The sequence below is a fragment of the Iodobacter sp. CM08 genome, from assembly GCF_033446605.1.
Lineage (GTDB): Bacteria > Pseudomonadota > Gammaproteobacteria > Burkholderiales > Chitinibacteraceae > Iodobacter.
In genome coordinates this window covers 1-45,456 of record NZ_JAWQUO010000038.1, presented here as the reverse complement: position 1 = coordinate 45,456, position 45,456 = coordinate 1, and the positions used below count along the sequence as shown (strand labels likewise).

The window sequence follows — 45,456 nt, the reverse complement described above, 5'->3', positions numbered from 1 at the left end:
AAAATGTCGGCGCTTGGTGCTTGCATGCGCAAATTGGTTCACCTGTGCTTCGGCGTCCTGAAAACACAAAAAAAATATCAAGCTGAGTATCAAAATGCTTGACCGGCAAGACGGTATCTACAATTTACGGTCTTCGTGTGTTTTGTGGATGAAATAGATCGCTTTGGTTTGTGAGGAAGTAAATGCTGGATATTAAAATTTTAATAGAGAGATGGCGGCGTGATTTGCCGGTTTTACTGCTGGTGAATACGCTGATTGCGGGTTTGTGTACCTTAGTTAGCGATATTCGTTATTTGCTGGATAATTTACTGATCTCCCATTCAATTGGCTTCAGTATTTCACTGCTGAATACCCTGATATTTTGCCAAACCTCCGATCCGATTGTAGCGCCAAGCAAATTGCGCCCTTGGCGCTTTATTCTGGTGATTCCCTTTGGTGTGTTATTGGGATTTAAAATAGCAAATTGGCTGGGCGCACCTGATTTACTTGCTTATTTTTGGGTGAATCCAAGCCAACAATGGCGCGGGATAGCCACCGCTATTTTGTTGACGGCATCTGCCACTGGGTTTTTTATTGTTTTCTATCGGGCGCAAACGTATCGAGCACAATTAGCCATAGAGCAGCAGCAATCGGCAGAGGCCAAACAATCAGAGCTGGCTGCGCAATTGGCCTTATTACAAGCACAAATTGAGCCGCATTTTTTATTTAATACGCTGGCTAATGTACGCAGCCTTATTACCCGTGATGCGCCCTTGGCGCAGGCCATGTTGGATCATCTAAACAATTATTTGCGTGCAAGCTTAAGCCGCACTCGTAAGCGGCAGGTTACTTTGGCCGAAGAGCTAGATTTGGTGACGGCTTTGCTGGCGATTTCACAAATTAGATTAGGCAGCCGCTTACGCTATCAAATAGATGTGCCCGCTGATTTACACGCCGCGTTATTGCCTCCACTACTGTTACAGCCCTTGGTAGAAAATGCTTTGGAGCACGGTATTGAACCTGCCGTTGAAGGAGGAGAGGTGCGTATTGTGGCGGATGTTGCTGAGCAATTGCTACGCTTACGTGTTTATGATACTGGGCTTGGTTTGGATGCTGGGGTAATTCAAGAAAGCGGCGATGGGGTGGGCCTGCCAAATGTGCGTAAGCGTTTAGAAAATCTCTATGGGGGTGAAGGTCGGTTGGCGCTTTACCCAAATCTGCCATCTGGTGTAATCTCTGAGATTGTCTTGCCCCTGAATCGACTCAACCATTAATGGATATAAACCCATGTCTACCGCCTTAATTGCTGACGATGAGCCGCTGCTTGCAGCTAGCCTTGCAGAGCGTCTACAGGCGCTTTGGCCTGAATTAAAAATTGTGGCCGTGGTAAAAAATGGTTTAGAAGCAGTAGCAGAGATCAATCATAAACAGCCTGATTTTGTGTTTTTGGATATCCGTATGCCTGGACTAAGTGGCTTACAGGTTGCCAGTACCTTGCATCATGCGCGTGTGGTGTTTGTGACCGCTTTTGATGAATATGCTATTTCTGCTTTTGAAAATGCGGCGCTTGATTATTTGCTCAAGCCAGTCAGTGATGAAAGATTGGCGCAATGTGTGGGGCGGCTACAGCGTGAAAACAAGACCAGTGTTGATTTTGGGGCCTTGATCTCTAGCTTGCAAAAAGAGCCGCTTGGCTTGGCTTGGCTAACGGTTGGTCTGGGTGATGTCACGCGCTTGGTTGCGGTGGATGAGGTGTTGTTTTTTCAATCGGCGGATAAATACACCGAGGTGGTTACCGTTCACGAGCGGCATTTAATTCGCACGTCTTTAAAAGAGTTATTGCCTCAGCTGAATCCTAAAAGCTTTGCCCAAGTACATCGCGCCTACATCGTTAATTTGCATGTAGTAGCGCGAATTGAGCGCGATTTATTGGGCCGGCAAAAAATAGAGCTTAAAAATAGTTCGCATAGCCTGCCTTTAAGCCGGAGTTTTGCCGCGCAGTTTCGGCAAATGTAAGCCTCTTTTGCTCCACACAAAAACCAGCACAGCGAACAGCGCGGGCAATCACTGATTTGCGTTTTGTTGATTAGGATTGGTTTAACAGACTATTCTTATTTACCCAACTGCAGCGTTCTAGCATACAATCGTAGGTCGAAATTTGATGACCAATTGTGTTGCTTTAGGGGTTTAGTAATGAATATTTCACAACGATTAATCGCATTGATTGTAGTTGCCCTACTTTCATTGCTATCGGTGATGATGTTGGGGGTGTCAAAATTAAATGATCAGGCAGACCGTTTAAAGTATATTTCTGAACATTCAATGCAGAGTGCTTTATTGGCAAATAAAATAGCCAATGATTTAAATCAAAACCGTATTGTTCTGTTTGTGCATATTCTATCTTCTAAAGATCAAGAAAAAGAAGCCATTGCTAAGTTCGTAAGTTTTAATCGTGATTTGCTAGTAAAAAATATCAACACCTATGGGCAGTTTGTGGAAGGGCAGGCAGACGCAGCGCTCTATAAGCAATTACAATCTGCATATAATGATTACGATAAGCTATTTATGGAGGCAATTAAGCTTTCGGATGATAGAGATTTTACCCGTGCATTTGAATTGGCTAATGAAACAGGTTTCGCAAAATTTACCGCAGTGATACAGCCGGTAAATGGCTTGGTTAAATTTAATGAAGACCATGCCAAAGAATTGATTGTTGATGCTGAAACGGCTAATTCAAAATCTAGATTATTGTTTTTGGCTATTTCTGGATTTGGTGTGGTATTGGTTTCTTTTATTGGGCTATTAATTTATCGCGCGATACGTAAACCTTTACTCGATAGTTTAGCTTCTTTATCCCATATTGAAGAAAAGCTCGATTTTACCCGCCGTATTCCTGTGCATAGCAATGATGAAATTGGTCAGTTAGTAAAAGCCGTCAATCATATTCTTGATGCGGTGCAAAAGAGTTTTATTAATATTGAGCAATCCCTTCAGCAAATGTCGGGTGCAGCGGTAGAAATGTCGCTGAATACCCGTCAGCTAACAAAAATTTCTGTTGTATCCAGTGAATCAGCCGCTCATATGGCAGCCACTGTTGAAGAAGTCACCGTAAGTATTAATCATGTAGCCGAGCGTGCTCGGGACACTAAAATTCATACGCAAAATTCTGGGCAATTAGCCAGCGATGGTGAACGCGTAATTAATGCAACGGTTACAGAAATTGATAGTATTGCCGGCACGGTACGTGAAGCTTCAACTGAAATGAGTGATTTACAATTTAAGAGTAATCAAATTCGAATTGTAGTGAATGAGATTAAAGAAATTGCCGATCAAACCAATTTACTTGCTTTAAATGCCGCGATTGAAGCGGCTAGGGCGGGTGAATTAGGCCGCGGTTTTGCCGTTGTGGCCGATGAGGTCAGAAAACTAGCCGAGCGCACGGGTAAATCAACTCAAGAAATTGCCAATACCGTTAGCTCTATTCAAGAAGGCTCGGATCGTGCTGTGGCGCGGATGCGGCAGGTGGTGCAGCGAGTAGAAGAAGGCGTTACCCACGCGCGTGGCGCAGGTACGGCGATAGCTAATATTAAGGCGGCCTCTGATGTTGTAGTAAGCTATGTGGTGGATATTTCTGAAGCGCTGCTTGAGCAGAGCAGCGCCAGCACGGCAATGGCGCAGCAGGTAGAGAAAATTGCGCATATGTCGGAGCAAACCAGTGATGCCGCAGTGCAGTCGGAAGTGTCTGCAGATCAACTACAAAAATTAATTGAATCGGTGCAAAAAGCAATTTCAAGTTATCGTCTTGCTTAATGATTTAAGCTGTGTTTAAGACAAGCCCCTACCACGTGGGGGCTTGTCTCATTTTTAATAAGGGTTAGCGATGTTGCAGCGACTTAGGCAATCAAGCTCTTTTTGGATGATTGTTGCGTGTTTTTGTTTTGCCATTATGGGTGTTTTCGTTAAATTAGGGAGCGCGCAGTTTTCTGCATCAGAGCTGGTTTTTTACCGCTGTGTAGCGGGTTTTGTTGCAATATCAATGGTAGTGCTGCCGCAGGGGAAATCATTTAAAGTAAGCGGGCCGATGTTTAAATTGCACCTATCACGCAGTGTGTCTGGCTTTGTTTCTTTATTACTTTATTTTTATGCTATTGCCCATTTGCCACTCTCTACGGCAGTCACACTCAGCTATACCTCTCCCTTGTTTTTAACCTTATTAATGGTTTTCTTTTTAAAGCATAAGCCGCAGCGTAGACAAATCATTACCATTTTATTGGGATTTGTAGGCGTACTCATTTTGCTTAAACCTACTTTTGAAAGTAGCTTATGGATGGCAGGCTTAATTGGTTTATGCGCGGGGTTTTTAGCCAGTATTGCCTATATTAATGTGAATAAATTAGGGCAGGCGGGTGAGCCTGAATGGCGTACTGTGTTTTATTTTTCTTTTTTTTCCTCGCTCGGGGCCGGTATGTTGATGCTATTGCAAAGCCAACGCTTAACTGCATTGAATCAAAGTAATCTTTGGATTGTATTTGGCTTAGGGGTTTCTGCAACAATTGCACAATTATCGATGACTAGAGCGTATAGCCGTGGCAAAACACTGGCCGTTGCTAGCTTGGCTTATTTGACCGTGCTATTTGCAACTTTGTTTGCTGTATTCCTTTGGGATGAAAAATTGAGTGCGTCAAGTTTTATTGCTATGTCATTAATTGCCGGTTGTGGCATATTATCGAGTGCGCGAGGAATAAAAAAGCAATAAGCTGTAAGTAATATTGTTATTTTAAAATAAATGCTTAAAAATAGCGCGCTTAAGGAGAATTCAATGCGGTTTTTGCTATCGAATGACGATGGTTATTTTGCGCCAGGCATTTTAGCTTTGGCAGATGCTTTACGCGAAGAGGGTGAGGTGATTGTTTGTGCACCAGAGCGCGATCGCAGTGGCGCGAGTAATTCGCTGACTTTGGATCGTCCTTTAAGCGTACGCAAAGCGCCTAGCGGCTTTTTGTATGTGAATGGCACGCCAACGGATTGCGTGCACTTAGCCGCAACCGGCTTGATGGATACGTTGCCGGATATGGTGGTGGCGGGGATTAATCATGGTGCAAATATGGGGGATGACACCATCTACTCTGGTACCGTGGCCGCCGCTACTGAGGGGCATTTACTTGGCGTGCCTGCCATGGCGATCTCTTTGGCTTCTAGAAATCCGCAGCATTTTGCAACGGCGGCAAAAGTAGCCCGAGACTTAGTGCAAAGATTTATTCAATCGCCTTTTGCCGCGCCAGTGTTATTAAATGTCAATGTGCCGGATATTCCCTATGCTGAATTAAAAGGCGTACAAATGACTCGCCTAGGGCGTCGACATAAATCGTCAGGCGTGATTCAATCCAAAAATCCGCGCGGGGAAACTATCTGGTGGGTGGGGCCTGTGGGTGAGGTCTCTCATGCAGGGGAAGGCACGGATTTTCATGCGGTAGCCCACGGCTATGTATCTGTAACCCCTTTGTCGGTTGATTTAACCGCTAAAACACAACTTGATCTTGTCTCCGCATGGCTATCCGATTGAATATTGCCGCTTTGGGCGGCGTTGGTATGACCTCTGCTCGTACTCGAGCACGGTTGGTTGAGCGCTTAAAAGCGCAGGGGATAACCCATTCTGCGGTTTTAGCGGCTATGGCAGAAGTGCCGCGCCATGGTTTTATAGACGAGGCTTTGGCGCATAAAGCTTACGATGACTTGTCTTTACCCATTGGTTTTGGGCAAACCATTTCACAGCCTTATATTGTGGCGCGTATGACCGAGCTGGCAATGGCTGCGGCTCAGCATGAAAAAGTGTTGGAAATTGGCACTGGTTGTGGCTATCAAACTACCGTATTGGCTTTGCTGTTTAAAACGGTATATTCCATTGAGCGTATTGGTGGTTTACATAAGGCTGCCCGTGAGCGATTAAGCGTGTTAGGCGTGCATAATGCACGCTTACGACATGCAGATGGTAGTAAGGGTTTGCCTGAGGCAGCTCCCTTTGATGTGATTATTATTACGGCGGCAGCCCCTATCTTGCCAGAGGATATGCTTCCTCAGCTTAAACTGGGTGGGCGTTTGATTTTTCCTGTTGGTGAGGCTGAGCAAGAATTGCGTCAGATAGAGCGAACCAGTGAAGGATTTGTAGAAACCCGCCTAGAAAAAGTAAATTTTGTGCCGCTATTGCCGGGTACCGTGTAAATCGTTTTGAGTAAGGAGATTTTTCTGTGAACTGGCAAGGTCTGTGTGCCCCTTTAGTATTAGTGCTTGGTGCTTGCGCCAGCCAACCTACACCGCCTGCGCCGATTGTTGATCGCAGCGCTGTTGCCACCCCTGCTCCGCGGGTTGTGCCTGCTGTGGCTAGCCCTGTGCTTAGTGGTGATACACGCCCAGCTACTTATGTGGTTAAGAAAGGTGACACGCTTTATCGTGTGGCACTTGACCATGGCTTGGCGTATCGCGATCTGGCTGCATGGAATAATTTGACGGATGTAAATGGCATTAAAATTGATCAAACTTTGCGGCTTACAGCACCTGAGGGTGGCGTAGAAATTCGCCCCTTAAAGAGCGATGAAGCACCTAGAGTCGAGATCAAATCTGAAACAAAAAACTACCCTAAAGCTATGAAAACACCTTATGGTGTGCAATCTGCCAGTGCAGTTGCTGCTTTATCAGAAGGTCCTGTTGTTGCTTTAAAATTACAGACAGAACCCACCAAGCTACCGTCTGTCGCTGCACATTCCGCCTCTGAAGTGCGGGTTGCATCTGCGGTAAAAACCACAGATAAACCCAATATAAATGCCTCTTCTACGCAAAATATGAAGGATGAAAAGGCCACAGAATGGGCTTGGCCGACCGTTGGACGAGCGGTGAAGGGCTTCTCGGACGAAAATCGTGGTATTGATATATCAGGAAAAATGGGCCAGTCTGTAGTTGCATCAGCTAAGGGTAAGGTTGTTTACGCCGGAGCTGGCTTACGTGGCTATGGGAAGATGATTATTCTTAAGCATAATCAAGAATTCCTGACAGCATATGCAAACAATAGTAAACTTTTAGTTAAGGAAGGAGATGAGGTAAAAAGGGGAGATAAAATTGCTGAGATGGGCAATAGCGATAGTGAACAGGTCAAACTGCACTTTGAAATGCGCAGATTTGGGAAGCCGGTAGACCCTGCAAAATACATCCAAGCGGAAAAAACATGAACGATCAGCTTGATATTCTGGAAGAGGAATTGCTCGAGGAAGGTGAAGATCTCGAGAAGGCCGAACAGGAAGAAGGTGCGGAAACGGATGTCGAGCCTGCTGCTGAGGAAGCCGAGGCTCATGTCCACGAAAGCACAGGCGACGTAACGCAGATTTATCTAAATGAAATTGGCCAAAGTAAGTTGCTTACCCCTGATGAAGAGCGCGCTTTGTCTCGTAAGGTTGTTCAAGGGGATTTCCAAGCTCGGCAAAAAATGATTGAGCACAATTTGCGCTTGGTCGTTAATATCGCTAAGCACTATATTAATCGCGGTATGACTCTTCTTGATTTAATTGAAGAAGGCAATATTGGTTTAATGCACGCATTAGAAAAATTCGACCCCGAGCGAGGGTTTCGTTTTTCTACCTATGCCACATGGTGGATTAGGCAAAGTGTAGAGCGCGCAATTATGAATCAATCGCGCACCATTCGTTTACCCGTGCATGTGATTAAAGAATTAAATGTCTATTTGCGTGCTCAAAGGCATTTAGAAGCGCAATTAGGGCATGAGCCGGTTATTGAAGATATTGCGCATTTGGTTGGCAAATCAGTAGAAGATGTGCGCAGGGTCATGAGTTTGAATGAAAGAGTCGCATCCTTAGATGCCCCTCTAGATATTGACCCTATGCTAACCATTGGCGAATCTATTCCAGATGATCAGCACGATGGCCCAGAAGCTATTTTGCAAAATGCCGAAGTAGAGCGCTATGTGCGGGAATGGCTAAAGCAATTAAATGAAAAGCAACGCATTGTGATTGAGCGCCGCTATGGCCTCAATGGATATGAAGTCTGTACTTTAGAAGATTTAGCTGCCAATTTGAATTTAACCCGAGAGCGAGTGAGGCAAATTCAAATTGAGGCCCTTGAGCAATTACGCCGTATCTTACGCCGGTATGGCGTAACCAGCGATGTCTTACTCTGACCGAGAAGAATCCAAACAACGACCTTGAGATCCATGGTCGTTTTTTTTGGATTTTATAAAATCAAACTATAGTTTCTAGAATCAAGTTATATTCAGCACCGTGTTCACCCTTCTTGGCGTTGATCTGGCCCTGGCCACGGATGCCAGTGAAATCGCCAGATCCACTTCCCTCAATAATCGTTAAACTGCCGCTGACTCCTGCGCTAGCAGAGAATACGCCTTCGTGGCGAAGCACAAAGCTGCCATCGCGTGCTGCCATCTTGGCAACGATACGTTCCATACCCGTAAAAATCACATCATCGCCTGCAATCTTTGGGTAAGCCAGCAGGTATTCCAACACCCCTTCACCTTCGATGTCCCCGCTAAGTGTGTTCACAATACTGGCACGGCTTAGCTTGCCTGCTTCGCTCATTTCATGGAAAGGGATTTCGGACCAAGTTTTAATGCTAGTTTGGCAGACGATGCTTGTGGTCATACTGTTTCTCCTGAGCTTAAAACGGTGGAGGCGGGGATGTTGACTTCAAAAGCGTAGCTGGCACGTTGCTGAGTAAACCCAATAGCTTGATAAAAAAGATGGGCGTGTTCGCGATGTAGGCCGGATCGCAAGCGCAGGTGCGGGTAGCCTTTCTCTGCCGCCCAGTTTTTTGCGTAGGCGACAAGGGCTTGACCAATACCCTGACGGTGATGCGCATGACTGACGACTAAGGCGCTGATTTCGGCATAACCATCGCTGGCGATCAGGTGCACACCCTGTACGTGACATAGGCCGAGCAATTGCTCGCTTTTAAATGCCAAAAAAACATCATGCTCTGGGCTTGCTGCGAGGTATTGAAACCGCTTGGCGATGTCGCTTGGGTTGCCGGAGTAGCCCAGATCGGGCAGCAGCTGCGATACGGCGCTGGCATCTGTAAGGTGCATGCTGCGGATAGTCAAGCCAGCCTCGCTGCCCAAATCGGGGTGTTGGCTGAGAATGCGCTGGCGCAGATCATCGATAAGCCGCTTGCGGCTGCTTAGCGGGTATTCCAGCGGGGAAAAAGGCATGGAAGCGAGGGAAAGAGCGTCGATTAGCGCTAGCAGCTCCTGTGCCTCTGCGGTGCTAAAGCTGCTTTTTTTGCCCTGTTGGCTTAAAGCGCTGAGTTTTTCTTGCAGGATTTCTTTGCTTGCAATAGCGGCTTCAGAATCAGGCTGGGCAACGCACAGGCCAAAGGTGCCGTATAGAAAATGCTGCCATATCAAGTCTGTCCTTATGGCTAAGCCTGTGCTAATGATTGAGCCATCGTCATTAAAGCTGTCTTTTAAGCGCCAAGTTGTTGTATTTAATTCTGCAAGAGCTGCCTGCAAGCGTTGTTTAAAGCCTGCATAAATGACAGCACAGGCGGCGTTGAGGCCAACGTCTTGAATATGCTTTTGGGCCAACATTACCCAAGCTTTATTGGCAGGATGAAAGTATTGCCCCTCTTTTGCATGGGGCGCAGCTATTTCACCAAAGACGTAAGATTTTAAGGTGGAATCCGCTGTGACGGTGTAAGCCGCTGCAGGGATTAGCTGGTGCTGAATAAGCTGCTTAAGCTGGGTGGCAGAAATCGTACAGGCAGCAGCGAATTGCTCCGTGTTTAAATAATGCTGACTCAAGTAGTGGTCTAAAGGCATATTTATCTTGGCGTAAGTTATTTTTCAGGGCTTAATATTTAGATTATGTTGTGTTGTAGATATGCCTAAGGGATTGTAACGTTTTACTTTAGGGAACCTCGAAAAACCCATCTGGTCTCATAATACTGCGTTGCGCATTAAAAAAATTTCCTTACATATCAAGCATATGCAGCGTCTATTTTTTTTAATACGCGCCTTGTCTTATTTAGAAATATAGGATTTTCGAGACCCCCTTTAATACCTAGTGGTTTCACTGACAAAAATTGCTCTAATTTAGTCAGCTCTTGCAATTAATTGGCTGATAATCTTGAAGGAGGGGGCTCGAGTAAAAATTTGAGGAGAGCCGCACACCTTTTGGCATGCGACTTAGGGTGCTCTTGTAGGGATTAAATACCGCGCAGTAATTCGTTGATGCTGGTTTTGGCGCGGGTTTTAGCGTCTACTTTTTTAACGATTACCGCGCAATACAGGCTGTATTTACCATCGGCAGAAGGTAGATTGCCTGATACCACTACAGAGCCAGCAGGGATGCGGCCGTAAGTCACTTCACCGGTTTCGCGATCATAAATCTTGGTGCTTTGGCCGATGTAAACGCCCATCGAGATCACCGAGCCTTCTTCTACAATCACGCCTTCAACCACTTCGGAGCGTGCGCCAATAAAACAGTTGTCTTCAATAATAGTTGGGTTGGCTTGCAGCGGCTCTAATACGCCACCAATGCCTACGCCGCCGGATAAATGCACGTTTTTACCGATTTGTGCGCAGCTACCTACGGTGGCCCAAGTATCGACCATAGTGCCTTCGTCTACATAGGCACCGATATTCACGTAAGAAGGCATCAATACTACGTTTTTACCGATAAAGGAGCCACGACGTGCTATGGCGTTCGGTACAACACGGAAGCCGCCTTCACGGAAGTCTTCGCTGGTGTAATCGGCAAATTTGGAAGGCACTTTGTCAAAATACTGTGTGCAACCACCATCCATAGGCACGTTGTCGTTAATGCGGAATGAGAGCAGTACGGCTTTTTTAAGCCATTGATGAGTGTGCCACTCACCATCTATTTTTTCCGCAACGCGGTACTGGCCTTTGTCTAAGCCCAAAATCACGCTATTGATGGTATCGCGCAGCTCGGAAGTCACATTGGCTGGGGTGATTTCAGCACGATTTTCAAACGCGGTTTCGATGATCTGTTGCAGTTGGCTCATGGTGTTTCCTTTTCAGTTAAACAGGCGTGCCCATCAAAGCGGCAAAGAGTACTTACGACAAAAGCGGACAATCCGCTCGGCGGCGGCAATGCAATCATTTAATGGCGCGACGAGGGCGATGCGAATATAGCCAAGCCCAGGGTTAATACCATGGGCATTTCTGGCAAGGTAGGTGCCTGGCAATACCGTGACGTGCTCTTCTGCAAATAGCTTACGGGCAAACTCGGCATCGTCGCCGTTGATTTTTGCCCATAGATAAAATGCCGCATCGGGTTGTTGAACATCCATCACGCCCTGTAAGAGTGGCGTTACTGTGGCAAATTTTTGGCTATATAGTTCACGGTTTTCTATCACATGCACTTCATCATCCCAGGCAGCGGCGCTGGCGGCTTGCACCATCGGGCTCATGGCGCAGCCGTGATAGGTGCGATAGAGCAAAAACGAAGCGAGTAATTTGGCATCCCCTGCCACAAAACCTGAACGCAGACCTGGCACATTGGAGCGTTTGGATAGTGAAGAAAAAATGACCAGATTATGATAATCACGCCCTAGTAGGCTGGCAGCTTCTAGCGCACCCAGTGGTTTCTCATCACCAAAGTAAATTTCTGAGTAGCATTCATCAGAGGCAATCACAAAGCCGTATTGATCAGAGAGGGTAAAGAGTTTTTTCCAGTCGGCCAAAGAGGCCACGGCGCCAGTGGGATTGCCTGGTGAGCAGGTAAACACCAGCTGGGTGCGCTGCCAAATCTCTGCAGGAACGGCATCCCAATCGGGCTGGAAACGATTTTCTGCATTGCAATTTACAAAGTAAGGCTTAGCCTTAGCCAAAAAGGCGGCGCCTTCATAAATTTGGTAAAACGGATTAGGGGACAGCACAATCGGCTGGCTCTCACCGCTGTTATCAATGATGGTTTGCGCAAAGGCAAATAGCGCTTCGCGGCTGCCGTTCACAGGAATGATTTCAGTGGCAGGGTTAGGGGCGGCAATTGAATAACGCCGCGCCAGCCATGTACTGATACTTTGCCGCAAGCTATCGGAGCCCAGTGTAGCTGGGTAGGCGGATAAGCCATCAAAGTGGGCGATCAGCGCATCAGTAACTAGCTGCGGTGTAGCGTGCTTAGGCTCGCCTATGGATAAATTAATATGTGCCAGTGCCGGATTGGCCGTCACATCTGCAAAAAGTTGCTTTAGTTTTTGGAATGGATAGGGCTGAAGCAAGGATAGTTGCGGTGACATGGATATCCGAGATGACTGGGGAAAACCCCGATTATAGCAGTAGGCTTTCATACGCCCGTGCTTACTAGATATTTTTTTGCGGTGGCTGAGGGCGCTGCTCCTAGTTTAAGCAAGGGCGCAGCAAGCAGCGCCCCTACGACTAGGTGGCTTGCGTTATTTTGTGCTGCGTATTTTAACCCCACTGCACAATATCTCTTACTTCAGCAGGTTTCCATACTCTTGAACCAGCTTGCGTACTTTGCCTGCTACAACGGCAGAGCAATAAGGCTGCTCAGGGTTTTGTTCGAAGTAATCTTGGTGATAGGTTTCGGCTGGCCAATAGGTGACGGCGGGGGTGACTTCTGTGACGATAGGATCGCTGTAGTCACTGGCTAAATCAGCAATCATTTTGCGTGCATCTGCCGCTTGTTGCTCGCTATGAAAAAAAATACTAGAGCGATACTGCGTGCCCACATCCTCACCTTGGCGGTTTAAGGTGGTGGGGTTATGTAGGGAAAAAAATAGCTCTAAGATTGTAGCGTAGCTGATAATGGCTGGATCAAAGGTAAGCTGAATCACCTCGGCGTGGCCGGTGTCGCCAGTGCATACGGCCTTGTAAGTTGGCGCTTCAATACTACCGCCCATATAGCCGCAATCTACTTGGGATACGCCGCGTAAACGTGCGAAGGTGGCATCTAAGCACCAGAAACAACCACCCGCTAATGTCGCAATTTCATTCATTTTTATCTTCCGATTGTTTTCATGCTTTGTATCAATAGGTAAAAAATCTGTAGAAACAAAGGTTGGGGAGCGCGCTGAGCACACGGGGAAAAACATCCTACGAATTCATTTTTACATTCAAAAATGATGCAGTAGCACTTGTTTTATCTCAGTGTGCTTTGTGTCCTTTCCTCTGTGTATACAGGCCTTTTATCGAGTAGTTATTTTCCTGCAGGCTATTGCCTTGCTCCGCGTAAATTAGTCGGCAGGGGGCCGCTAAAATTACAGCGGTAGGGATTAATATCTAAGCCACCACGGCGGGTGTAACGGGCGTAAACGGCCAGCTTCATTGGGGCGCAATCTCTTTGAATATCCACAAAAATACGTTCTACGCATTGTTCATGGAATTCATTGTGATTTCTAAAAGAAATTAAATAGCGTAATAGCGATTCACGATTAATAGGCTTGCCAGTATAGCTAATCTGAATACTGGCCCAATCGGGTTGGCCGGTGACTAAGCAATTGGACTTTAGCAAATTAGAGGTCAGCGATTCGCTGATGGTGGTTGCACCGCTATCACACTTTAATAAACCTGCTTGGGGGGAGTATTGATCAACTTCTATATCTAGATTGTCGATGCAATAGCCGTCTAACTCCGCCAAGCGTTGCTGATGAAATTGCTCTGGGCCAATGAGCTGTACGCTTATATTTGCCCCAGCTGCTGCGGATAGGTCGGCTTGTAGCAGGTTTTGTAACGCTTCACGTGTTTCTAGCTTGGTTTGGTTAAAGCTATTTAAATAGAGTTTAAATGATTTAGATTCAATGATGTTTGGGCTGCTAGCGGGCACAGTAAATACAGCAATGGCGACCTGTGGTTTGCCACGGCTATTGAGCCAAGATAACTCGTAGCCATTCCAGATGTCGCTTCCCATAAAGGGGAGTGTTTCACTTAGGCCAATCTCAAGCCGTTTGCCTATGCGGGGAATAGGAAAAAGCAGATTTGGATCGTATTCGGTGATGTAACTTACCGTTTTGCCTAGGGGGGATAATTCAGCTTCGCTCACAAATGCTCCTTAATCAGGTTTGGATGCAAGGGGGGAGTTGCCTGCGGCAAATTGCAGCTCTTGATCTATTGCCCGCTATTTTATCTTTAAGCATCTATTTAATGCTTGGCAATTATCGGTATTTTCTGATTAGCCCAACCATTACGCCGTAAATTTCTAAGCCTTCTTTGGGGCGAATGGGTTCGTAAGCGGGGTTTTGTGGCATGAGCACATAGCCTTGTTTATCGCGGCTTAAGGTTTTAAGCGTGTATTCGCCGTCCACAATGGCAATGACTACATCACCCACATTGGCACTATGGCGTTTCTCAACTACGGCAATATCACCATCGTGGATGCCCGCGTCGATCATAGAATCGCCTTTAACGCGCACCATCACCGATGCCGATGGGCGATCAATGAGGTAATCGTCGATGCTAATGGCCTCACTCATTGCATCATTGGCAGCGGCTGGCAGGCCTGCGGGTACAGGGAAGTCAGCTAGCTCACGCTCAAAAAAACGCTTGGTTGGGGCGAGGCGTTTATCTGGGGTGATATCGACATAACCCGCAAGTAGCAAGCGTTTAACCAGTGCCGAAACGGCGGATTTGGAGGCAAGGCCCAGTAAATCTCCAATCACCGAATAGGAGGGTAGATTACGGTAGTCAGCGTAATAGTCTTGCAGCTTGCCTAGGTATTCGGTATCGCGATTGGGATGTGCCATTGGGTTAACCTTTTTAGAACAAACGTTCTACGCTAGCGTAGTGAACGCTCGTTCTGTTGTCAAGAGCCGGATAGTTCGCTGTTGTTTTCTGCTGGTTATACGGTATGCAGAGCGCGCGGTGTGCATGGGTTACAATAGCGGCCTTTCTGCTTTGGCTGTATGAACTGTGAAGATTTTACTTGCCCCGATGGAGGGGCTGCTTGATTTTGTACTGCGTGATGTGCTGACGCGGGTGGGTGGCATTGATATGTGCGTGACGGAGTTTATCCGCATTAGTGGCTCTTTACTGCCGAATAAAACCTTTCTGCGGATTGCGCCAGAGCTGCTAAACGGCAGCAAAACGGTGGCTGGCGTGCCGGTTAGCGTGCAGTTACTTGGCTCAGATCCCGTATGCATGGGCGAAAATGCGGCGCGTTTGGCTGAGCTTGGCCCTTATGAAATCGACTTAAATTTTGGTTGCCCAGCTAAAAGTGTGAATCGCCACCGTGGCGGAGCCGTGCTGTTACAAGAGCCCGAGCTGATTGAGCAGATTGTAGCTGCTGTGCGCCGCGCGGTACCCATGCATATCCCCGTGACAGCCAAAATGCGCCTTGGTTATAACGACAGTAGCCAAACTATTGAATGCGCGCAGGCGATGGTCAGTGGCGGTGCCGCACGGGTGGTGGTGCACGCTAGGACTAAACTTGATGGTTATAAGCCACCTGCCTATTGGGAGCTAATCCCTGCCGTTCGGGAGGCGCTGTCGGCATCAAACGTGCCGGTGGTGGCTAATGGCGAGATTTGGACGGTGGAAGAGTTTCACCGCTGCGCTCTAGTATCGGGCTGCGATCAAATTATGCTGGGGCGCGGCATTGTTTCTAATCCTAGCTTGGCGCTAATGGCAAAAACCGGTCACGCGCAGCTGCCTTGGGAGGCACTGCAACCCTTGTTTCTGTGCTTTTGGCAACTGATTCAGGCTCAGCACATTATGCCTAAGCACCGTGCGGGGCGAATGAAGCAGTGGCTGACTTATTTACGTCGAACTTATCCAGAGGCGGAAGCATTATTTATGCAAGTCCGAACCTTAACTGAGCCTGCCGATGTGGCCGCGGTATTACTGAGCAGCCAGAGATAATTAAATAAGGGTAACTATGCTGGGATATTACGAAAGGCTAGCAGCGGCTCTTTTGCCCATGTTGGCAGATAGAGCATTGATCCGTGATGCGATTATTTCTGTTGTTTTTATTACCGTTTTAATGGTTTGTCGATCTTTAATGCGTCGCGCTATTTTGCGCCGGCATGATTTAGGGCCAGAGGTTCGTCGTCGCTGGCTGGTCTACCTTAGGAATACTGCGCTAGGGGTTTTTTTCCTCGGCATGATTTTTATCTGGGGGCATGAGATTCAGACCTTTGCGGTGTCTTTGGTGGCGATTGCTGCGGCCATTGTGTTGGCAACCAAGGAAATGATTCTTTGCATGCTGGGATCGATTTATCGCAGCAGTAGTAATGCATTTACAGTAGGGGATAGGGTTGAGATTGGCGGTATCCGTGGGCAGGTGATTGATATGAATTTTGTATCAACAACGCTGATGGAATCTAGCCATGCCTCACAGCATCAGGGTACGGTGGGGCGCAGCATTACCGTGCCCAACTCTTTACTGCTGAATCAGGCGGTATTTAATGAAAGCATGCTGGGTGATTATGTTTTACAGACAATTCATATCGCTATTACTCGGACAGATGATTGGTTGAAGGCCGAGGTGGTGTTGCTGGAAGCAGGGCAGCTTATCGCCGCTGAATATGCGCTAGATTTATCCCGCCATGCCCGTGAGCTGGAGCGCCGCTATGCGCTGGAATCCCCCATGATAGAGCCACGGGTAAGAATTTTTTTGGATCGCTATGAAGAGATTGGCCTGCAATTGCAAATAGCGGTGCCGCTGGGACAAAGAGCCAAAATTGAGCAAAGGGTGTTGAGGATGTTTTTGCAGGGCATGGGCGTTAGAGCTTCGTCAGCAACACGTGATGTGAAGTGATTGCACTAGGCTGGTGGCTTTAATACATTGACCTCCAGCGGAGGCGCTTCATTGGGTAGCCATTTTCTATGTATTTTTTGAAAGAGGCCTTCTTTTTTTAGCCAGATCAGCGCTTCTTCCCATTCTTGGATCGTGCGAGCGGGCGTTTGATGGGAAAACGCTAAATAGAGCTCTAAGCTATCTAGCGTCATTACTTTTTCTACCTCATCGGCGGAGTGGCCAATTTCTTTTAAAACAGATGCAACCACTACGCTGCCATCCACCCATAAATCAAATCGGTTGGCCATGAGTTTTGTTGCGGTTATTTGCGGTGTAGGGGCTAAGTCAATTTTGCTAAAGCCTTTCTTTGCTGCGGTATCAGCAAAGATACTGCCTCGGTAACTGCCAATGGCTTGCTTGTAAATGCCATCTCCCAATGCCAATAGGCGTTTAGCATTGCCTTTACGGGTGTAAACACTGGTGCTGCTGATGGCAATGGGGCCAAGCATAATCATTAATTTCTCACGCTCGCTCGAGCGTCCCACGCTAAATAGCATCACATCCGGCCCATCAAGCAGTGCTTTATAGCCGCGTACCCATGGTACTAGCTGGATAGCGTCTTTATTGTCTAGCTTGCTTTGCAAAGCTTGTACTATTTCAACCCCCATTCCCGTTAATTTATTGTCTGCCATATAACTAATAGGGGGCCAGCTTTCGGTATAAATCGTGAGCGCATGGCTTGGGGCGCTTACACTGCAAAAAATAAACAGGACTATGGCTTGCTTGAGTGTGTAAGTGGTCAGAGAGGGGGAATGTGCTGGCCGTATCATGGACTCGTACCGAAAGTTAAAGTCTTCAATGACGGTATAGCATGCTTTAAGCGGGAGTTGTTTGGGCTTAGTCTGGTGGTCTTAATCTATCCCCTTTGCCTAAGGGACCCTCGAAAAACCCAGCTGATCTCATCATGCTGCGTTGCGCATTAAAAAATTTCATTACATATCAAACATATGCAGCGTCGATTTTTTTAATACGCGCCTTGTCTTACTTAGAAAGATAGGCTTTTCGAGATCCCCCTAAGCTATACCAGTCAGTGTATTGGCTTGGTCGAAGGGGATGGTGAATATCTAATTAGCCCGCATCTAGGCCGGTTTTTGATAGCCTGAGCATGCGCCCACACTTGGCGGCTAGCTCTGGGTCGTGCGTTACAATCACAAAGCCTGTACCCGATTCCTTGGCTAATTCCAGCATCAGTTCAAACACGCCCGCTGCCGTTTCTCTATCTAGATTACCCGTTGGCTCATCGGCTAGTACGCAGGCGGGGCGGGTGACCAGCGCCCGTGCGATGGCCGTGCGTTGGCGCTCTCCGCCTGACATCTCGCTTGGTTTGTGGTGGCTACGCTCGCTTAGGCCCACGCGCGCTAGGATGGCTGCTGCCTCTTTTAATGCAGCGGCCTTATCCATTCGGCGGATAAGGAGTGGCATGGCGACGTTTTCTACTGCGCTAAATTCTGGCAGCAGATGATGAAACTGATAAACAAAGCCCAGATGCTGATTACGCATCAGCCCACGTTCAGTTTCATTACACGCTAGCGGGTCTTTACCCATCAGTTGGATTTGCCCGCTACTAGGTGCGTCCAGCGCGCCTAGGCAATGCAGCAGGGTGGATTTGCCAGAGCCGGAAGCCCCAACAATCGCCACCGTTTCGCCTCGGTGTAAGGCAAAATCAATGTGCGCTAAAACTTGGGTTTCAAGCGCGCCCGTTGTATAACTTTTGCTTAAGCCTTGCGCCGCTAATACAGGCGCTTGATCTAAATTACTCATAACGTAAAGCCTCAGCAGGATTGACGCGAGAGGCGCGCCAGCTAGGGTAAAGGGTAGCCAGTAGGGCAAGTAATAGTGAGATGCCACCGATGCTGCTTACATCGCTCCACAATACGCGGGATGGCAGCTCAGAAATCAGATAAATATCGGGGGATAAAATAGTGGTGCCTAGGATGCGCTCAATAAAGGGCACAATCACATCTAGATTTTTAGAAACTAAAATACCCGCTAGTACGCCCGACCCCGTGCCAATTACACCCGATAAGGCCCCTTGAATCACAAATATTTTCATAATTGAAAACGGCGATGCGCCCAGCGTGCGCAAGATGGCGATGTCGGCTTGCTTATCCGTCACCACCATCACCAAAGTTGAAACCAGATTAAACGCGGCCACCGCCACGATCAGCGTCAGAATAATAAACATCATGCGTTTTTCTATTTCAACGGCGCGGAAATAGGTTGGATTTTCTTGCGACCAATCGGATGCGATCAGCTCAGGCATGGCTTGGTTAATTTCGCGCGCAACGCGGCGGGCTAGATTTAAATCATCCAGCTTCAGCCTTACGCCAGAAACTGCGCTACCGGTTCGAAATAGCGTTTGAGCGTCTTTGATATCAATCATCGCCAGACCAATATCATAAGGGGCGTAATCGGCCTTAAAGATGCCGGTCACTGTGAATTGCTTCATTCTTGGAATCAGCCCAGCAGGGGTGACTTGCCCTTGTGGCGTAATCATCGTGACCCGATCACCAGGGCGCACCGATAGCTCATTGGCGAGTGAAATGCCTAAGATGATGCCAAACTCACCTGAGCGTAAGGAGTGCAGTTCACCAGTCACCAACTTGCCAGCCACTTCGTTGACCTTGCTCTCTTGCTGCGGATCTATCCCGCGCACCAAGACACCTTTGACTTGGCTGCCATTAATCAGCAAGCCTTGCCCTAGCACATAAGGGGCGGTGGCCAAAACATGTGGATTTTTCTTGGCGACATTGGCGGCCGTTTGCCAATCTTGTAGCTGATTGCCTATCCCGCTGATTTGTACATGCGCCGCCATACCTAAGATACGATTACGCACCTCGGCCTGAAAGCCATTCATTACCGACAGTACAATAATCAGTGCAGCTACGCCGAGTGCAATACCCACGACGGAGATCAGAGAAATAAACGAAATAAAACCATTACGACGGCTGGCACGCGTATAGCGTAGGCCGATCAGAAGTTCATACATGGGAGGCAATATTCAGCAGGGGCAAAAGGGTGCTCAGTTTATCATGCTTCATTTGCGCGAGCGGCGCTGCTTATTAAAGATGTAATTATATTTGCTTTCATGGGGCTAGCTTGATGCAGAGCGTGTGTCTCTCTATGCATACCAAGTTAAGTTTTTAACTTCATAAACTATAGGGAGGCCGAATGGTTTTGGTGGAGACCAGAGCGAGGGTGGGTACGTGTTTTGTACTCACGCCTCAGGGGCTAACATTGCTATGTATGTGCACAAAAGCGTACTCATCCTACATGCCCGTGATTGGATCCCCGATAAAAGCACTCGGGGATGACGCACTTAGGTTGCTGCGTTCTTCAGCATGGTTTTCGGACAAAGCTGATGAGCACGCTAATCAACAGGTAAATAATCCCCGCGCTCTAAATTGCTCCCTAACCCGCTCGACCAGCTCTGGAGTGGGGGTGGGGGTGTCGCTTAGCTCGTATTTCATGCCTAGCTCTGCCCATTTGCTTTCGCCCATTTTATGGAAGGGCAGCACTTCTACTCGCTCGATATTGCTCATGGGTTTCAGGTAATCAGCGAGTTTTTCTACATCGTTAATATCATCACTGATGCCTGGGATAAGCACGTAGCGGATCCAGACTGGTTTGAATAACTTTTGTAAGCGCTCGGCAAAGTCTAGCGTTGGCTGCAGGGGTTTGCTGGTTAGCGCTTCATATTTAACAGGGTTGATTTGTTTGATATCGAGCAGCACCAAATCTACATTATCAAACCATGCATCGTCTAAATGCGCGGCTAAAAAGCCTTGGGTATCGAGGGCGGTGTGTAGTTTGAGATCTTGCTTGGCGCGGCGGAAAATCTCGCCAACAAAGTGTGCCTGCATTAAAGGCTCGCCGCCTGAGATGGTCAGCCCACCTGCAATCCGCAAAAAGCTAGCGTATTTTTTTAACTCGGTCATGACGGCTTCAACGGTGTAGCTTTTGCCGTTGTGCAGCTTCCAAGTGTCTGGGTTATGGCAATACAGGCAGCGGAACTGACAGCCACTTACAAAAAGGGCAAAGCGCATGCCGGGACCATCAACGGCCGCACCGGTTTCAATTGAATGCACAAATCCCTGCTGATGATGTTCGGTATCAAACGAGATCGGGATGATTTCTCCCAGTGGCTTATTGGGGGTCATAGGTTTTCCAGTGATTATTTTTTATTTTTTTACATTAAAAACGGATCTTTAAGCATGCACTTAAAGATCCGTTTCGGATAGGGCGATTGATTTATTGCTGAGGGTGACGCTTAAGTCTTTTCGTGGAAAGTACGGCTAATCACATCCATTTGCTGCTCACGGGTGAGCTTCACAAAATTAACCGCATAGCCAGAAACACGCACGGTAAGTTGTGGGTAGTTGTCTGGGTTTTCCATTGCATCAAGCAGTGTTTCTTTGTTCAACACATTCATATTGAGGTGAAATAGTTGTGCCATGGGCTGCTCCTTGGGTGAGTATGCTTTTGGATTGATTGGTCAGCGAGTAGGGTGGGCACAGCGGTTTATCGTGCCCACGCAGGCGAAGTAGATATCTCGTTAAAAATCACCGCGTGGGCACAAAAACGTGCCCACCCTACTATCCCTTTAACACTTGCCGTGGAATGTACGGCTAATCACGTCCATTTGCTGTTCGCGAGTTAGCTTTACAAAGTTCACTGCATAGCCAGAAACACGCACGGTGAGCTGTGGGTAGTTTTCTGGATGCTCCATCGCATCAAGCAGGGTGTCGCGGTTGAGCACATTCATATTCAGATGGAAGAGTTGATCCATTGTTTGATCAACAGCATCTTTATCTAAACAAGTTGAGCATTCTTCGCCGTGCGGCCCAAACAGGCCATCAATCGAAGCGGCTAAGGTTTTAACGCGATCTGCATCGTTGTGGCCTAGCGCATCTGGCGTCATCGAAGCTGTCCATGACACGCCATCTAAAGCTGATTCGTATGGGATTTTCGATACCGAGAAACCGGCAGCGATAAAGCCATTGGTATCACGACCATTCATTGGGTTGGCACCTGGGGAAAACGGTGTGCCTGAGCGGCGGCCGTCAGGTGTGTTACCGGTTTTTTTACCGTAAACCACGTTGGATGTAATGGTCAGTACCGATTGAGTAGGCATTGAATCACGATAGAACACAGGCTGAGCCTTGATCTTATTCATGAAGGTGGTGGTGAGCCACACGGCAATATCATCTACACGGTCGTCGTTGTTACCGTAAGCAGGGTAATCGCCTTCGATTTTGTAATCGACGGCAATGCCTTTTTCGTTACGGATAACGCTAACTTTGGCGTGTTTGATGGCTGAAAGTGAATCAGCGGCAACTGCCAGACCCGCAATACCGCAAGCCATGGTGCGCAGGATATCGCGATCATGCAGGGCCATTTCGATACGTTCGTACGAATATTTATCGTGCATGTAGTGAATGGAGTTCAGTGCAGTCACGTATGTTTTTGCCAACCAATCCAGCATCACATCGTATTTGGCCATCACTTCGTCGTAATTGAGCACATCGCCTTTGAGTGGTTCAAAACCATTGGCCACTACTTTGCCGGTTTTTTCATCCACACCACCGTTGATCGCATACAGCATGGCTTTGGCAAGGTTGACCCGTGCGCCAAAGAATTGCATTTGCTTACCTACAGCCATAGCCGAAACACAACATGCGATGGCGTAATCGTCACCCCATTTTGGATTCATCAAGTCATCGTTTTCGTACTGGATGGCAGAGGTATCGATCGACACTTTAGCGCAAAATTCTTTAAAGCCTTGCGGGAAAGAAGTTGACCACAATACAGTTAAGTTAGGCTCTGGGGCCGGTCCAAGGTTGTACAAGGTGTGCAGAACACGGAAGCTGGATTTGGTTACCAGAGTACGGCCATCAAGACCCGTACCACCGATAGATTCTGTGACCCATGTTGGATCGCCAGAGAATAAATCGTCGTATTCTGGGGTACGCAAGAAGCGGATAATGCGCAATTTCATGACCATATGGTCAATCATTTCTTGGGCTTCTGATTCGGTAATACGGCCCTCGATCAGATCGCGCTCGATATATACATCAAGGAAGGTTGAGGTACGGCCAATTGACATCGCCGCGCCATTTTGCTCTTTAGTTGCAGCAAGATAGCCAAAATATAGCCATTGGATGGCTTCTTGGGCGGTGGTGGCTGGCTTAGAAATATCGAAGCCGTAAGACTTAGCCATTTGCTTGAGTTCGCCCAGCGCTTTGATTTGCTCGGATAATTCTTCACGCAGACGAATCACGGATTCGGTAAACGGAACATCATTGAGTTCAGTTTTTTCACGTTTTTTGTCGACGATAAGGAAATCAACGCCGTAAAGTGCGACACGACGATAGTCACCAATGATACGGCCACGGCCATATGAATCTGGTAGACCTGTAATCACGCCCGAGCTACGGCAAGCCATGATTTCTGGTGTGTAAGCATCAAATACGCCCATATTGTGATCTTTACGGTACTTGCTAAAGATATCTACAATTTGTGGGTTCATTTCAAAGTGATAGGCTTCAAGGCCGTTTTGCACCATGCGCAAACCGCCGTTCGGCATAATGGCGCGACGCAGTGGTTTGTCAGTTTGAACACCGACGATGGTTTCTAAATCTTTATTGATATAGCCAGGACCGTGCGCAGTGATCGATGCGCCAACGTGGGTAGATACTTCTAATACACCACGTTTACGCTCTTCTTTAAGTTGAACAGATAACTCTGTCCAGAGCTGAGTTGTGCGCTCGGTAGGGCCAGCTAAGAAACTATCATCAGCTAAATAGGGGGTGTAATTCAGTTGAATAAAACCACGGGTGTCGACTTTATCTTGCCACTCACCTGTTTTAAACCCACGCCATGCGTCAAGTTTTAGATGGTTTTCTGGTGCGTTCATAGCTGATGCTCCTATAGGCCTCAGGGCCCTGTTGCCGTGCACTTTTTTGTGCACTTAATAGATAGGCAGATGTTGTTCTGCTTAGTTCATGTAACTATCGTAGTCTGATACGTTCGGCAAAAACTTAATATAAATCAAGTTCTTGTTTTTGTAGCTTGTATAAAGTGGACTACTTTTGTTGGCAAAAAAAGGAGCATAAATTGCAAAAAAAAACAGCGCCTTATTGCGGCGCTGTTGGATTGAATATTTACAAGGTAACGGAGTGTTCTCTAGTTGCGTGAAACACAATTTTAGGCCAGCGCTCTTGAGTGAGCTGTAAATTCACTCGGCTAGTGGCTAAATAAGCAAGGCTGTTTGCGGCATCGCGGCCTAAGTTATTAACCAACTGCCCTTCAAAGTCGTCGAGCATTTTGTCATCATCACAGCTGACCCAACGGGCGGTAAAGATGGTGGTTGATTCAAACACCGCTTCTACACCGTATTCATTGGCAAGGCGCGAGGCTACAACTTCAAACTGCAGCACACCTACCGCACCCAGAATCAAGTCTGAGCCATTCAGTGGCTTAAATACTTGTACCGCACCTTCTTCACCCAGCTGCTGCAAGCCTTTATGTAACTGCTTTACTTTCAGTGGGTTTTTAATGCGCACAATGCGGAACATTTCTGGCGCAAAGTAAGGAATCCCCGTAAAGGCCAGCAGCTCACCTTCAGAGAAGGAATCGCCAATCTGGATATTGCCGTGATTAGGCAGGCCGATAATATCGCCAGCGTAGGCTTCTTCTACCTGCTCACGGCCTTGCGCCATAAAAGTCACTACTGAATTAGCGGCAATTTCACGGTTGAGTCGTAAGTGTTTGAATTTCATACCACGGGTAAATTCACCCGAGCAAACGCGCAGAAAAGCAATCCGATCACGGTGTTTTGGATCCATATTGGCTTGAATCTTAAACACAAAGGCCGAGAATTTTTCTTCAGTAGGGCTGATCTCGCGCACCGTGGCGTCCGATGTGCCTGGGGCAGGGGCCCAATCAACCAGCGCGTTTAAGATTTCGCGAATACCAAAGTTATTAATCGCCGAGCCAAAGAAGACTGGGGTTAAATCGCCCGCAAGGAATTCTTCTAGTACGAATGGATGCGAAGCACCGCGTACCAGCTCTAGCTCCATACGAGTGTTGCCAATTTCTAGCGGGAAGAGGGTATCAAGGCGCGGGTTATCTAGCCCTTCGATCACTTCTACTTCATCCAGCGGGCCTTTACCTGGCGTAAACAGCAGCACGGTATCGGTGAGAATGCTGTAAACCCCACGGAAAGTCTTGCCCATACCAATTGGCCAGGTGATGGGCGCGCAGCGGATCTTCAGCACGCTTTCAACTTCGTCTAATAGCTCGAGCGAATCACGCACTTCGCGGTCGTACTTATTCATCAACGTAATAATCGGGGTATTACGCAGGCGGCAGACGTTGAGCAGTTTGATAGTCTGCTCTTCCACGCCCTTAGCCGCGTCAATCACCATTAAGGCGCTGTCTACGGCGGTGAGCACGCGATAAGTATCTTCAGAGAAGTCTTGGTGACCTGGGGTGTCGAGCAGATTGACGACGTGATCGCGGTAATCAAACTGCATCACGCTGGAGGCTACCGAAATACCCCGTTGCTTTTCGATATCCATCCAGTCGGAAGTGGCAAATTTACCGCCTTTTTTACCTTTAACCGTACCGGCGTTTTGAATTGCTCCCGAGAAATAAAGCAGCTTTTCGGTGAGCGTCGTTTTACCCGCATCAGGGTGGGAGATAATGGCGAAGGTGCGGCGACGGCCTACTTCGCGTGCTAAATCAGTCATGTAAGGGCTACAAAAAAGCAAAAGAGGGATTTTACGTTAAATAGGCGCTATAAGCACGGTTGATGGGGCGGGTGCAGCAAACTGCAGGGTAATCAGCATCATTTGGGTGTTTTATATCCCACCTTTGAGTAGCTGCTCCGTCTTGGCCTATCCTATCGCTTAATCTTCTCCCCCTTACGGCTTAAGCCATTTTATCTTTTGCGGTAGAAATTAAACCTGCGTATTTTGCTTCGTCATCCCCACCCACATAGATGCAGCGTGGATCAGAGGGCAGGGTTAAATCAGTTGCAAAACCAGCCAGCGAATCGTGCATATAGTTATCAAAAAAACCAATCAGCTCTGTATCTTTTTTTTCATCTAAGCCTTTACCCTCTTGGACATCTTGCCAAGCTTTTAATAAGCCTTGGTAGTGCGGGCGCAATTTTTCGCCTGATTGCGCCAATTTAATAATTTGCTGTGTTTCTTGTGCTAGCAATCGATCATACATGGGCAAACTCGCCCCTGTTTTGCCAATACTGGGCAAGCTATCAAGCTTTGCTTTTTCTTTAAGCCAATTATCTTTGGCAATTTCTAGCTCATTATTGGCCTGTGCTTCATCTTCCAATAGCTGGGGGTCTACTTCTCCGCCTGCACGGGCCTGCATATTGCGTTGGTTTTGCACTGGTCGGCTGGCTTTTTGTGCTTTTTTACGCGCCTGCTTATATTTTTCTTCTAAATCACCGACTTTTTTTCCTAATTCTTCGTGATCTTTTTTAAACCCGATTTCTTGATCTTCATTGGTTTTTAATTGAGCGGCCCGTGAATTTTTTATTCTAAAAAATCGCCATAAAAAGTAATAATACATATGTGAAAGCACCGTTCTGCCTAGGGTGCTATTGCTAATTTTAGCTTGATAATTGCTATAGGCTTTTAAAAAGTCTGGAGACACATCAAAATCTATATCCAACTCCCTTTGTTTTAGCTTCTCCATGCTCATTAAGGGCACGCCCTTTTCCATGGCTAATTGATACATCGCCAATAGGGGGATCTGTCCCAGTATTTCAGCACCTCGAATACTTTTACCTTCCTCGCCGGGGCGATAGCCACCACCTACATCGGAGTGCATGCCGGGGTAGACCATTTCAAGACAATTAGCAGGGTAGTGCTGGCCCACTCTCACGCTATCACTCGGGAAAGAATGCCTTTGCTCATGCGCCGCCACCATATGCACGCAATGAGCCACCACGCCAGAGCGTGGAATACGCAAATCACTCGCCCACGCCATATGGCCATCGGCCCAAGTAGGGCTAGGATCGGCCCCTGGCTCGCCAAAGGCCAGCTTGGCTAAGCCATTACTATGGTTATTCCTGCGGGAGACCAAGCTTTTTTCATAAGCAGCCCATTTGGCTGAGGTGGCATCGCTAGCCGCCAAGGCGGTTGCCACCCCCGAGCCTGCGGGTAAGCCCACCGAAGCCACGGTATCAAATAGGCCCATAAAATAAATAGTTAATGGCGCATCTTTACCATTGGGTAATTGATACAGGCCATCTGGGCACAGCTTATCCAAAATCAGCGCAAAAGCCCGTGCCGAAGCGGCCCCGCGCGAAAAGCCAAATAATGACACGCGTATTTCAGTGATTTCTTCCTGAGTATGGCCAACCACCGTCTTAAACTGATCTTCGGCCCAATCCAAGCGTTTTGTGCCTCCGCCACCAAAAGCCAAGCCCAAGGTGCCACCCCCATCGTCGCCAATATCTTTAAAATAAGTGCCTAAGCCGGGGATGTAAAAACGATAAACCCCAATAGCCACATCGTCGTCAGCGTGTGCACGAAATAAACGAGCGACATTGCTATGCTCAAAAGTCCCCTCATCCGCGTCTACATTATTCCCCGTACCATCAAAGAAAAAGGCCAAATTCAGGGTAATACAGCACTTAAGCCCCTGTGCGGGCTTAAAGGTAGGCGTGTTCACCATAGGCAATACCGGCATGATTGCTGCAGAAACCGAATCCGCACCCTCTTCTTGGGCAAAATCCGCACTGGCTTGCAAGGGGACAGCTTGAATTTTTAGCGAGGGGCTACGTGCTTTACTCATGGTGTAATCCCATTCTCTTTTAACTGTCTATCAGTCAGCCTTGGATAGGCATTCGGATCGATTAGCTGAGCCGCTGTACACATTGGGGAGACAAAGGTCTCCCCCGTGCGGCTCTGTGTTTTTTCATCAAAAGGTAAAATAAGCCGTGGCGGTGAATAGGTATTGGTAATTGCCGCTTCTACATGGCCATCTTCATAAATATGCGCTTCTAAATAGCGGGCATCAGTAGGCGGTGGTGTGGTAATTAGGGCTTCGGCCTCTTTCCAGAAATTACGCCTTAGGAGAAAAAGCTCGCCTGTAGAGGAATATTCTTTAAACTTACAAGAATCCCCCACCCACTTCACTGTTATCTTAATTGGCAAACGGCTATTCCGCCGCCAGCTCCCACAGCAAACCCCTCCCCCCCCCCCTGAAGTCGAGGTGCTTAAACCCATATTCCCACCCCACTGACCATTAATTGAATAACTATCGATATAGCGATTGGTATAGTTATATCCGTGCAAGGTAAGCGAAACGCTTTCTGAGGCATAGCTACTGCAGCCAGCAAGGAATAGTCCGAGCAGGCTTAAGCAGTGTTTGATTTTACTCATGGATTTATCCCTGCATTTTTCAATTGCCTATCCGTCAAACTTGGGTAGGCATTTGGGTCAATTAACTGAGCCGCAGTGCACATTGGTACCACATAGGGCTCCCCTGTGCGGCTCTGTGTTTCTTCATCAAAAGGTAAAATAAGCCGTGGCGGTGAAAAGGTATTGGTTATTGCCGCTTCTACATGGCCATCTTCATAAATATGCGCTTCTAAATAACGGGCATCGGCAGGCGGTGGCGTGGTAATCAAGGCTTCGGCCTCTTTCCAGAAATTTCGTAGAGAGGAAAAACCCTCGCCTGTAGAAGAATATTCTTTAAATTCACAAGAATTTGCCACCCACTTCACTTTTACCTTAATTGGTAAGCGGCTATTCGTCCACCAGCTCCCACAGCAAACCTCCCCCCCACCGCCGGATGTAGAGGTACTAAGGAAAAGATTCCTCCCTCCTTGGCCATTAATTGAATAACTATCGATATAGCGATTGGTATAGTTATATCCGTGCAAGGTAAGCGAAACGCTTTCTGAGGCATAGCTACTGCAGCCAGTAAGAATTAGTACGAGCAGGCTTGGGCAATATTTAATATTGCTCATTAATTCCCTTATTTATTATTTTTAATGATGATATTTACGGTATAGGAAAGCTTATTTTGCATTTTTAATCGCTAATTCCAATGTATTTACTCGACCTTCAGCCAGCACAGCTTGCCATTTTTCTTCATGATTAAAGTGTGGGCCCCACTGTAAAGCTAATGCACAGTAATAAAGTTGATCCATAAATTGCGTGAATCCATTTTGAACGGCCTGATCGCGCTGCATTTTAACAAATTGAAACCGAGCCGCTCTAGTCATTGGATAAAACAATGATGGAAATTGCTCACCTAATTGCACCTGCAATTGATCTGTTTCGGCCATTCTTAATAAAGGCTCTTGCTGTTTATCAGATAGTGCCAATGGCCATTTTAATAAATCATGCTCATCTTCATCAATTGCTTGCTTGAATAACATGCCATCTCGCCCCAGCCAGAACCAATACTCCCCAAGCGCTAAGAAATCTCTTTGCGCTGGCGCTTCAAGCACGGCCAATAAGCTAGGCAAAATACGTGGATCATAAAAGCGCAATAAGGCAAGCTGGTCTTCTAACTTAACGTCTAATCGTGCGTTTAAACGCAGTGCCAGCTCTGCTTGTGGTAATCCAGAGCAAATCCAGCTACAGCAATCCCCCAGTAAAGCAGCGGTAATTGTTTCACTCAGCAAATAGTCATTTTGATCCACACGCACTAACCAAGGCGCTTCTGTTCTTGCTGTTGATTCAGGTGTGCCATCAAATAAACAATAAGCCTTATCAGCCTGAAGAATCCGCAACCACCGGCTTGCATTTTCTGTGCTTGCCAAATCAATTAGGGCATATATAGGCGTAGTGATATTGTTTTTCTGTAAATCTAGTTTAATGCTTTCATGCTGCTCAAATAAAAAAGCAGGTAATGGAGTTAATTGCATAATGGCTTACCTTGGAACAAAAGGGGCGGCATTTTTAGCTGCGCGCAATAGGCAGGCAATACATACCTCACCAGGAAAAATGGGTAGGGGAGGGCTCATACTCGCTGGCCCGCTCATCTCATGGTTCGCCCCCTTAATGCTCACCGTGCCCGGGCAGTGGATTTCGATATTGCCGCCTTTGATGCGGATGTAGCCGCCACCTGCCGTCATCAGAATTTCATCTTTGGCAACGATATGGATGTTTTCTTTGCAGGCGGTGATTTTGATGCTTTTATCGCCCGTAATTTCAATATCGTCGCTTTGCGCTTGTAGCTGGATTTTGCCTTTTGCAGCAATGAGTTTAAGGGCGATTTGCTCTTTAACCCCGGCCACAAATAGGCTGATGTGTTGGCCTACATTATGAATCCAGCGGCGGCCGGAGGTTTGGTTGCTGTCTCTTTGGGCGACCAGATCGAGGTTAGTTCCGGCGGCCAGCGTCTGGCTTTGCGGGCTGGTGATGGCCACGCCGTCTTCCCCATGTAGCAGGATGATTTTTTGTCCCCCAAGAGGACTTCCTTCGGGGCGTTGGCCCGCTTGGTCTTGAGATTTGCTCTTGCCGTCTTTGTCGGTGTTTGACCCTGCTTCCAAGCTTTTGCTGGCGTGCACGTGGTGATGCAAATGGCCGGTGGTCTTTTTATCGCCTACGCTATTGTCTGGCTTGATGGTTTGATCATCTTCGCCGGTTTCTATGCTGTCTGCGAGTTGCTTGGTCGCTGTTTCACCAAGGCTTTGTGCGAGTGCTAAGGCTGATTCAAGCTGGCTTTGGGCGGGTGTGTGATCAAGCTGTTTGCCGCTTGCGCCGTTTTTGGCTTCGGTACTGATGAGCAAACCATTGGCTCTAATTGCGCCTTGATTATCGCTGCGTAGCTCAAATCCTTCGCCGCGTGGCTCACCTTTGCCGTCGGTTCTTGGGTGGATTAAATAGCCAAGGTTGAGCTGGGTTTTACCGTGCTCGCTAGATAGTTTTGTGCGTACTTCGCCTTTTGTATCGTCAAACAGTAGCTCGCCGTATTGGCCGCCTTCAAATTCTTTACTCTTGATGCCTGATAGGGTTTTATTGGCGGGCAAGCTGCCTGCGCCGCTGAATGTTGAAGGTGGATGAGATCCGTTGTGGACCACGGCGGTAACGATGGGCCGGTCGATATCTCCCTCGATAAAATCCACCAAAATTTCCTGGCCGATTCGCGGAATAAACTGGTGGCCAAAGCCTGCTCCGGCGGATGGCATGGAAACACGAATCCAGCAGGACGACTTATCGTCTAGGTTTGCGCCAAATTCTGGGTGCTCATTTGATCTTTGCCAGTGCATCTGAATTTTTATTCGGCCTAGCTCATCGGTATGGACTTCTGCACCGGCAGGGCCAACTACGGTAGCGGTTTGCACGCCTCGGCTGCTTGGTTTGCTCAGCGGGCCATGAGCAAAGGCAGGTGTCAGCGGCTGGCCGCGTCTTTGGGCGGTGAAATCGACTTGATAAGGAGCGAGAGCAATTGCGCCCTTTGCCGCTGAAGCGGCCAGTAAGCTCGGGGCAACCATCAGTAGCTGCTGGCTTAAATCGGCTGGCAGGTTGTTGTTTGCGGTAAACGTCAGCGCCGTAATCGCAAATTCCCGATTTTCTGCGCTATCAAAATCGTGGGCGGGGTGATCCTCTAAGCGGAACCATTCACCCGCTTGCAGGCTGCGCAATGTGCCAGAGCCAGAAAAAGATTTCTTCTGGCTGTCGTGCGCTTGCTGACGCAATTGCGCATAATGGCTTAGGCCTTCTGCATCACTGGCGTAATAGTGCGTCTGGGCATCGTAATCTTCAAGGCTAGCCTGAAGCTGCTGCCCGCCATCGCCTTGGTCGATACGGCTTTCATCAAAGCTTTGGTTTGCTGTGGTGGCTTTGTAATCAAAGCTGGCTAAAGACACTGTGCTGCTGCCTACTTGGCGCTGGCTGGTCCATGTGGTGAGTGCATCTGATTCTTCCGTGCTGTCGGCTCTATGAAAACGCACGGCAGAATCTGTGGTTTCCGGTAAGGCGTAAACGTCATCAAACAGAATTAGCTGAACTTGCGGGCTATCTCCGGCTAAATGCTTAAAACGCCATGCAATGCCTTCTTCATGAAGGATACGTAGCAGGAAGTCAAAATCTGATTCCCTGTACTGTAGGCAGTAGGAGCGTGGGGAATGTGTACCTGATAACTGAAGCTCCAGCGTTTGCACGCTGGCAAACACGGGATTAAGCGCCTGATGCTCGGCTAAAACCTGCTTAATAATCTCGGCTACGCTTAAATCTTGAAAAACGCGGGAGGTGCGGCGGTAGCGTAATAAAGAAAAAGGCGGCTCAATGGTCAATGCATATTTAGCAAAGCCGCCATCAGAGCCTAATAATTCTGCCTTAGAAATAACACCACAGCGCTCTATTGCTGCACCGTTTGCATCGATAACGCTCAGAACCACGGGCAAGCCAAGCAAAGATTTAAGCTCTAAGTGGCTATCGGGAGACAGGCATTCAAGCCGATAGCAATAAGCTTGGCTAATCCCTTCGCTGCCGCTGATTTTTTGCGGTAAAAGCTGCTCGCCCCAAGCCGCACCATCGCCCAGCTGAAGGCTAATAAGGCGATTGTCTTGATTAAAGGCTGCGGCGAAGGAGGCGAGGAGCTGGGTTAAATCCATGAGAGGTGTTCCGGTGAATGGTATGCAGTATTGCAAGGGCTAAATATGACAACAGACCCTAGCTAACACAAATGTCAGTCGCTGCTTTCAACACAGCGCAGTCCTTAACGATCTTGAATGCGGTAAACATTGGATGAAAGCTGCAAAGTGGCATCAAAGCTCACAGGCGGGCGATGCGGGTGAACTTTTAAAACGGCATCTACCCTAAAACGCAGATGGCGTTCTAGCTCTCTAGGTGCGTCAAGGCTGATACGTACCCGAATCAGCCTTGGCTCATGCCGCTCAATGGCGCGGCGCAGGCGTTCCCGTAGCATTTCCCTGTCATCCGGATTAAGCAGGCTAATGCCAGATAAATCAGGAATACCAAATTGCAGCATGGATTCACTGGCCATTGGGTAGAGCTCAAATAACTCGGGCATATCCATGATGCGGGTGTTTAGTAGCGACTCTAAATCACGCGCCAGCGCCCGCCTAAACTGCGGCAGCTCGTAGAGCATGGCAGAAGAGGCGCGGCTGATATCGGGCTCATCGTCTAGCAGACGATCCAGCACGGATGGCAGGGTGAGTGTCTGACGGCGAGGGGTACTCATTAGCCAAGAACTTTGCTAATTTCCTGCGCCAGCAGTAAGCGGTAAGCAATGAAAAGCCCAGCGCCAACCAGCGCCAGTAGCGCAAAGTACAGCCAAAGCGGTAATTCATGCCTTACAAAGGCTTGAAAACGCTGTGGGAGCTTCCAGTTAGGAGCAAATTCGGCCTTGCCGCCGCGTACCTGCTGAATTTCCTGACCAACACGAGCGGTTAAGTAGCCCAGCTTTTCTTGGCCTTCCAGCAGATATTTACCCTGAAAACCCAATAGTAGGCAGGTATGGAATACTTCCATCGCTTCAAAATTATTGTTTGGATCGCGGCGCAGCACTTCCAAGCGGTCAAAAAAGCCTTCACCCGCGAGATGCTCGCCAAAAATACGCAGCTGTAGCGGCATACGTTCCCATTCTTCGCGCAGGCTGAATTCTGATGAAAGAATAATCTCATCCATTAGCGCACAAAATGCGTATTTTGCCTCGGTAATGCCGGCTACTTCTTTGCTAAAGTTACGGGAGTTTTTTTCAAACTGGGCAAGAAAGTGATCAACACGGCGGTTAAATTCGGCAGCACTACTAGGTGCATTGCCGTCTTTCAGTAAAAACAGCAGATAAACGCCATCTTCAAGTAATTCGCGCAAGCTGGGCGCTGCCGGTTTGGCAACGGCCAGTGGATGGGCTTCGGTAGTTGTGGCTTGGTTCATTGTTTAATCTCAGCGAAATACGGCAATTAGCTCAAGTTTTAAATCAGATAGCGATTGCGGGATGTAAATACAAATACTGCGCGACTGCAGCATGCGTTGATAAATCTCGCCACGCGGCTCAAATGCAAAATAGTGGTTGCCTACGCGGATCGGAATCGCAGAAGGCGTTTGTGTTGCATATGAAATACTGACCCCGCGCATGGCCGAGTTCAAAATCTTATCTACATCATCGGGCGCGCCAATTTTGAATTTCAGTGGCACGGTTTCGATAATGGCGGAAGCGGGCTGCTCGCTCTGGATCGATAGGTAGAAGTCCACATTGTCGAGGAAACGATCGCTTTCTAGTCGGCCAATATGGAAGGACGGTTTAGGTGATGTGAGCGGGATCACTGCATAACGCGCAGAAATCACGGTATCGAGCAATTCACGGATTTGTGTATCCAGCACAATCAAAGAATCATGCAAGGATTCATGACTGTAGACGGGAATATCGGCCAGTGTGTAAACCGATGAAAATGTCTGTAATTCGCCACAAAACTCGGCTAGAGCGCGATACAACTCTTCAGGGTGAAGTGGCTCACACTTTACCAAGTGATTGATGCGGGCAAAGTTGCGGTTTACCGTATGCAGTAGCCAAAACGAGGCGATATCGGTGGTGCCGTATTCCATGACATTTTTAGCGCGCTCGCGGTGAGCACCTGCTAATGCTTGGCTTTTAACCAGCAAAATATCCAGCAAGCGGCGCAGATTTTGGCTGAGCTCAGGAATAGCGCTCACGGTAATTGAGGGTGGATAAAAGCCCTTGCTCACCGACCACTGGCCAGTTGCATCTTTGGATAGCCGTCCTAGCGGGACTGATTCATAGCCATCGCGGTTTTCCTCATCCACCATCAGGCGAACATCCAGCTCCAGCGTGGTTAAGTCGGCTTCTAATGCTTGGGTAAATAAATCGGCCACGCCGTGGCTGGCGTTTCTGAAGCGGGTGGAGCGTGATGCTTGATTGTCATTGTTTTGGGTATTGCCGCCGTAGGGCTGCAGCTCAGACAAGCAAGCGTAGAGCGTGGTGCTTACGCCTAATCCTGGGATGTCGTTTAAATCTCGGGAGAGGGGGAGGGGCTCACATTGTGGCCCCTGAAATAAGCAACCGTCTCTAAATAGCAGCGAAAGCGAGTCTAGCCTGACCTGCCCACCCCTTAGGGCTACTTCGTCGATCTGAAACTTTTGTAGGCCCCAGCTATGGCGGCTGAGTAATTGGCGGGTTTCTGCTTGCTGATAGTCCTGCAGTAAGGATTGTTGCTGGAAATGCTGCGGGCGAAGGAACATTCCTTCGCCCCATAAGACGCGTTTAGCTTTCAACATTGATGATTACTCCGGCTTGGCTCTCGTCTGCAGCGCCCCAGCGTCTGCAGTGCAAGCTATTAGTCATAACAGGGGGGTGTTATTTAGTTTTTGGTGCTGCTTTCTTAAGTGCAAAGCCGCAGTCTGCTTTAAACACGGCAGGCTGGCCTGGTATTAGCTGAGTTTTTGGCTGAATCACCTGCAAAAAGCAGTCTTGGGCTTTAAAGCTCAGCTCTTTTGCATCGCGGATATCTTCAGCGCTCACTAAGACGCGCCAGAATTGCGGATCAGGCTTGCGAAAGAAACCAACAATACCAACGTATTTAGTTTCCTCGGCAATTTTGTCGTCAAACCCCAGCGATTTGCCCGGCAGTAGCATAAATTCATTATGCGATAGCATCGATGTGCCAAGTAGCTCTGCGTCGGTTTTGCCGCTGACTAGCGAATCGAAAGTCAGGCGGTTAAATTCGTCTGGAGTTTTAAGCTGGTAGAGGCGTAGGACCAATGACAAAGGTTTGCCACTGCTGTCTCTATTCAAGGAGGGATCCGCTTCGCCATGAATTTTAAATGGCTTGGGGCCGCTGCTGGCACACGCGCCAAGAAGGAGTGCGCATGATATCGCCATAAATTGCTGGGCGTGTTTCTTGATTGAATTGATCTGCATATGGCTTGTATTTTTTAAGAAAACGTTTGAAATTGGCTAAAATACTGAAGCGGTTAATTCGCCTCTCGCCACATTTTAAGTAGAGATATATAACACGAGAAATGCACGAGTGCATGGGGAATATGGCCGCTTGATAAAATTCACTTATGGGTTATGCTTTTGCCTTGCTTAAATGTAGAATAACGAGCTAGTAAGTATCTGGAGTTATTGTTTTGTTGGCTATCTACCTGATTTTAATGGCAATATTTTTTACTTTGGTTTGGGTTGGATGGCGGTTTTTCGTCTACGTGCCTCGAGTTAAAGAGGTTTCTGAAGAAAATAAGGTAAATGCCCTAGGTTGTGCGACTACAACAAAAAAGAAGAGAAAAGCTGTTGTAAGTATTTTACCTAATCCTCCTGTTGATGATTTTTCAATAAAAACATCTTCTTTTGAGCGTAAAAAATTAATACGCATGCTGTTGCCTTTGGCGAGTTTGTTTTTGGTTTTGCTGGTGGTTGGGATTACGCTGCATTTCAATTCTTTGCATGTTATTGCACCTTTCCTACCTAAGGAATATAGCCAAGTCGCTCATATACAGGGGACATTTACCGAGGCAAAACTTGAACCTCCGCCTGCTTTGCCGCCAGAAGTATTTATTAGTGCTGCAGCGATTGCTGCCCGCCCTGGTATCGCAACAGCAGACCGTGATTGGAGTAAGTTAGATCCTCATTTTGTTCAGGTTGTTCTACTGGTCATGAAAAAAATGAATGAGCGTGGCTATCCGATGGCCTTACTGGAAGGGTATCGAAGCCCTGAAAGACAAGATGGCTTGGCGACGCAAGTTAATGTGGTGACCAAGGCTAAGGGTGGACAAAGCAAACATCAATATGGTTTAGCTGTGGATTTGGCACCCATGAAAGATGGAAAAATTATTATTTCTGAGCGCGACAAGTGGGCGTTTGAGGCCTATCAGGCGCTTGGGGAAGAAGCGGTTGCTGCAGGTTTAACTTGGGGCGGAGTTTGGTCATTTAAAGACTATGGGCATATTGAAAAAGCAGGCTCGCTGGCTGCTTTGATGCGAAGTAAGTAAATGCAAGATTTCAATTGGTATGGAGATTCATTTTCATGAAACATTGGCTGCGTAACGCCAAAGTCACATCAGCCATCGGGTTTTTGATCCTGATCGGTTTGATCTGGTTTTTAGGGCCTTGGTTTGGTCTGAAAACGGCTGAAGTCCGCTTTGGCTGGATCTTCGCTGTGATGTTGCTTTGGGTCTTTACCCTAATGGTTGGCAAAATAATTGCTAACCGGGCTGGTGGCTTAATTGAAAAGATGCTGCTTAAGCAGGCTGACGATGCGGTGATTGGTGCCAGTGTAGATAAACGCGCTGAAGTAAATCTGCTGCGCCAGCGTATGCTGGGCGCGATTGATACGCTAAAAACATCGCAAATGGGCAAATCGCGTGGCAATGCTGCTTTGTATGAATTGCCTTGGTACATGATTATTGGCCATCCGGCGGCGGGTAAAAGCTCGGCTATTTTACAATCTGGCCTGACTTTTCCCTTTAGCGATAAAGCGGGTGTGCAGGGCGTGGGTGGAACCCGTAATTGTGATTGGTTTTTCTCTACCGAAGGCGTGCTGCTGGATACCGCTGGCCGTTACGCTACGCAATCCGAAGACCGTGTTGAGTGGCTAGAATTTCTAAAATTGCTCAAGCGTCATCGTTCTAAAGCCCCTGTTAACGGGATTTTAGTCACGATCAGCTTGCCAGAATTGGCTCAGCATCATTCAGAAGGTTTTGCGCTCTATGCAAAGCAAATTCGTGAACGCATCCATGAAATTGAAGCGACCTTTGGCTTGCAAGTGCCAATTTATCTGATTTTCACCAAACTTGATTTATTAGGTGGATTTTCACAGTTTTTTGAAGAAATGCCAGAAGAAGAGCGTCACCGCGTATGGGGTGCAACGCTGAGCGCTGAGCAAGGCGCAAGTTTTGATGCCAGCCAAGTGGTGAGCACGCAATTTGATGCCATGTACCGTGGCCTTGTGCAAATTGGTGAAGAAAAGTTGGCAGAGCACCGTGGCAATCTAAACAAGCCTGCCTTCTTTGCTTTCCCGATTGAGTTTCATGCCTTAAAAGAAGCTGTTACTAAGTTTGTAAAACTGCTGCAAGAAGAAGACCCTTACCATGCACGCCCTTTGCTGCGCGGCTTTTATTTCTCTAGTGCATTGCAAGAAGGGATCCCTCGGATTGGGGCTGCAACGCATGTATCCAAACAATTTGATCTAAGCCGCCCAGGCTTTGATGCCCGCCAAGTGCCGGCCTCTTACAGTTATTTCCTGCGTGATCTGTTCAGAGAAGTTGTTTTTCCGGACCAGCATTTGGTTTCACGTCAGACTCGTCCGGCGGGTAGCCGCTGGCGTCTGGTAGGCATGTTGGCAGGTCTGTCTGCGTTGGCACTCTGCGCCGGGCTTTGGACATGGTCATATATCGGCAACCAAAAATTAATGGCCAATGTGGCGAGCGATCGCGTTGCAGCCAAAAAACTAGCGTCGTCAGGTCTACTGTACGACAAGCTAATGGCGCTGGGTCTGCTACAAAAACGCATTGAAGAGCTGCAGTCTTACCGTAAAGAAGGCCATCCGTGGCAAGTTGGTTTGGGCCTTTATCAGGGTAAAGAGCTGGAAGTGGCGCTGCGCAAGGAATACTTTGCTGGCCTGCAAGAATCCATGTTAGTGCCGGTTAAAAACAATCTGGAAGCATCGCTGACTCAACTGGCATCTAATCAGCCAGCAGAGCCTGCACCTACTCCTGCTCCGGCCGCGCCTGTGCAAGTAGAGAAAAAACCAGAGCCAACCCCGACTCCTGCGCCTACGCCAGCTCCGACACCCGCTCCTGAGCCGGTCAAAAAACGTGCTCCGGCACCGCATAAAAAAGGTTTGCCGAATATCCAATTGGGTATGTGGCAGATTCCTCAGCGTGCAACTGCTCTTGCCGTAAAAACGGCAGAAGCACCTGCGGGCAATGCTCAACCTAAGCTGGATCAGGGTTATAACGCGCTAAAGACTTATCTGATGTTGCACGATCGTGCCCGTATGGACGAAGCGCACCTCACCGATCAGATCCCACGTTACTGGCGCAGCTGGCTGGAAGCTAACCGCGGTAATCGCAGCAACGAAGAAGTAATGGCTGCGGCAGAGCGATTAGTGGCTTTTTATGTGAGCCAGATTAAAGAGCCAGATCTGCCTTTGATTACTAACGATGAAAGAACCGTTAATGCTGCGCGTGAAGTGCTGCGTGCATCGCTGAAGCGTTTAAGCGCCACTGAGCGGGTTTATAACGAAATTAAGGCGCGTGCGAATACGCGTTTTGCACCGCTGACAGTCCCACGTATTTTGAGTAATAAAAATGGCGACGTGATTGCTGGTAGCCAGATGGTGGCCGGTGCCTTTACACGTGAAGCTTGGGACAAGTTTGTTCGCAATGCGATTGACGAAGCCAGTAAGGGCGAAGTTAAAAGTGATGACTGGGTGCTGGCTTCTTCAGTGCAAGATAACCTAGGAACAGACGGCAATATCGAAAAAAACCGCAGTGATTTGGAAGCGCTGTACCGAGTTGAGTACGCGGCTGAATGGAAGAAATTCCTGCAAGGCGTCGTGATTCGTGATTTCAACAACATTGCTTTTGCAGGTAATGCGGTGGCGCAGCTGGCTGATATGCAGAACTCACCAGTGAAGCTGATTCTGGCGCGTGCTGCATTTGAAACAGCATGGGACAACCCTTCAGAGTTATCTCGCAAGCTAGAAAACGCCAAGCAATCGGTGCTAGAAAAAACCACTGCGCTATTAAAAGGTAGTAATCAGCCTGCTACCGCGAATGCGGCGGAGCTGGGTGAGGTTGGTAAGCAGTTTCTTGGCATAACTCGCCTTGTGCAGGTTGATTCAGCAGGCGCAGCGCCGATTAATGCTTACCTTGAGCAGCTGGGTAAACTGAAAGGCAAGATGAATCAGATTGCCAGTAGCGATGAGCCAGGCGCGCAAGCCCGCCCACTGGTGCAGGCTACTTTAAACGGTAGTGGTTCAGAGCTGGCAGATACCTTGCAACAAGTTGATAACTCGCTACTGAGTGCGCTCACTCCTGAAACCCGTGAAATGATCCGCCCAATGCTGGTTCGCCCATTAATTCAGACCTACGCTGTGTTACTGGGGCCGGTTGAAAATGACTTAAATCAGGCATGGCAAAGAGAAGTGTACGGGCAATGGAAAAGCTTATCGGCTAAATACCCGTTCAGTGATTCAGCCAATGAAGCGCCTATGGCCGATATCGCTAAATTTGTTAAACCCAAAGAGGGCACTTTAGATAAGTTTACTGAAAAGTATCTAAATGGCTTGGTGACACAAAAGGGCGATAGTTTAACGCCACGTACCTGGGCTAATTTAGGCATTCGTTTTAATCCAGCATTTCTTTCTGGTATGGGGCGTTTAAGCAGCTTGGCTACCAGCCAGTTGGCGGATTCATCCAATGCTAAGTTTGAATTGCAGCCTATTCCTACGCCGGGCCTGTCTGAAATTGTGTTGGAGGTGGATGGGCAGGAAATGCGTTATCGCAACGGCCCGCAGCCATGGCAGTCATTTAACTGGCCAGGTAACGGCAATACTCAGGGGGCACGGATTCAAGTGGTTGCGTTTAATGGGGCCAGTGCCGTGATTAGTAATCAGCAGGGCCGTATGGGCTGGATGCGTTTACTGTCTCAGGCGCAGCTTGAACAACATGACGGCGACTCTGCAACGCTGAGCTGGAAAATCCGCAAGGGTGATGCTGGAGAAGCAGAATATGTTCGTTTTAATTTCCGTGCCGTCAGCGGTGTTAACCCATTGCAGTTGTCGGGTTTGCGTAAGCTTTCGTTGCCGGACCGTGTGACAATGTAAGGTGTGCCATGCTAAATAATTTTAAACGCGCTCAGGATTTGCCACTGCAATTCGCTATTTTTGGCAAATTGCCACGGCGGGCTGATTTTATTCGTATCAATGCTACGCATCCCGTTGCTTTAGATATTGATCAGAAATTTGCAGATAGTCTGAAAACACTGGCCTTACAGCCCGACTGGCAGGATGCTTATATGCAAGCCCCCGCCAGTGAGTTTTTGTTTCATAGCCGTGATTTACGCGGTGCTTTTCTGGGAGTGGCTTTACCTAGCCATGATGAGGCGGTGCGCTATTACCCGCTGGTAGCGGGTGTATGCATTGCAAGTGATGTACTGACGGGCAATGAAGCTGAGTTTTTACTGGCAAATGAGCTGTTTTTTTCTGGTTTAAAAGACCAGCTTAAAAGCGCGGCAGATAACTCAGTAGAAATGATTGCCTGCCGGCAGTTTATGGAAGATCAGATGTCGTTTAGCAGCCGGGCCGTTGCAGATTTAGGCCTTGCTGCACAATTGTTGGAAAGGCATATGGCCAATACGCCCGCTACCGTGCTGGAACAAGCATTGCAGCGATGCGAAAGGGGTGATCTTGAATCTACCCTCTTAGCCTTTGCTTTTTATCTGCAATTGGCGCGTCGTTATGGCGGCAGCATGGCTTCGCAAGTGTTTCTATTGCCTTTGCCAACTGGCACAGGTGAAGAAATCCTAGGGGCGGCGGTTTGGTTGTCTTTATGCCGTGCTGCAATTCATGCGCAGGGGGTGAATCAGATCCACTTTGCTTTTGTGGATCAGTCTGGGATGCGTTACCTAGCGCTGGCATTAAATCCGTTTACTGATAAACAATTGACTATGCTGTGGGGGCAGACGATTGACCCTCTTCAGCTGGTTAATGTTTGTGATTTGCAATCTCCGTGGCGTAGTCATCAGTCCTATGCGGAGGCATCGTATATTTTAGGCCGACAATTAAGCGACCCTACATTGTCATTATTAAAATTGCGTGAAATTGTCGTTAAAATCACTTACGGAATAAGTTAGTTCCGTGTTTTAATTGTGTAATTAATTTATTTAGGAATGGCCATGGGCAAGGAAAGTACACAGAAAAAACTATCGCGCGTTCGTCCTCCTCGCGTTCAGATCACTTATGACGTTGAAATTGGCGACGCAATTGAAAACAAAGAGCTGCCCTTTGTATTGGGCGTAGTGGGCGATTACACCGGCAATACGCCGCAGGCCAAATTGAAAGAACGCAAGTTTATTCAAATTGACCGCGATAATTTTGACGATGTACTCAAAGGCATGGCGCCAAGCCTTGCAATGAAAGTCAGCAACAAGCTGAAAGACGACGATTCACAAATGTCGGTTTCGCTGAGCTTTGAATCGCTGGCCGATTTTGAACCGCAAAACGTAGTAAACCAAGTTGAGCCATTAAAGAAACTACTAGATGCACGCAGAAGGCTTTCTGATCTGCGTAATAAGGTAGTGGGTAATGACAAGCTGGAAGAATTACTGGATGAAGTGGTTCGAGATACCGAAAAATTAAATCAAATTAGCCAGGCTAGACCAGCCTCTGCAGAGGAGTAATTGTTATGTCAGATCTACAGAAGCAGGAAGCTGGCGTTGCCGAGCATAGCGAGGCCAGCAGCCTACTTGACTCGATTATCGATAACAGCCGGATTGCTAGCAATGAGCAAGAAAAAGATCGCACCCGCGATCTAATCAGCGAGCTGGTTGATCAGGTGTTGGCAGGTACGGTCACCATCTCGCGCGATTTAAGCGCCAGCATGGACGTGCGTATTGCTGAAATTGATGCGCTGATTTCTGAACAGCTGAATGAAATCATGCACCACGCTGATTTTCAGAAGCTGGAATCCTCATGGCGCGGCCTTAAGTATCTGACCGCTGAATCAGAAACCAGCACCATGCTCAAAATCAAGGTGCTGAATGCGTCTAAGAAAGACCTGCTAAAAGACTTTAAAGCGTCGGCAGAGTTTGACCAAAGTGCCTTGTTTAAAAAGATTTACGAAGAAGAATACGGCACCTTTGGTGGCGCGCCTTATGCGGGCTTGGTAGGCGATTTTGAATTTGGCCGCCATCCAGAAGACTTCTACCTGCTAGAAGAATTGTCCCATGTGGCCGCTGCCTCACACGCGCCACTGATTACTTCCGCCGGTGCGGGTTTATTTGGTCTGGAAAGCTTTACCGATATCGGCAAGCCACGCGATCTGGCAAAGATTTTTGATACCGTTGAATACACCAAGTGGAAGGCATTCCGTGAGTCTGATGATTCGCGTTATGTAGGTATGGTATTGCCGCACGTGCTGGGCCGCCTGCCTTATGGCCGCGATACCGTGCCAGTTGAAGACTTTGATTTTGAAGAAAACGTCGATGGCACTGATCACAGCAAATATCTGTGGACCAATGCCTCTTACGCTTATGCTGCCCGCCTGACTGCTGCCTTTGCTGAATACGGCTGGCTGGCGGCGATTCGCGGTGTAGAAGGCGGTGGTTTGGTGGAAGGTTTGCCTGCGCATACCTTTAAAACAGATGACGGCGAAGTGGCACTGAAATGCCCAACCGAAGTAGCCGTGACTGACCGTACTGAAAAGCTTTTGTCTGACTTAGGCTTTATCTCGCTGGTGCATTGCAAAAACACCGATTACGCGGCGTTTTTCAGCGGCCAGTCTTCACAAAAAGCGAAAAGCTATAACACTGATTCAGCCAACGCGAATGCGCGTTTATCGACTCAGCTTCCTTATATTTTCTCGGTTTCTCGTATTGCGCATTATATGAAGTCGATTATGCGCGACAAGATTGGTAGCTTTGCTTCACGTCAAAATGTGCAGGATTTCTTGAACACATGGCTTGCCCAGTATGTGTTGCTTGATGATTCCGCCAGCCAAGAAGCCAAGGCGAAATACCCATTGCGTGAAGCGCGGGTTGATGTGGTTGAAGTACCTGGCAAGCCAGGCGTTTACCGTGCAGCCGCGTTTTTGCGTCCACACTTTCAGCTCGATGAGCTCACAATTTCCTTGCGTCTAGTGGCTGAGCTACCTAAGCCAACCCGTTGATGCAGTGAAGCGTAGCAGTAAATTTTTTAACTAAAGGAGTTCTGAATTATGGCTTTTGATGCATTCTTGAAAATTGATGGTATCCCTGGCGAATCAACAGATGACAAGCATAAAGACTGGATTGAAATCCAATCTTTCTCACACAAAATTGAGCAGCCAGCTCAGGCTACTGCCAGCTCTGCCGGCGGTGCAACTGCTGAACGTGTAAACCACGCTCAGTACGTTATTACTCACTTCTTGGATAAAGCCAGCCCAAAGATCTACGAAGCATGCTGCACCGGTAAGCACATCAAAGATATTACTATCGAACTGTGCCGTTCCGGTGGCGACAAAGTGAAGTACATGGAAATCAAAATGGAACAAGTTTTGATTTCTAAGGCAGAGCCACATGGTTCAGCTAATGATGAAGGTTTCCCTAGCGAAACAGTTAGCTTCAGCTACGGCAAAATCAAGTGGACTTACACTCAACAAAAACGCACTGATGGCGCTGGTGGCGGTAACGTCAGCTCTGGTTGGGATCTGACAGCTAACAAAACGATTGCTTAAGTGATTTAACTATCACCATTCGGGTGATGAGCAATAAGTAGCAAACTGATCTGCTGCAAGGCAGATCAGTTGTTTTAAAAAAAGGGATTTAATAATGAAACGTTCAGGATTTGTTTGTGCTGCATTACTTGTAATTGCCGCTGGTGTAACAGGATGCGCTGAAAATCCAAGCGTACAAAGTGCCACGCCTGCGACAACTTCTTGGAAAAATGCGCCAGTAGCGGCCACATCAACAGCAACTAAAGCTGCAGAAACGGCTGCCGCAGCCGCCGCACAAGTCGTTGCTGATCCGGCTTTTTTAAAGTTTGACAAAATGTCCGCCAAGCTGACTCCTGAGCATGAGGCACAGCTCTTGAGCCTTTTGCCTAAATTAAAAGATGCCAAAGCGATTACGTTGCGTGGCTATTGCTACAAAAAAGACATCGGTAATGCCAAGTCTGCCGCACTGGCACGTGCTGTCAGTGTAGAGAAGTTCCTGGTTAAACAAGGTATCTCTAAAAAGAAACTGAGCCGCCGCTTTAATACCGAAGACGCGGAACACGCTGTACGCGTTGAGATCGGCAACTAATCTTTCTTTAATTTTCGCCATTCACTCGCTTGATTTGGACTGCTAATGATTTCCCCCATGCCTTTGTCACAAATACTGAGCAGCTTTGCCGCTGCGTTTAATCAGGATCAGCGATTAATCTCTTTACAATTAGGCGATGGATCAGCATGGGGCGGGCAGCTATTACCACAGCGGGTGCTTGGCTCGGAAGGGATTAGCCAAGCTTACCGCTATCAAATTGAGTGTTTATCTGCCGATGCAGCCCTAGAGCTTAAATCGCTATTGGGCTTGCCGCTGGTGTTATCGGTGGCTGATGCGTCGGGTAGTGAGATTGAGCGCTGTGGGGTGATTACAGAGGTGCAGCTGATTGGCTCAGATGGCGGCTTTGCCCGCTATGTGCTGATTGCCGAACCGCCGTTTGCCTTACTGCGCCACCGCCGTACTTCACGCGTGTTTCAAGACATAAGCGTGCCCGACATCATTAAACAGGTTTTAAGTGAGCATCAAGCTAAAAACTCGGTGTTTGCTGCGGTGCAGACGCTGGATTTCAAGCTATCTGGCCAGCACGCGCCCCGCTCTTATTGCCTGCAATACCGAGAGTCCGACTTTGATTTTTTAGTGCGCTTAATGCACGAAGAAGGCTTGGCGTGGCGCTTTGAGCATCTGTCGGGAGATTCGCCGCAGGTGCAGTTGGTGGTGTTTGATGATGCTTTTTCTGTGCCGGAAGCAC

40 protein-coding genes and 1 pseudogene are annotated in these 45,456 nt (G+C 47.9%); 18 read left to right on the top strand and 23 right to left on the bottom strand.

Annotated elements, in window-relative coordinates:
• Positions 1–182: 182 nt before the first annotated feature.
• The 8 genes from R6242_RS18200 (at position 183) to rpoS (ending at position 8,161) form a co-directional block, all read left to right on the top strand.
• A complete protein-coding gene (locus tag R6242_RS18200) occupies positions 183–1,253 on the top strand; it encodes a sensor histidine kinase (RefSeq protein ID WP_318429570.1) in 1,071 nt (356 codons plus the stop codon).
• Between the two features lie 13 nt (positions 1,254–1,266).
• A complete protein-coding gene (locus R6242_RS18195; RefSeq protein WP_318429568.1) occupies positions 1,267–1,995 on the top strand; it encodes a LytTR family DNA-binding domain-containing protein in 729 nt (242 codons plus the stop codon).
• A gap of 177 nt (positions 1,996–2,172) precedes the next feature.
• Entirely contained in the window at positions 2,173–3,789 is a 1,617-nt protein-coding gene (locus R6242_RS18190; protein WP_318429566.1) for a methyl-accepting chemotaxis protein, read from the top strand.
• Positions 3,790–3,859: 70 nt separating this feature from the next.
• On the top strand, positions 3,860–4,735 hold the full coding sequence (locus R6242_RS18185) for a DMT family transporter (RefSeq protein WP_318429564.1): 876 nt from the start codon (positions 3,860–3,862) through the stop codon (positions 4,733–4,735).
• Between the two features lie 63 nt (positions 4,736–4,798).
• On the top strand, positions 4,799–5,542 hold the full coding sequence (gene surE / locus R6242_RS18180) for a 5'/3'-nucleotidase SurE (protein WP_318429561.1): 744 nt from the start codon (positions 4,799–4,801) through the stop codon (positions 5,540–5,542).
• Positions 5,543–5,568: 26 nt separating this feature from the next.
• Positions 5,569–6,198: a protein-L-isoaspartate(D-aspartate) O-methyltransferase gene (locus R6242_RS18175; protein ID WP_374759880.1), complete on the top strand. Its 630-nt coding sequence runs from the start codon at positions 5,569–5,571 to the stop codon at positions 6,196–6,198.
• Between the two features lie 167 nt (positions 6,199–6,365).
• Positions 6,366–7,199 (top strand): peptidoglycan DD-metalloendopeptidase family protein, encoded by an 834-nt coding sequence (locus R6242_RS18170; protein ID WP_293936694.1) that lies wholly within the window; start codon positions 6,366–6,368, stop codon positions 7,197–7,199.
• Positions 7,196–8,161, top strand: a complete 966-nt coding sequence (rpoS, locus tag R6242_RS18165) for an RNA polymerase sigma factor RpoS (RefSeq protein WP_293936697.1) — start codon at positions 7,196–7,198, stop codon at positions 8,159–8,161. Before R6242_RS18170 ends, rpoS begins: the two co-directional genes overlap by 4 nt.
• Positions 8,162–8,222: 61 nt before the next feature.
• Here rpoS and R6242_RS18160 read toward each other — a convergent pair whose 3' ends face one another.
• From R6242_RS18160 to R6242_RS18130, 7 genes are all read right to left on the bottom strand, one after another.
• The gene (locus R6242_RS18160) at positions 8,223–8,636 is read right to left on the bottom strand and encodes a DUF3224 domain-containing protein (RefSeq protein WP_318429552.1); all 414 of its coding nucleotides are present in this window, start codon (positions 8,634–8,636) and stop codon (positions 8,223–8,225) included.
• On the bottom strand, positions 8,633–9,811 hold the full coding sequence (locus R6242_RS18155; RefSeq protein WP_318429550.1) for a DUF6058 family natural product biosynthesis protein: 1,179 nt from the start codon (positions 9,809–9,811) through the stop codon (positions 8,633–8,635). The genes R6242_RS18160 and R6242_RS18155 overlap by 4 nt, the downstream gene beginning before the upstream one ends.
• A gap of 386 nt (positions 9,812–10,197) precedes the next feature.
• Entirely contained in the window at positions 10,198–11,019 is an 822-nt protein-coding gene (gene dapD / locus R6242_RS18150) for a 2,3,4,5-tetrahydropyridine-2,6-dicarboxylate N-succinyltransferase (protein WP_318429547.1), read from the bottom strand.
• A gap of 33 nt (positions 11,020–11,052) precedes the next feature.
• Positions 11,053–12,255 (bottom strand): succinyldiaminopimelate transaminase, encoded by a 1,203-nt coding sequence (gene dapC, locus R6242_RS18145; protein ID WP_318429545.1) that lies wholly within the window; start codon positions 12,253–12,255, stop codon positions 11,053–11,055.
• A gap of 195 nt (positions 12,256–12,450) precedes the next feature.
• Positions 12,451–12,975 (bottom strand): peptide-methionine (S)-S-oxide reductase MsrA, encoded by a 525-nt coding sequence (gene msrA / locus R6242_RS18140; RefSeq protein ID WP_318429542.1) that lies wholly within the window; start codon positions 12,973–12,975, stop codon positions 12,451–12,453.
• A gap of 215 nt (positions 12,976–13,190) precedes the next feature.
• A complete protein-coding gene (queF, locus tag R6242_RS18135; RefSeq protein WP_318429540.1) occupies positions 13,191–14,018 on the bottom strand; it encodes an NADPH-dependent 7-cyano-7-deazaguanine reductase QueF in 828 nt (275 codons plus the stop codon).
• A gap of 112 nt (positions 14,019–14,130) precedes the next feature.
• Positions 14,131–14,718 (bottom strand): LexA family protein, encoded by a 588-nt coding sequence (locus R6242_RS18130; RefSeq protein WP_293936715.1) that lies wholly within the window; start codon positions 14,716–14,718, stop codon positions 14,131–14,133.
• Between the two features lie 166 nt (positions 14,719–14,884).
• Between R6242_RS18130 and R6242_RS18125 the strand changes: the two genes are divergently transcribed.
• On the top strand, positions 14,885–15,832 hold the full coding sequence (locus R6242_RS18125; protein ID WP_318429538.1) for a tRNA dihydrouridine synthase: 948 nt from the start codon (positions 14,885–14,887) through the stop codon (positions 15,830–15,832).
• 16 nt (positions 15,833–15,848) lie between these two features.
• The gene (locus tag R6242_RS18120; RefSeq protein WP_318429536.1) at positions 15,849–16,730 is read left to right on the top strand and encodes a mechanosensitive ion channel family protein; all 882 of its coding nucleotides are present in this window, start codon (positions 15,849–15,851) and stop codon (positions 16,728–16,730) included.
• Between the two features lie 5 nt (positions 16,731–16,735).
• Here the strand turns inward: R6242_RS18120 and R6242_RS18115 are convergent, their stop codons facing one another.
• From R6242_RS18115 to tssJ, 16 genes and pseudogenes are all read right to left on the bottom strand, one after another.
• Positions 16,736–17,539, bottom strand: a complete 804-nt coding sequence (locus R6242_RS18115; RefSeq protein ID WP_318429534.1) for a substrate-binding periplasmic protein — start codon at positions 17,537–17,539, stop codon at positions 16,736–16,738.
• 298 nt (positions 17,540–17,837) lie between these two features.
• On the bottom strand, positions 17,838–18,530 hold the full coding sequence (locus R6242_RS18110) for an ABC transporter ATP-binding protein (protein WP_318429532.1): 693 nt from the start codon (positions 18,528–18,530) through the stop codon (positions 17,838–17,840).
• Positions 18,523–19,758 carry a lipoprotein-releasing ABC transporter permease subunit gene (locus tag R6242_RS18105; protein WP_318429530.1) on the bottom strand — a complete coding sequence of 412 codons (1,236 nt, stop codon included), beginning with the start codon at positions 19,756–19,758 and terminating at the stop codon, positions 18,523–18,525. The genes R6242_RS18110 and R6242_RS18105 overlap by 8 nt, the downstream gene beginning before the upstream one ends.
• A 385-nt stretch (positions 19,759–20,143) precedes the next feature.
• Positions 20,144–20,929 (bottom strand): pyruvate formate-lyase-activating protein, encoded by a 786-nt coding sequence (gene pflA, locus R6242_RS18100; protein ID WP_318429527.1) that lies wholly within the window; start codon positions 20,927–20,929, stop codon positions 20,144–20,146.
• Between the two features lie 110 nt (positions 20,930–21,039).
• A pseudogene (locus R6242_RS18095) lies at positions 21,040–21,213 on the bottom strand (glycine radical domain-containing protein); the annotation flags it as partial.
• A 159-nt stretch (positions 21,214–21,372) separates the two neighbouring features.
• Positions 21,373–23,685: a formate C-acetyltransferase gene (gene pflB, locus R6242_RS18090; RefSeq protein WP_318429525.1), complete on the bottom strand. Its 2,313-nt coding sequence runs from the start codon at positions 23,683–23,685 to the stop codon at positions 21,373–21,375.
• Between the two features lie 247 nt (positions 23,686–23,932).
• Positions 23,933–25,522, bottom strand: coding sequence for a peptide chain release factor 3 (locus R6242_RS18085; protein ID WP_318429523.1), 1,590 nt, complete (start codon positions 25,520–25,522; stop codon positions 23,933–23,935).
• A 181-nt stretch (positions 25,523–25,703) separates the two neighbouring features.
• A complete protein-coding gene (locus R6242_RS18080) occupies positions 25,704–27,596 on the bottom strand; it encodes a T6SS phospholipase effector Tle1-like catalytic domain-containing protein (RefSeq protein WP_318429522.1) in 1,893 nt (630 codons plus the stop codon).
• Positions 27,593–28,186 (bottom strand): DUF3304 domain-containing protein, encoded by a 594-nt coding sequence (locus tag R6242_RS18075; RefSeq protein ID WP_318429519.1) that lies wholly within the window; start codon positions 28,184–28,186, stop codon positions 27,593–27,595. The genes R6242_RS18080 and R6242_RS18075 overlap by 4 nt, the downstream gene beginning before the upstream one ends.
• Positions 28,183–28,776 (bottom strand): DUF3304 domain-containing protein, encoded by a 594-nt coding sequence (locus R6242_RS18070; protein ID WP_318429517.1) that lies wholly within the window; start codon positions 28,774–28,776, stop codon positions 28,183–28,185. Before R6242_RS18070 ends, R6242_RS18075 begins: the two co-directional genes overlap by 4 nt.
• A 51-nt stretch (positions 28,777–28,827) precedes the next feature.
• Complete coding sequence (locus R6242_RS18065) at positions 28,828–29,682, bottom strand: DUF4123 domain-containing protein (protein ID WP_318429515.1); 855 nt, start codon at positions 29,680–29,682, stop codon at positions 28,828–28,830.
• A 6-nt stretch (positions 29,683–29,688) separates the two neighbouring features.
• Entirely contained in the window at positions 29,689–32,376 is a 2,688-nt protein-coding gene (locus R6242_RS18060; protein WP_318429513.1) for a type VI secretion system Vgr family protein, read from the bottom strand.
• Positions 32,377–32,480: 104 nt separating this feature from the next.
• A complete protein-coding gene (gene tssE, locus R6242_RS18055; RefSeq protein ID WP_130104849.1) occupies positions 32,481–32,966 on the bottom strand; it encodes a type VI secretion system baseplate subunit TssE in 486 nt (161 codons plus the stop codon).
• Positions 32,966–33,661: a type IVB secretion system protein IcmH/DotU gene (gene icmH, locus R6242_RS18050; protein ID WP_318429511.1), complete on the bottom strand. Its 696-nt coding sequence runs from the start codon at positions 33,659–33,661 to the stop codon at positions 32,966–32,968. The genes tssE and icmH overlap by 1 nt, the downstream gene beginning before the upstream one ends.
• A gap of 9 nt (positions 33,662–33,670) precedes the next feature.
• Positions 33,671–35,020, bottom strand: coding sequence for a type VI secretion system baseplate subunit TssK (tssK, locus tag R6242_RS18045; protein ID WP_318429509.1), 1,350 nt, complete (start codon positions 35,018–35,020; stop codon positions 33,671–33,673).
• 79 nt (positions 35,021–35,099) lie between these two features.
• Entirely contained in the window at positions 35,100–35,663 is a 564-nt protein-coding gene (tssJ, locus tag R6242_RS18040; RefSeq protein WP_318429507.1) for a type VI secretion system lipoprotein TssJ, read from the bottom strand.
• A 212-nt stretch (positions 35,664–35,875) separates the two neighbouring features.
• Here tssJ and R6242_RS18035 point away from each other — a divergent pair, with 212 nt between their 5' ends.
• From R6242_RS18035 to R6242_RS18000, 8 genes are all read left to right on the top strand, one after another.
• Positions 35,876–36,733 (top strand): M15 family metallopeptidase, encoded by an 858-nt coding sequence (locus R6242_RS18035; RefSeq protein ID WP_318429505.1) that lies wholly within the window; start codon positions 35,876–35,878, stop codon positions 36,731–36,733.
• 35 nt (positions 36,734–36,768) lie between these two features.
• On the top strand, positions 36,769–40,572 hold the full coding sequence (tssM, locus tag R6242_RS18030) for a type VI secretion system membrane subunit TssM (RefSeq protein WP_318429503.1): 3,804 nt from the start codon (positions 36,769–36,771) through the stop codon (positions 40,570–40,572).
• A gap of 8 nt (positions 40,573–40,580) precedes the next feature.
• Entirely contained in the window at positions 40,581–41,600 is a 1,020-nt protein-coding gene (tagF, locus tag R6242_RS18025) for a type VI secretion system-associated protein TagF (protein ID WP_318429501.1), read from the top strand.
• A 42-nt stretch (positions 41,601–41,642) separates the two neighbouring features.
• Entirely contained in the window at positions 41,643–42,146 is a 504-nt protein-coding gene (gene tssB, locus R6242_RS18020; RefSeq protein WP_293933691.1) for a type VI secretion system contractile sheath small subunit, read from the top strand.
• Positions 42,147–42,151: 5 nt separating this feature from the next.
• A complete protein-coding gene (gene tssC, locus R6242_RS18015) occupies positions 42,152–43,633 on the top strand; it encodes a type VI secretion system contractile sheath large subunit (protein ID WP_130104843.1) in 1,482 nt (493 codons plus the stop codon).
• A gap of 48 nt (positions 43,634–43,681) precedes the next feature.
• The gene (locus R6242_RS18010; protein WP_318429497.1) at positions 43,682–44,179 is read left to right on the top strand and encodes a type VI secretion system tube protein Hcp; all 498 of its coding nucleotides are present in this window, start codon (positions 43,682–43,684) and stop codon (positions 44,177–44,179) included.
• Positions 44,180–44,273: 94 nt separating this feature from the next.
• Entirely contained in the window at positions 44,274–44,747 is a 474-nt protein-coding gene (locus tag R6242_RS18005; protein WP_318429495.1) for an OmpA family protein, read from the top strand.
• Positions 44,748–44,804: 57 nt separating this feature from the next.
• A partial coding sequence (locus R6242_RS18000) for a phage late control D family protein (RefSeq protein WP_318429493.1) occupies positions 44,805–45,456 on the top strand: 652 nt, incomplete at its 3' end.

Coding starts and splice junctions, on each gene's coding strand:
- R6242_RS18075 (WP_318429519.1), bottom strand. CDS start 28,186: ATGAGTAAAATCAAACACTGCTTAAGCCTGCTCGGACTATTCCTTGCT.
- R6242_RS18005 (WP_318429495.1), top strand. CDS start 44,274: ATGAAACGTTCAGGATTTGTTTGTGCTGCATTACTTGTAATTGCCGCT.
- msrA (WP_318429542.1), bottom strand. CDS start 12,975: ATGAATGAAATTGCGACATTAGCGGGTGGTTGTTTCTGGTGCTTAGAT.
- pflA (WP_318429527.1), bottom strand. CDS start 20,929: ATGACCCCCAATAAGCCACTGGGAGAAATCATCCCGATCTCGTTTGAT.
- tssK (WP_318429509.1), bottom strand. CDS start 35,020: ATGTTGAAAGCTAAACGCGTCTTATGGGGCGAAGGAATGTTCCTTCGC.
- R6242_RS18070 (WP_318429517.1), bottom strand. CDS start 28,776: ATGAGCAATATTAAATATTGCCCAAGCCTGCTCGTACTAATTCTTACT.
- surE (WP_318429561.1), top strand. CDS start 4,799: ATGCGGTTTTTGCTATCGAATGACGATGGTTATTTTGCGCCAGGCATT.
- R6242_RS18190 (WP_318429566.1), top strand. CDS start 2,173: ATGAATATTTCACAACGATTAATCGCATTGATTGTAGTTGCCCTACTT.
- dapD (WP_318429547.1), bottom strand. CDS start 11,019: ATGAGCCAACTGCAACAGATCATCGAAACCGCGTTTGAAAATCGTGCT.
- icmH (WP_318429511.1), bottom strand. CDS start 33,661: ATGAACCAAGCCACAACTACCGAAGCCCATCCACTGGCCGTTGCCAAA.
- pflB (WP_318429525.1), bottom strand. CDS start 23,685: ATGAACGCACCAGAAAACCATCTAAAACTTGACGCATGGCGTGGGTTT.
- R6242_RS18155 (WP_318429550.1), bottom strand. CDS start 9,811: ATGCCTTTAGACCACTACTTGAGTCAGCATTATTTAAACACGGAGCAA.
- R6242_RS18060 (WP_318429513.1), bottom strand. CDS start 32,376: ATGGATTTAACCCAGCTCCTCGCCTCCTTCGCCGCAGCCTTTAATCAA.
- R6242_RS18130 (WP_293936715.1), bottom strand. CDS start 14,718: ATGGCACATCCCAATCGCGATACCGAATACCTAGGCAAGCTGCAAGAC.
- R6242_RS18175 (WP_374759880.1), top strand. CDS start 5,569: ATGACCTCTGCTCGTACTCGAGCACGGTTGGTTGAGCGCTTAAAAGCG.
- tagF (WP_318429501.1), top strand. CDS start 40,581: ATGCTAAATAATTTTAAACGCGCTCAGGATTTGCCACTGCAATTCGCT.
- R6242_RS18110 (WP_318429532.1), bottom strand. CDS start 18,530: ATGAGTAATTTAGATCAAGCGCCTGTATTAGCGGCGCAAGGCTTAAGC.
- R6242_RS18185 (WP_318429564.1), top strand. CDS start 3,860: ATGTTGCAGCGACTTAGGCAATCAAGCTCTTTTTGGATGATTGTTGCG.
- dapC (WP_318429545.1), bottom strand. CDS start 12,255: ATGTCACCGCAACTATCCTTGCTTCAGCCCTATCCATTCCAAAAACTA.
- R6242_RS18160 (WP_318429552.1), bottom strand. CDS start 8,636: ATGACCACAAGCATCGTCTGCCAAACTAGCATTAAAACTTGGTCCGAA.
- tssE (WP_130104849.1), bottom strand. CDS start 32,966: ATGAGTACCCCTCGCCGTCAGACACTCACCCTGCCATCCGTGCTGGAT.
- R6242_RS18065 (WP_318429515.1), bottom strand. CDS start 29,682: ATGCAATTAACTCCATTACCTGCTTTTTTATTTGAGCAGCATGAAAGC.
- R6242_RS18115 (WP_318429534.1), bottom strand. CDS start 17,539: ATGATACGGCCAGCACATTCCCCCTCTCTGACCACTTACACACTCAAG.
- tssJ (WP_318429507.1), bottom strand. CDS start 35,663: ATGCAGATCAATTCAATCAAGAAACACGCCCAGCAATTTATGGCGATA.
- R6242_RS18085 (WP_318429523.1), bottom strand. CDS start 25,522: ATGACTGATTTAGCACGCGAAGTAGGCCGTCGCCGCACCTTCGCCATT.
- R6242_RS18080 (WP_318429522.1), bottom strand. CDS start 27,596: ATGAGTAAAGCACGTAGCCCCTCGCTAAAAATTCAAGCTGTCCCCTTG.
- R6242_RS18105 (WP_318429530.1), bottom strand. CDS start 19,758: ATGTATGAACTTCTGATCGGCCTACGCTATACGCGTGCCAGCCGTCGT.
- R6242_RS18195 (WP_318429568.1), top strand. CDS start 1,267: ATGTCTACCGCCTTAATTGCTGACGATGAGCCGCTGCTTGCAGCTAGC.
- rpoS (WP_293936697.1), top strand. CDS start 7,196: ATGAACGATCAGCTTGATATTCTGGAAGAGGAATTGCTCGAGGAAGGT.
- tssM (WP_318429503.1), top strand. CDS start 36,769: ATGAAACATTGGCTGCGTAACGCCAAAGTCACATCAGCCATCGGGTTT.
- tssB (WP_293933691.1), top strand. CDS start 41,643: ATGGGCAAGGAAAGTACACAGAAAAAACTATCGCGCGTTCGTCCTCCT.
- tssC (WP_130104843.1), top strand. CDS start 42,152: ATGTCAGATCTACAGAAGCAGGAAGCTGGCGTTGCCGAGCATAGCGAG.
- R6242_RS18200 (WP_318429570.1), top strand. CDS start 183: ATGCTGGATATTAAAATTTTAATAGAGAGATGGCGGCGTGATTTGCCG.
- R6242_RS18010 (WP_318429497.1), top strand. CDS start 43,682: ATGGCTTTTGATGCATTCTTGAAAATTGATGGTATCCCTGGCGAATCA.
- R6242_RS18120 (WP_318429536.1), top strand. CDS start 15,849: ATGCTGGGATATTACGAAAGGCTAGCAGCGGCTCTTTTGCCCATGTTG.